This is a genomic window from Shewanella sp. P1-14-1 (genome assembly GCF_001401775.1).
GTDB classification, from domain to species: Bacteria; Pseudomonadota; Gammaproteobacteria; order Enterobacterales; family Shewanellaceae; genus Shewanella; species Shewanella japonica.
The window spans coordinates 57672-115342 of sequence record NZ_LKTL01000009.1 but is presented as its reverse complement, the minus strand read 5'-3'; the positions used below and the strand labels follow the sequence as shown (position 1 = coordinate 115342).

Annotated in this window: 53 protein-coding genes (2 of these 53 cut by a window edge); 16 read left to right on the top strand and 37 right to left on the bottom strand. The window is 42.6% G+C overall.

Annotation, left to right across the window (positions count from 1 at the left end; all coding sequences use genetic code 11):
- The 12 genes from AN944_RS08480 to AN944_RS08425 all read right to left on the bottom strand — a co-directional run.
- Positions 1 to 963 carry the 5' portion of a formate dehydrogenase subunit gamma gene (locus tag AN944_RS08480; protein WP_055024172.1) on the bottom strand. Its footprint begins 27 nt before the window's first position, so the window shows 963 of its 990 coding nt (coding positions 1-963); it begins with the start codon at positions 961 to 963; its stop codon lies off the left edge, out of view.
- A 74-nt stretch (positions 964 to 1037) separates the two neighbouring features.
- Positions 1038 to 1607, bottom strand: a complete 570-nt coding sequence (gene fdh3B, locus AN944_RS08475) for a formate dehydrogenase FDH3 subunit beta (RefSeq protein WP_055024171.1) — start codon at positions 1605 to 1607, stop codon at positions 1038 to 1040.
- A 28-nt stretch (positions 1608 to 1635) separates the two neighbouring features.
- Positions 1636 to 4491, bottom strand: coding sequence for a molybdopterin-dependent oxidoreductase (locus tag AN944_RS08470; RefSeq protein WP_055024170.1), 2856 nt, complete (start codon positions 4489 to 4491; stop codon positions 1636 to 1638).
- A 17-nt stretch (positions 4492 to 4508) separates the two neighbouring features.
- Complete coding sequence (locus tag AN944_RS08465; RefSeq protein WP_055024169.1) at positions 4509 to 4706, bottom strand: twin-arginine translocation signal domain-containing protein; 198 nt, start codon at positions 4704 to 4706, stop codon at positions 4509 to 4511.
- Between the two features lie 800 nt (positions 4707 to 5506).
- The gene (locus AN944_RS08460; RefSeq protein WP_055024168.1) at positions 5507 to 6517 is read right to left on the bottom strand and encodes a formate dehydrogenase subunit gamma; all 1011 of its coding nucleotides are present in this window, start codon (positions 6515 to 6517) and stop codon (positions 5507 to 5509) included.
- Positions 6518 to 6567: 50 nt separating this feature from the next.
- Positions 6568 to 7164 carry a formate dehydrogenase FDH3 subunit beta gene (gene fdh3B, locus AN944_RS08455; RefSeq protein WP_055024167.1) on the bottom strand — a complete coding sequence of 199 codons (597 nt, stop codon included), beginning with the start codon at positions 7162 to 7164 and terminating at the stop codon, positions 6568 to 6570.
- A 26-nt stretch (positions 7165 to 7190) separates the two neighbouring features.
- On the bottom strand, positions 7191 to 10040 hold the full coding sequence (locus AN944_RS08450; RefSeq protein WP_055024166.1) for a formate dehydrogenase subunit alpha: 2850 nt from the start codon (positions 10038 to 10040) through the stop codon (positions 7191 to 7193).
- A 17-nt stretch (positions 10041 to 10057) separates the two neighbouring features.
- Entirely contained in the window at positions 10058 to 10258 is a 201-nt protein-coding gene (locus AN944_RS08445; protein WP_055024165.1) for a twin-arginine translocation signal domain-containing protein, read from the bottom strand.
- A 131-nt stretch (positions 10259 to 10389) separates the two neighbouring features.
- The gene (locus tag AN944_RS08440; RefSeq protein WP_055024164.1) at positions 10390 to 11079 is read right to left on the bottom strand and encodes a molecular chaperone; all 690 of its coding nucleotides are present in this window, start codon (positions 11077 to 11079) and stop codon (positions 10390 to 10392) included.
- 10 nt (positions 11080 to 11089) lie between these two features.
- Positions 11090 to 12763, bottom strand: a complete 1674-nt coding sequence (locus AN944_RS08435; protein WP_055024163.1) for a 4Fe-4S binding protein — start codon at positions 12761 to 12763, stop codon at positions 11090 to 11092.
- Between the two features lie 165 nt (positions 12764 to 12928).
- Positions 12929 to 13546 (bottom strand): DUF3306 domain-containing protein, encoded by a 618-nt coding sequence (locus AN944_RS08430; protein ID WP_055024162.1) that lies wholly within the window; start codon positions 13544 to 13546, stop codon positions 12929 to 12931.
- The gene (locus AN944_RS08425; protein ID WP_055024161.1) at positions 13547 to 14011 is read right to left on the bottom strand and encodes a DUF3305 domain-containing protein; all 465 of its coding nucleotides are present in this window, start codon (positions 14009 to 14011) and stop codon (positions 13547 to 13549) included.
- A 420-nt stretch (positions 14012 to 14431) separates the two neighbouring features.
- Between AN944_RS08425 and AN944_RS08420 the strand changes: the two genes are divergently transcribed.
- Positions 14432 to 15280: a formate dehydrogenase accessory sulfurtransferase FdhD gene (locus tag AN944_RS08420; RefSeq protein ID WP_055024160.1), complete on the top strand. Its 849-nt coding sequence runs from the start codon at positions 14432 to 14434 to the stop codon at positions 15278 to 15280.
- 135 nt (positions 15281 to 15415) lie between these two features.
- On the opposite strand, the gene rlmF is transcribed toward AN944_RS08420, so the two are convergent.
- Complete coding sequence (gene rlmF / locus AN944_RS08415) at positions 15416 to 16555, bottom strand: 23S rRNA (adenine(1618)-N(6))-methyltransferase RlmF (protein ID WP_055024159.1); 1140 nt, start codon at positions 16553 to 16555, stop codon at positions 15416 to 15418.
- A gap of 16 nt (positions 16556 to 16571) precedes the next feature.
- Positions 16572 to 16973, bottom strand: coding sequence for a flagellar basal body-associated protein FliL (locus AN944_RS08410; RefSeq protein ID WP_055024158.1), 402 nt, complete (start codon positions 16971 to 16973; stop codon positions 16572 to 16574).
- A gap of 78 nt (positions 16974 to 17051) precedes the next feature.
- Here AN944_RS08410 and AN944_RS08405 point away from each other — a divergent pair, with 78 nt between their 5' ends.
- Entirely contained in the window at positions 17052 to 17642 is a 591-nt protein-coding gene (locus AN944_RS08405) for a chorismate lyase (RefSeq protein ID WP_055024157.1), read from the top strand.
- Between the two features lie 70 nt (positions 17643 to 17712).
- Here AN944_RS08405 and AN944_RS08400 read toward each other — a convergent pair whose 3' ends face one another.
- The 3 genes from AN944_RS08400 to AN944_RS08390 all read right to left on the bottom strand — a co-directional run bounded on the left by AN944_RS08400 (position 17713) and on the right by AN944_RS08390 (position 21697).
- The gene (locus AN944_RS08400; RefSeq protein ID WP_055024156.1) at positions 17713 to 20577 is read right to left on the bottom strand and encodes an immune inhibitor A domain-containing protein; all 2865 of its coding nucleotides are present in this window, start codon (positions 20575 to 20577) and stop codon (positions 17713 to 17715) included.
- Entirely contained in the window at positions 20577 to 20861 is a 285-nt protein-coding gene (locus AN944_RS08395; protein WP_055024155.1) for a hypothetical protein, read from the bottom strand. The genes AN944_RS08400 and AN944_RS08395 overlap by 1 nt, the downstream gene beginning before the upstream one ends.
- 242 nt (positions 20862 to 21103) lie before the next feature.
- Complete coding sequence (locus tag AN944_RS08390; RefSeq protein ID WP_055024154.1) at positions 21104 to 21697, bottom strand: YhgN family NAAT transporter; 594 nt, start codon at positions 21695 to 21697, stop codon at positions 21104 to 21106.
- Positions 21698 to 21922: 225 nt separating this feature from the next.
- Between AN944_RS08390 and AN944_RS08385 the strand changes: the two genes are divergently transcribed.
- On the top strand, positions 21923 to 23524 hold the full coding sequence (locus AN944_RS08385; protein ID WP_055024153.1) for a hypothetical protein: 1602 nt from the start codon (positions 21923 to 21925) through the stop codon (positions 23522 to 23524).
- A gap of 161 nt (positions 23525 to 23685) precedes the next feature.
- On the top strand, positions 23686 to 24447 hold the full coding sequence (locus tag AN944_RS08380; protein WP_055024152.1) for an NRDE family protein: 762 nt from the start codon (positions 23686 to 23688) through the stop codon (positions 24445 to 24447).
- 187 nt (positions 24448 to 24634) lie between these two features.
- On the opposite strand, the gene AN944_RS21855 is transcribed toward AN944_RS08380, so the two are convergent.
- The gene (locus AN944_RS21855; protein ID WP_055024221.1) at positions 24635 to 25057 is read right to left on the bottom strand and encodes an SgcJ/EcaC family oxidoreductase; all 423 of its coding nucleotides are present in this window, start codon (positions 25055 to 25057) and stop codon (positions 24635 to 24637) included.
- Between the two features lie 574 nt (positions 25058 to 25631).
- Here AN944_RS21855 and AN944_RS08370 point away from each other — a divergent pair.
- Entirely contained in the window at positions 25632 to 26204 is a 573-nt protein-coding gene (locus AN944_RS08370) for a lysophospholipid acyltransferase family protein (protein WP_055024151.1), read from the top strand.
- Between the two features lie 27 nt (positions 26205 to 26231).
- Here AN944_RS08370 and AN944_RS08365 read toward each other — a convergent pair whose 3' ends face one another.
- Positions 26232 to 27500, bottom strand: coding sequence for a mechanosensitive ion channel family protein (locus tag AN944_RS08365; RefSeq protein ID WP_055024150.1), 1269 nt, complete (start codon positions 27498 to 27500; stop codon positions 26232 to 26234).
- A gap of 227 nt (positions 27501 to 27727) precedes the next feature.
- Between AN944_RS08365 and AN944_RS08360 the strand changes: the two genes are divergently transcribed.
- Complete coding sequence (locus AN944_RS08360; protein WP_055024149.1) at positions 27728 to 28267, top strand: TonB-dependent receptor; 540 nt, start codon at positions 27728 to 27730, stop codon at positions 28265 to 28267.
- 116 nt (positions 28268 to 28383) lie between these two features.
- On the opposite strand, the gene hutH is transcribed toward AN944_RS08360, so the two are convergent.
- The 3 genes from hutH to hutC form a co-directional block, all read right to left on the bottom strand.
- Positions 28384 to 29925: a histidine ammonia-lyase gene (hutH, locus tag AN944_RS08355; protein ID WP_055024148.1), complete on the bottom strand. Its 1542-nt coding sequence runs from the start codon at positions 29923 to 29925 to the stop codon at positions 28384 to 28386.
- On the bottom strand, positions 29925 to 31598 hold the full coding sequence (hutU, locus tag AN944_RS08350) for a urocanate hydratase (RefSeq protein WP_055024147.1): 1674 nt from the start codon (positions 31596 to 31598) through the stop codon (positions 29925 to 29927). Before hutU ends, hutH begins: the two co-directional genes overlap by 1 nt.
- 79 nt (positions 31599 to 31677) lie before the next feature.
- Positions 31678 to 32385 (bottom strand): histidine utilization repressor, encoded by a 708-nt coding sequence (gene hutC, locus AN944_RS08345; RefSeq protein ID WP_055024220.1) that lies wholly within the window; start codon positions 32383 to 32385, stop codon positions 31678 to 31680.
- Positions 32386 to 32611: 226 nt separating this feature from the next.
- On the opposite strand from hutC, the gene hutI reads away from it, so the two are divergent.
- On the top strand, positions 32612 to 33838 hold the full coding sequence (gene hutI / locus AN944_RS08340; protein ID WP_055024146.1) for an imidazolonepropionase: 1227 nt from the start codon (positions 32612 to 32614) through the stop codon (positions 33836 to 33838).
- Between the two features lie 174 nt (positions 33839 to 34012).
- Complete coding sequence (locus AN944_RS08335) at positions 34013 to 34384, top strand: metalloregulator ArsR/SmtB family transcription factor (RefSeq protein ID WP_055024145.1); 372 nt, start codon at positions 34013 to 34015, stop codon at positions 34382 to 34384.
- Positions 34385 to 34445: 61 nt separating this feature from the next.
- Here AN944_RS08335 and arrB read toward each other — a convergent pair whose 3' ends face one another.
- Both arrB and arrA read right to left on the bottom strand, forming a co-directional pair.
- A complete protein-coding gene (arrB, locus tag AN944_RS08330; protein ID WP_082419962.1) occupies positions 34446 to 35150 on the bottom strand; it encodes an arsenate respiratory reductase iron-sulfur subunit ArrB in 705 nt (234 codons plus the stop codon).
- An 11-nt stretch (positions 35151 to 35161) separates the two neighbouring features.
- Positions 35162 to 37726, bottom strand: coding sequence for an arsenate respiratory reductase molybdopterin-containing subunit ArrA (gene arrA, locus AN944_RS08325; RefSeq protein ID WP_235530876.1), 2565 nt, complete (start codon positions 37724 to 37726; stop codon positions 35162 to 35164).
- 376 nt (positions 37727 to 38102) lie between these two features.
- Here arrA and AN944_RS08320 point away from each other — a divergent pair, with 376 nt between their 5' ends.
- Positions 38103 to 38876, top strand: coding sequence for a DNA/RNA non-specific endonuclease (locus AN944_RS08320; RefSeq protein ID WP_055024143.1), 774 nt, complete (start codon positions 38103 to 38105; stop codon positions 38874 to 38876).
- Between the two features lie 97 nt (positions 38877 to 38973).
- On the opposite strand, the gene AN944_RS08315 is transcribed toward AN944_RS08320, so the two are convergent.
- Positions 38974 to 39423, bottom strand: coding sequence for a dCMP deaminase family protein (locus tag AN944_RS08315; RefSeq protein WP_055024142.1), 450 nt, complete (start codon positions 39421 to 39423; stop codon positions 38974 to 38976).
- 207 nt (positions 39424 to 39630) lie between these two features.
- On the opposite strand from AN944_RS08315, the gene mtnC reads away from it, so the two are divergent.
- A complete protein-coding gene (mtnC, locus tag AN944_RS08310) occupies positions 39631 to 40314 on the top strand; it encodes an acireductone synthase (RefSeq protein WP_055024141.1) in 684 nt (227 codons plus the stop codon).
- A gap of 97 nt (positions 40315 to 40411) precedes the next feature.
- On the opposite strand, the gene AN944_RS08305 is transcribed toward mtnC, so the two are convergent.
- Positions 40412 to 41431, bottom strand: a complete 1020-nt coding sequence (locus AN944_RS08305) for a Solitary outer membrane autotransporter beta-barrel domain (RefSeq protein ID WP_055024140.1) — start codon at positions 41429 to 41431, stop codon at positions 40412 to 40414.
- 2 nt (positions 41432 to 41433) lie between these two features.
- Positions 41434 to 42669, bottom strand: coding sequence for a hypothetical protein (locus AN944_RS08300; RefSeq protein WP_055024139.1), 1236 nt, complete (start codon positions 42667 to 42669; stop codon positions 41434 to 41436).
- A gap of 153 nt (positions 42670 to 42822) precedes the next feature.
- On the opposite strand from AN944_RS08300, the gene AN944_RS08295 reads away from it, so the two are divergent.
- Positions 42823 to 43257 (top strand): thioesterase family protein, encoded by a 435-nt coding sequence (locus AN944_RS08295; protein WP_055024138.1) that lies wholly within the window; start codon positions 42823 to 42825, stop codon positions 43255 to 43257.
- 242 nt (positions 43258 to 43499) lie between these two features.
- Here AN944_RS08295 and AN944_RS08290 read toward each other — a convergent pair whose 3' ends face one another.
- The 7 genes from AN944_RS08290 to AN944_RS08260 all read right to left on the bottom strand — a co-directional run bounded on the left by AN944_RS08290 (position 43500) and on the right by AN944_RS08260 (position 50164).
- Positions 43500 to 43904 (bottom strand): thioesterase family protein, encoded by a 405-nt coding sequence (locus AN944_RS08290; protein WP_055024137.1) that lies wholly within the window; start codon positions 43902 to 43904, stop codon positions 43500 to 43502.
- A 103-nt stretch (positions 43905 to 44007) separates the two neighbouring features.
- Positions 44008 to 44796: a lipase family protein gene (locus tag AN944_RS08285; protein WP_055024136.1), complete on the bottom strand. Its 789-nt coding sequence runs from the start codon at positions 44794 to 44796 to the stop codon at positions 44008 to 44010.
- A 79-nt stretch (positions 44797 to 44875) separates the two neighbouring features.
- Positions 44876 to 45493 carry a GyrI-like domain-containing protein gene (locus tag AN944_RS08280; RefSeq protein ID WP_055024218.1) on the bottom strand — a complete coding sequence of 206 codons (618 nt, stop codon included), beginning with the start codon at positions 45491 to 45493 and terminating at the stop codon, positions 44876 to 44878.
- A 168-nt stretch (positions 45494 to 45661) separates the two neighbouring features.
- Positions 45662 to 47461: a long-chain fatty acid--CoA ligase gene (locus AN944_RS08275; protein WP_055024135.1), complete on the bottom strand. Its 1800-nt coding sequence runs from the start codon at positions 47459 to 47461 to the stop codon at positions 45662 to 45664.
- Positions 47462 to 47578: 117 nt separating this feature from the next.
- Positions 47579 to 48904, bottom strand: coding sequence for a hypothetical protein (locus tag AN944_RS08270; RefSeq protein ID WP_055024134.1), 1326 nt, complete (start codon positions 48902 to 48904; stop codon positions 47579 to 47581).
- Positions 48901 to 49746: an ABC transporter ATP-binding protein gene (locus AN944_RS08265; RefSeq protein ID WP_055024133.1), complete on the bottom strand. Its 846-nt coding sequence runs from the start codon at positions 49744 to 49746 to the stop codon at positions 48901 to 48903. Before AN944_RS08265 ends, AN944_RS08270 begins: the two co-directional genes overlap by 4 nt.
- A 43-nt stretch (positions 49747 to 49789) precedes the next feature.
- Positions 49790 to 50164, bottom strand: coding sequence for a GntR family transcriptional regulator (locus AN944_RS08260; protein WP_055024132.1), 375 nt, complete (start codon positions 50162 to 50164; stop codon positions 49790 to 49792).
- 92 nt (positions 50165 to 50256) lie between these two features.
- Here AN944_RS08260 and AN944_RS08255 point away from each other — a divergent pair, with 92 nt between their 5' ends.
- The 4 genes from AN944_RS08255 (at position 50257) to AN944_RS08240 (ending at position 54102) form a co-directional block, all read left to right on the top strand.
- Positions 50257 to 51807, top strand: a complete 1551-nt coding sequence (locus tag AN944_RS08255) for an alpha/beta hydrolase (protein WP_408005078.1) — start codon at positions 50257 to 50259, stop codon at positions 51805 to 51807.
- Positions 51808 to 51809: 2 nt separating this feature from the next.
- Positions 51810 to 52544, top strand: coding sequence for an ATP-binding cassette domain-containing protein (locus tag AN944_RS08250; RefSeq protein ID WP_055024131.1), 735 nt, complete (start codon positions 51810 to 51812; stop codon positions 52542 to 52544).
- A gap of 106 nt (positions 52545 to 52650) precedes the next feature.
- Positions 52651 to 53799 (top strand): ABC transporter permease, encoded by a 1149-nt coding sequence (locus AN944_RS08245; protein WP_055024130.1) that lies wholly within the window; start codon positions 52651 to 52653, stop codon positions 53797 to 53799.
- 66 nt (positions 53800 to 53865) lie between these two features.
- Positions 53866 to 54102 (top strand): hypothetical protein, encoded by a 237-nt coding sequence (locus tag AN944_RS08240; RefSeq protein ID WP_055024129.1) that lies wholly within the window; start codon positions 53866 to 53868, stop codon positions 54100 to 54102.
- Between the two features lie 27 nt (positions 54103 to 54129).
- On the opposite strand, the gene AN944_RS08235 is transcribed toward AN944_RS08240, so the two are convergent.
- The 3 genes from AN944_RS08235 to AN944_RS08225 form a co-directional block, all read right to left on the bottom strand.
- On the bottom strand, positions 54130 to 55137 hold the full coding sequence (locus tag AN944_RS08235) for a GlxA family transcriptional regulator (protein ID WP_055024128.1): 1008 nt from the start codon (positions 55135 to 55137) through the stop codon (positions 54130 to 54132).
- Between the two features lie 406 nt (positions 55138 to 55543).
- Positions 55544 to 56077 (bottom strand): molybdopterin adenylyltransferase, encoded by a 534-nt coding sequence (gene mog / locus AN944_RS08230; protein ID WP_055024127.1) that lies wholly within the window; start codon positions 56075 to 56077, stop codon positions 55544 to 55546.
- Between the two features lie 131 nt (positions 56078 to 56208).
- On the bottom strand, positions 56209 to 56697 hold the full coding sequence (locus AN944_RS08225; protein WP_055024126.1) for a C40 family peptidase: 489 nt from the start codon (positions 56695 to 56697) through the stop codon (positions 56209 to 56211).
- A 368-nt stretch (positions 56698 to 57065) separates the two neighbouring features.
- Between AN944_RS08225 and AN944_RS08220 the strand changes: the two genes are divergently transcribed.
- Positions 57066 to 57671 carry the 5' portion of a LysR family transcriptional regulator gene (locus tag AN944_RS08220; RefSeq protein WP_055024125.1) on the top strand. 414 nt of this gene lie beyond the right edge of the window, so 606 of the gene's 1020 nt are visible here — the first part of the coding sequence; it begins with the start codon at positions 57066 to 57068; its stop codon lies beyond the right edge, outside the window.

Sequence of the window (57671 nt, the reverse complement as noted above, 5' to 3'; positions counted from 1 at the left end):
TTCTTTGATTTCATCATACCAAAGGTTGTGATGCTGCTTAGCCCACTGCTCATCACAGTAACCAGACACCATACAATCCATACCACCTTCAGACATAGCTGTTGCCATGAAGATGTGAACGATAGAGAAAGCACAGATAATAATTGCACTCACTGAGTGAACAACAAGAGCAAGTAAGCTTAGGTTACGGCTTGGTTCAAATAAGTTCGGGAACAGTAATAACATTCCTGATACTGAGATGAATAGACCAAATAGAGCAAATGCCCAGAACCATAGTTTTTCACCTGCGTTAGCAAAGCCAGCGTCAGGGTGCTTACCTTTAAATGGACCGAAGTTAATGTAACCACCAACAACCATCATCCATTTAATGTCATACATTTTTGGCATTTGGTTTTTAGCCCAAAGAACAACCATTAACGCCCAACCCAACATGAATGGGATAGCCATGTAATCATGGATTTCTTTAGACAAATATACCATGCTAGACCACATTCCTTCACCGATATACGGTTGGAAGAAGAAACGGCCAGCCAATAGCACTAAACCTGTCAAAATCAATAACATACATGGAATAGCACCAAGCCAATGTATTGATACGTCAAATTTAGACCAGCGATACACCATCTTACCGGTGAAACCACCGTGTAATTTTGAAATACCGTTTATTTTGATAAACAGTAAGAAGATGATGATCATACCAAATAGCGCAGCCAATAACGCTGGCGCTAATAAGTCACTACGAAGTTCGAATACACGTAAATCATAAGTATTGATTGGTTGTGCATGGAACTCACTTGTCGATGTGGTACGTCCCTCTACACCGTCTTTAAGCTGTGCCCATAATTGCGCATTGCCATCTTGAACGGTAAGAGATTCTTCACCACTTCCACTAGCGTGTGCGAATGTCATAACACTGAACATCAATGCGATAACAACGCCAATTTGTTTGAACCACTTGTTCATATTACATCCTCTATGCTATGTGATGCCTAGGTTGCCCTAGGCATCATAGCTAAGCTGACTAACACGTCTGGAGATTAACCCCAAACACCTTTGTTAGCTCCGCGGTAAGCAACACGCTCACGGAAGATAGCAGAAACAATTTCTGCATCACCAGCAAGAAGAGACTTAGTTGCACAAAGCTCAGCACACATTGGAAGTTTACCTTCAGCAACACGGTTAGCACCGTACTTCTCACGTTCAGCATGAGAATGATCTTCTTCAGGGCCACCGGCACAGAAAGTACACTTGTCCATCTTGCCACGGCTGCCGAAAGCGCCTGACTGAGGGAACTGTGGAGCACCGAAAGGACATGCATATAAACAGTAACCACAACCGATACAAGTATCTTTGTCGTGAAGCACAATGCCGTCTTCTGTTTTGTAGAAACAGTCTGCAGGACATACTGCCATACAAGGTGCATCACTACAGTGCATACATGCTACTGAGATAGACGCTTCACCACGCTCACCATCATTGATAGTTACTACGCGACGACGTTGAATACCCCACTCTAAAGCAGAGTCGTTTTCGTTTTTACAAGCTGTGACACAACCATTACATTCAATGCAGCGCTTGGTATCACATAAAAATTTCATTGTAGCCATTTGGCAATTCTCCTAGCTTAAGCTGCAATTACGCTTTTTCAATTTGACAAAGCGACGCTTTGGTTTCCTGCATTTGTGTTACAGGGTCATAACCATAGGTCAGTGCAGTGTTAGCTGATTCACCTAGTACGTAAGGAACAGTGCCTTCTGGGTAGTTAGGTGCAAGGCTTTCACCGTGCATTTCACCCGCGAAGTGGTATGGCATCCAAGTAACACCAGGCTTAACGCGTGGAGTAACCATTGCTTTAATCTTGATGCGTCCGCCTTCAGCACCTTCTAACCACACTGTATCGCCATCACGTAGACCACGATCTGCAGCATCAGCAGGGTTGATTTCAACAAACATTTCTTGTTGAAGTTCTGCTAACCAAGGGTTAGAACGAGACTCTTCACCACCACCTTCGTACTCAACAAGACGACCAGATGTTAGCGCAAGTGGGTACTTAGCACTGTTGTCGTTGTCTTGAATTGTTTTGTACAGCGTAGGTAAACGGTGTACTTGCATATCTGCGTACGTTGGGTACTTAGATACTAAGTCACGACGAGGCGTGTATAACGGCTCACGGTGAACAGGTACTTGGTCAGGGAATGTCCAAACAATACAACGAGCTTTAGCGTTACCGTAAGGGATACAGCCGTGCTTCATTGCAACGCGTTGGATACCACCAGAGATATCAGTCTTCCAGTTTTTACCTTCAGCGTGAACTTTCTCTTCAGCAGTTAGTTCATCAAACCAGCCAAGCTGTTTAAGCATGTCTGCAGTGAACTCTGGGTAACCATCTGTGATTTCAGCGCCTTTAGAGAAGCTGCCTTCAGCAAGAAGGTTCTTACCTTTGTATTCGATACCGTAGCGTGCACGGAAGTTACCGCCGCCTTCTAACACGTGTTTGTGCGTGTTATATAGGATTTGAGTACCAGGGTGCTTCTGCTCTGGAGTACCCCAACAAGGCCAAGGTAAACCGTAAGTTTCGCCTTTAGCAGGTCCGCCAGCAGCTTCAAGTGTCTTGTTGCTGAACGTGCCCCAGTTTTGAGTGTGCTCTTTGATACGCTCAGGGCTTTGACCTGACATACCAATTGTCCACATACCGCGGTTAATTTCGCGAGTGATGTCTTCAATAACTAGAATGTCATTTGCATCTTTAGCGATACGCTTAGTGTACTGTTCAGCAAAACCAAGTTTTTGAGATAGACGGTACATGATCTCAAGGTCAGTTTTTGATTCAAATAATGGCTCAACAACTTTTTCACGCCATTGTTGTGAACGACCAGAGTTAGATACTGAACCTTCAGTTTCAAACTGAGTACAAGCTGGAAGCAAGTAAACGCCGTTTTGACGACGGTGCATAACACCAGCCATAGTTGGGAAAGGATCCACAACAACAACAGTGTCCATCTTGTCTAGTGCTTCACGAACATCATCTTGACGAGTTTCAGTGTTAACTGATTGACCCCAGAAGAAGCCCATGCGTACACGGTCTTTTTGCGCTAATTTTTCAGGTGTTTCTAAAACACCGTCATGCCAGCGTGAACAAGGAATACCAGGAGTATTCATTGGCACACGGCCAAGGTATTCATTTTGGTCGAAACGGCTAGAAACCCAATTTCTGTCTAGGTCCCAAACGTTTGTCCAGTGATCCCATGCGCCAGAAGTCAGGCCGTAGTAACCAGGTAAGTTATCAAATAATAAACCTAAGTCAGTTGCGCCTTGAACATTATCGTGACCACGGAAAATGTTTGTTCCGCCGCCTTTAACACCCATGTTACCTAGTGCTAATTGAAGGATACAGTAAGCACGAGTGTTCGCATTACCGACGTGATGCTGAGTACCACCCATACACCAAACAACAGTACCTGGACGGTTATCTGCCATCATTTTCGCAGCTTGGTAAACTTCTTCTTCACTACAACCAGTGATGTCTGCAACTTCTTTCGGTGGGAACTTCTTCACTTCTTCGCGAATAGTTTCCATTTCGAAAACACGTTCTTGGATGAACGCTTTGTCTTCCCAACCGTTTTCGAAGATGTGCCAAAGCATACCGTAGATGAATGGGATATCAGTACCTGGACGCAATGCACAGTGAAGATCTGAATGTGCAGCAGTACGTGAGAAACGAGGGTCAACAACGATAATCTTAGCGTTGTTTTTCTCTTTCGCGATTAAGATATGCTGCATTGCAACTGGATGCGCTTCAGCCGGGTTTGCACCGATGAAGAAGATTGCATTTGCATTCTGGATATCGTTGAAAGAGTTAGTTTGCGCACCGTAGCCCCAAGTGTTAGCAACACCAGCTACCGTGGTAGAGTGACAAATACGTGCAGAGTGGTCTACGTTGTTCGTGCCCCACATTGCCGCAAATTTACGATACATGTAGCAGCCTTCGTTCGAGAACTTAGCACTACCCATAAAGTAAACTGAATCTGGACCAGACTCTTCACGAATATCAAGCATTTTGTCGCCGACTTCGTTGTAAGCTTGTTCCCAAGATAATTTCTTCCACTTGCCATCAACAAGTTTCATTGGGTACTTAAGACGCTTTTCACCGTGACCATGTTCACGTAAAGCAGCACCTTTAGCACAGTGACCACCAGCGTTGAATGGGTGATCGAATGCAGGCTCTTGACCTGTCCAAACGCCATTTTGTACTTCAGCGTATAAACCACAACCAACAGCACATGCAGAACATACAGTACGTTTGATTTCAGTTGGCGCATCATGAGGTACATCATGAGCTTCTGCTCTACGCATCATGCCAGTGCCCATTAGTGAAGCAGCGGCGATACCACCAGTAGCAATACCTGCATTCTTCATAAATTGACGACGGTTGATACCGAGCGACTTGGTAGCAGCTTTAGGAGCTGCGGTAGACTTGCGAGTTAACTTCATCGCTTATTTCTCCTGAATTAGCCGCGTAAGCTATCGTAGTAGCTACGAATATGCGCAGTTTCTTTGTAACCGTTAGAATCTTTCTTGCTAACGTTACTCTCGGTTGCTTGAGCCACACTCACACCAGTTACGGCGATGGCTGCTGATGCAGCGCTGCCTACGGTGATGGCTTTCAGCAAAGATCTGCGATTCAGATCAGGCTGTTGCTTCTTCATCTTTACTCCCGGTTTAAATCACACCAACTCTGTGGTTGATGCCCTTGTAGGCCTTTACGGTCACTAAACACCATTTGTAAACAAATGGTTAACTAAGTAGGCCAGAAAGGTAAAAACACTTCTAAATGAATAATATCCACAAATTTACGTGGCTAATATATAGAGAGATAACGAAGAAAAAATTGATCTAGCACCTGTTCATATTCCAAAAAAAGACACGGAAAGTAGAAAGCGTTAACTAGGTCAAATTTTTATCATGAGCATTATGGAAGACATCTAGAACGGGGTAAAAATCAGACAACAACAAATGTTAAAAAAATTAACATAGTGACTGATTTATAAAGAAATAATCTCACTTTGGTATTGAGAATTCTTATTATTTACTTATAGCTATTTGAGCTTAAAAGCTTATTCAATAGTCTTTTTAGCTATGAAGGAATATGACCAGGTGGAATTGATAAATGTTGATGACATCATTAACAATCACATCACCTTCTCTCTTATTACAACCGATTTTACCGGTGTGAAAAACAAGAGGCTGACAACCAATTAATCCACTATCTTCATCGTCCAGCCAAAACGGTAAACAGGAGCTCCAACACGATGCAGCAACAAGGTAATCAGACTGATTTTTTACAAACAGAAATTGGCAAGATTATTGAGTGAATGACAGGAATAACGACTGACATTATTTACAATTTTGATACGTCAGCAGCTTATTTTATATCAATCCAATAAAAACGCCCCAAAGCAATGTGTCTTTGAGGCGTTTTACTCGCTTAGTTATTTACTAATGAGCTTTAGTCTTGATATTTCAACGTACCGTTGGCTTTAATCTCATCGTACCAAAGGTTGTGATGCTGGATTGCCCAGTTTTCATCACAGTAGCCTGAAATCATAGATTCCAAACCGCCTTCACTTAATGCCGTTGCCATCCAAATATGCACAATCGTAAATGCAATTAAGATCGCCGCGCTCACTCCGTGAACCAGTAACGCAACCATAGACGCTTCACGTGGTAAGTCTAAACCAGGTAGCACTAACATCATGCCAGAAACACTGATAAATAGACCAAAGAAGACTAATGTCCAAAACCACATTTTCTCACCAGCGTTAGCAAAACCACTGTCTGGATGCTTACCTTTAAATGGACCGAAGTTGATATAACCACCTACAACTAAGAACCATTTAATGTCATACATCTTGATGGTTTGTAATGGCATCCACTTAACGATACACATAAGCCAAGACACGATAAATACTGGACCAACCCAATCATGTACTAGCTTACAAAAGGCAATAATACCAGCCCAAATGCTATTACTAACGTACGGTTGAATCGCAAATTTACCCAGTAAAATCACTAAGCCTGTCAGCATTAAGATTAAACACGCAATGGCCATAATCCAATGCAGCCAAATGTCTGCCTTCGACCAGCGCTCGACCATTTTGCCAGAGAAACCTTTGCTTAATCTTGCTGGACCATTAACAAAGTAAAAGATTAAGAAAGCACCAAATACACCCACCAACGCAAGCGCTACTGCTGGTGTAATATACTTATCTCTTAGTAATCTTCCTTCGTTGCCGCCAACATTAATTAGCACCCCAGGTTCGATACCTTGAGCTGTGGTAAAGCCTGAGTCACCGGCCTTAACTGCTCGCCATAAATCTGCTGGGTTTTCTTTCCCTGCCTGCTGCTTACTTGATTGTTCATCTGCCGCTAACGTTGTGGTCGCAAAACCCAACCCCATCACCAGAACTAACAGAGCAAATAAGCTACGCAGTGATTTGTTTAACTGATTGTTTAACATTGTCACTCCTTGCTTGGTTACGGACCACTGTCCGTAACCATTTGCACTGCCTAAACCATATCACCCGTTTTAGGATCGTAGCCCCAAATAGTATTTGGGTTACCACGTTTTGCCATACGTTCACGGTAAATGGTAGATACAATTTCAGCATCACCAGCAAGCAAGGCTTTGGTTGAACAAAGCTCCGCACACATAGGTAATTTGCCTTCAGCAATACGGTTTGCACCGTACTTCTTGCGTTCAGCTTCTGAATGGTTCTCTTCTGGGCCACCGGCACAGAAAGTACACTTATCCATTTTGCCTCGGCTGCCGTATGCAGTCTTTTTAGGGAACTGCGGCGCACCGAAAGGACAAGCATAGAAGCAATAGCCACAACCAATACACGTATCTTTGTCGTGCAAAATTAGACCGTCTTCGGTTTGATAGAAACAATCCGCCGGACAAACGGCCATACAAGGTGCATCGGTACAGTGCATACATGCCACTGAGATTGATGCTTCGCCTGGTTCACCATCATTGATAGTGACTACACGGCGACGTTGAATTCCCCACTCTAGAGCGGAATCGTTTTCGTTCTTACAAGCTGTGACGCAACCGTTACACTCGATGCAGCGTTTGGTGTCACACAAAAATTTCATGACTGCCATAATGGCTTATCTCCTCATCAAGTTAATTAGGCTTTGCTGATCTGACACAAGCTAGACTTAGTCTCTTGCATCTGAGTCACAACATCATAACCATAGGTCATCACGGTATTGGCAGACTCGCCGATAACGTAAGGAACCGTTCCTTCTGGGTAGCTCTTCTCTAGGCTCTTGCCTTCGAATACACCCGCAAAGTGGTATGGCATGAAACACTCACCAGCAATGACTCGTGGAGTCACCATTGCTTTAACTGTGATCTTAGCGCCTTCTGGACTGTGAACGAATACGTCATCACCATCACGTAAGCCGCGATCTGCTGCATCTGCAGGGTTAATCTCAATAAACATTTCTTGCTGTAATTCTGCAAGCCATGGATTTGAGCGGGTTTCTTCACCACCACCTTCATACTCAACTAAACGACCCGTCGTCACTGCCAATGGGAAGTCTTTTGAGAAATCTTTGTCTTGAATTGTCTTATACAAGGTTGGAAGACGTGCAACCATACGGTCTTCGTAAGTTGGATACTTAGACACTAAGTCACGACGAGGGGTATATAATGGCTCACGGTGAACCGGGATATCATCTGGGAAGTTCCAAACAATACAACGGGCTTTCGCATTACCGTAAGGGATACAACCATGCTTAATCGCAACACGTTGAATACCACCAGAAATATCAGTTTTCCAGTTTTTACCTTCAGCATGAACTTTCTCTTCGGCGGTTAAATCATCCCACCAGCCAAGCTGTTTAAGCATGTCAGCGGTAAATTCAGGATAACCGTCTTGAATTTCACTGCCTTTAGAGTATGAGCCTTCAGCAAGAATGTTGTTACCTTCATGCTCAACACCGTAACGTGCACGGAAGTTACCACCACCGTCTTTCACTTCACGGCCCGTGCGGTACAAAATTTGTGTACCAGGGTGCTTCATATCTGCAGTACCCCAACATGGCCAAGGTAAACCGTAAGTTTCACCTTTTGCTGGGCCACCTGGTGCTTCTAAGCTTTCAATATCGAACGTGCCCCAGTTTTCTTGGTGCATTTTCAAGCGCTCAGGACTTTGACCTGTATAACCAACAGTCCACATACCTTTGTTGAATTCACGAGTCATATCTTCAATCAATGGCTCATCGCCATTCACTTTAATATGCTTACAGAATTCAGCATCGATGCCCCATTTTTTCGCCAGCTTGTACATGATGATGTGGTCAGCTTTTGATTCAAATAATGGCTCAATAACTTGAGTACGCCACTGCAGTGAACGGTTAGATGCAGAAACAGAACCATATGTTTCAAACTGAGTCGCAGCAGGCAGTAGATATACGCCATCTGTACGCTCATGCATAACACCCGCCATGGTTGGGAATGGATCGACAACCACTACCGTATCCATTTTGTTCAATGCTTCACGCACTTCACGACCACGGGTTTCGGTATTGACTGATTGCCCCCAGAAGAATGACATACGAATGTTATCTTTCTGCGCAATCTTAGATTTGTCTTCAAGTACACCATCATGCCAGCGTGAGCATGGGATACCCGTCGAAGTCATTGGGTCTTGACCTAAGTGTTGGGCTTGGTCGAAGCGGTTTTTAACCCATTCGTAATCAAGATCCCACACATTACACCAATGCTTCCAAGAACCGGTCTTCAAGCCGTAGTAACCAGGTAAAGTATCGAATAGTAAACCAAAGTCGGTTGCACCTTGTACGTTATCATGACCACGGAAGATGTTAGTACCACCACCTTCAACACCCATGTTGCCTAGCGCTAATTGCAAGATACAGTATGAACGCGTGTTCGCATTACCGACGTGATGCTGAGTACCACCCATACACCAAACCACAGTACCAGGCTTAGTCTCTGCAAGCATTTTAGCCACACGGCGCATTTGCTTTTCAGGTACACCGGCAACATTTTCAACTTCTTGTGGATTCCACTTTTTCACTTCCTCACGGATACGTTCCATACCGTATACACGTTGGTCAATGAATGTTTGGTCTTCCCAACCGTTTTCAAAAATATGCCACAACAAACCATAAATGTAAGGAATATCCGTACCTGGACGGATATGCACGAACTCGTCAGCTTTTGCTGCAGTTCGGGTGAAACGAGGGTCGACTACGATAATTTTCGCGCCGCGCTCTTTACCTTCAAGGATGTGTTGCATTGAAACTGGGTGAGCTTCACAAGGGTTCGAACCGATGAACATCATCGCTTTCGATTTACGAATGTCATTAAATGAGTTCGTTTGCGCACCATAACCCCAAGTGTTTGCAACACCGGCTACAGTGGTAGAGTGACAAATACGTGCAGAGTGGTCGACGTTGTTCGTGCCCCACATTGCCGCTAATTTGCGGTACATATAAGCTTGTTCGTTCGAGAACTTCGCACTACCCATGAAAAATACTGAATCAGGACCTGACTCTTGACGAATATCTAAGGCTTTTTGGCCTACTTCTTCAATCGCTTGTTCCCAAGAAAGTTTTTTCCACTTACCGCCTTCAAGTTTCATTGGATACTTAAGACGCTTTTCACCATGACCATGTTCACGCAGTGCAGCACCTTTAGCACAGTGGCCACCAGCGTTAAATGGATGATCAAATGCAGGCTCTTGACCTGTCCATACACCATTTTGAACTTCAGCATAAATACCACAGCCCACTGAACAGTGAGAACAAATAGTACGTTTTACTTCGGTAGGTGCATCATAAGGTACATCTTTCGCTTCAGCTTTACGCATCATGCCTGCGCCCAGCATTGAGGCTGCAGCAATACCACCTGTTGCCAATGTGGCTGATTTCAAAAACTGGCGACGATTGAGTCCAAGTGCAGGTTTATCTGCGACTTCAACTGTCTCTGTTTTGCGGGTTAATCGCATCACATATTCTCCTTTAATTACTTACTACGTAAGGTGGCGTAGTAACTACGTACATGGTCTGTTTCTCTATAACCATCACTTTTATCCACACTTGATGTGGCTTCTGGTGAGGCAGCTAGAGCTTGTCCGCTAACAGTAGCAACTGCGCCAGCGGCACTACCGACAGCCAATGCTTTAAGCATTTGACGACGATCCATGACGGAAGCTTGCTTCTTCATAGTCTCTCCTTAATGTAACGCTAAAATAAAAGGGTCTTGTTTACCCTAGATTAAGTGGGAGTCTCCTCCCGTTTCGGTCTACGCCACTGACAATGTCAGTGGCGTAAATCTTTGCCCCATCAATCACGAAATTAAGATGCTAATTCGTTTGTTGAAGGTTCAATTTTCTCTGCTGACTCAGCGGCTTTAGCTTCAGCCTCACTGCCTGGGCAGTTCACTGGAATATCTAAGCTAAGCTGTTCAAACTCATTAGCTTCAATTTCAAAAAAGGCTTTTGCCAGTTTTGCTACTGGTGCGTAAAAGGCTGCACTGGGAGTTTGTTCTAATGTGTCGCAAAAACGCGCAATCCAACTGCCAATATGGCGTTGGTAGAAAGCTAACTGACGGTAACCAGGAGCCTCTAAAATTAATGTACCCATGACTTCACATAATGCAGCCACATGATCTTCTGGCTCTTTTACTTCGTCTTCACGAGCAAAACCTAATTGCAGTAAATCTTGACGTAATAGGGCTAATGGCTTGTCCATTAGTGAGCCTGTCATAAACCAACTTGCGTATGGCAATACTTCACCACGACCCACGCCGTAGAAAATATTGAAGTATTCTTGCTCAAGCTCTTCAGCGGTATACTTGGTCGCAGCTTCTTTCAAGCCAAGCCAAGCCGCTGTCATGTCATTGTCTTCTTCAGCATCAACTTCAAGCTCAGCTAAAAATGCGAGCAACTCGGCGTTAGGCTCGCGACGTAACAAGGCTGCCAATATTTGGTAAATATCTGCCCGTAGCTGATCGTTTTCTGAAATTTCTCTAACTAATTCGGTCATATCTGATCTCTTATCGAAGTTGCTTCTCTGGGTCTTCAAGAATGTCTTCAAACATATCTTTTACGCGGCAATCACCACACATTTTTAAACGCTCAACATTGGCATTAAATGCAGAGTGTCCACCAATCATATCTATCATTCTGTGTACCATAGACTGTGTCGCAAATGCGGTACCACAGCGAATACACTCAAATGGTGGTTCTTCTTTTAATGTTTGGCGTTGCTGACGTGAGGCTTGGTCTAAGTTGATTTGCGAAGTAATGCTAATCACATTTTCAGGACAAGATGTTTCACATAAACCACATTGAACACAGTCTTGCTCAACGAAATGTAATGCAGGTTTATCACCACCATCCGTTAAAGCTTGAGTTGGACATGTCGCCACACAAGACATACACAAGGTACATTTGTCAGCATTCACTTCCACTTTGCCGTATGGCACATTACTCATTGAAATACAGGTATCGCTTGCTGCAGCTTGCTGATTCAAATGATCCACTGCGGCGTATAACGTTTCACGCTTAGTTGTTGGCGTAAATGCTGCTGGTACCGTTAGTGGCCAGTCTAAGCTAATCGCTAATTTATCATTCAGCGCAGAAAGCATACTCGGGTCAATTAAGCTGATGCGTTGAGGCTGGCCCATTTCATCTAAGATGGTATTAGCAAGCGACAATTCACCGTTTAACATTTGCGTTAATGTTGGTGCGGTTGCGTCAGTGTTAAGAATCAACACTTGGCGAGCGCCCCAAGCAAGTGATGACATCCAATGGTCGATACTAGCAACTGTAATTTCTTCTAACTCAACAGGGATAATATCCCCGACTAAATCAGCTGTAATCAGCTCAGCACCAACACCACTGTCATGGAATAAAATCACTGGAGCAGCTTGGGCTTGCTCAAGGTAGCGGCTGATCAGTTTTTGAATGTAACTATGGAGCGCTTGTGGCGTAGGTAAATCAAAAGCGATGGCCCCTGTAGGACATGCGTTGGTACAACTACCCGCACCATGACACAAGTAAGGGTCAATTTCGATTTTGTCTTCAATGCTACTAATAGCATCTGCTGGGCAGAAGTTTAAACAGCGATTACAACCATTAACGCCATTGCGATTGTGGGCACAAATATCACTGTTAACTTTGACATAGCGTGGCTTATCAAACTCACCAACTAAATCAGGAATTTGTGTTAATGCATCAGCAAGCTTCTCTGCATCCTGACCTACGTAAAAATAACCTGGTGGCAGCATTTCAAGGTTCAAACATGGCGTCATGCTTAAATCTAAAACGATATCAAAATGTGGTTTACGAATAGCAACAAGGCTAAGTTCAGCAGCTTTGCTGTCTTGGCCTTCGCTTTCTACCGTCACTTGGAATTGGCCTAAAAAGCCTTTTACTGAGATAAGTTTGTTGTAATAGCTTTCACTATTAACTGCTGCATTCATTACCGCTTCAAGATGTGCTTCATCTTGGCTAGTAATGGCTTCATTTGCCAAAATGACGACATTCGCCATATTGGACAATTTGTCTGCAGCTAATCGAGCCAGATCTTCTGGGCCGATAACCAGCACATTTCCTTCAGTAGTATAACTGACGGTAGGTGGAATCAAGTTTTGAATAACTTGAGTCTGTGCTAATACCTGCTGGCGAACTTGTTGCAGTTCAAGCGGGGTTTGACTATTGCTCACATTGCATTCCTGAACAGTTTTCAACGTTCGATGGACTTACTTAGCACTGTAATCCTTTCATCATTAACTCTTTCATCAAGCGAGTTAATCACTTCTGCTAAAAACAATAAGTACGACATCTACCACGTTAAAATAGTGGACATTAAATTATCGACGTTTTCTGACCTAAACTTGGCGCTGAGGCGATATCTCTGCCTCTGAAGCCATAACCAGATCATCACTCTGGTTAGTCGGGTCAGTCTTCGCGACTAATTCACTCTTTTCACTTAATATTTCTTGCGGGGCATCAGTTGCATCACCAACTGTGTCATCTCCCTCGCTTGCTAGTAACGCTTCATCTTCAGCTTTGTCTTCATCTTTCATGACGTTGCGGAAAACTTTTTTCGCCAACTCAGCTGAAACGTCAGGGCTCAACTTAGGTTGGTTACTGTAATCAAGGGCATACTCAAGTAGGCCATCAATTTCGTTATACTGTGGTTGTTTCCATAAAGCCTTTAAGGCTGCAGATTTTGCAGCAGGAGAAACATTCGCTCCCATAAACGATGCAAAACTACCACCAACCTCGATTTTTTCTGGATCAGGTAAATCTTCAGCTTCAAGAATTTTTTCTGGTTCAGCCGTCTCAACAGTGTGCGCATCAACTGTTTCAGTGTCACCTTCAGGGCTTACCTGCTCAGTTTCAGTTGCCTGTGTTTTTGCTGCTAAATCAGCAGCAGCTTCAGCTTCAACCTGCTCACGACGCTCAGTCCAGCGAGAAAAAAATCCTCTTGGTTTATCGCTCATTTAGTGGCTCCGTAGGTGATTTGTGCTTGGGCCTTGATCCTTGCGGCGATTCACATGTTTACGGCGCTTAGCTGAAATCTCAACTTCTCCATGACGCGTTATAAAAGCTTCAACCCAACAAGCCAGCGCTTCTGGCATTGGGATATTTAATACCGGTGTTTCAGACTCTAAACAGCCTGCTGCGACGTTTTGGTCACAAGATATTGAAGTCGGAATTAACGTCCCGTCATCCAGCTCATCACAAACGATGTATAACATGGTGTTATCCATATCGAGATTGATGCGGTAACTACCACGCTCATCTTTGTGCAGCTCAAATAACACCAGCGTTGCTCCTTCTGGTGCCTGATGAGAAGCAGGGACGATTTGATCGACCTCCCACGTCACCGACGGCCAGCGACCAACCATTTTTTCCACTTTTTTCAGTGAAACGTAAATAGGCCAAACATTTTCAGTATGTTGCATAAAAGCTTTGCCTTATGAAATCAGAAAACAACAAGAAACAAACAAATAACCAATAAATACATAATGTTATTTAACAACCTTATGACTTTGAATACTGGGGTTATTAGGTTTTGTTTCCTTAATTCGTATAGTGCTGCAAAAATAGTGCCAGAAGGATTGATTACTAAAGTTTGACCTAGATCGCTAATTCCACTTTAAGAGTAGGACAATTTGTCCATATTGCTAATTTTAATAGGACATAAGGCTACGTTAATTAGCTATCACTGATAAACATTGGTGTTAGATCACGCATTTACAATCTACTTACTATTGGAGGTATAAAAGTTGCTATGCTGATAGGCAGTTAGTTTTAATCACGATTTTCGTCTTAAATACCGACATTATTGGTATCAGATGACACAGTCAGAGGCCGCTACGTAAATGACCCAAACCAATGCCACAGCAAAAGCCCCACTTAAACTTGTTAAAACCCAAGCCGAAGTCCCACTGACTTTGCCAGTAAAAGCAATCAATGAACTGGGCGAAAGTATTGATAAGTTTGTCGCCTGTGAAAGACCCTTAACTGTGTACCTCAACTGGCAACCCATTGTGACCTTAATGACACTGGGAGCTAAGCCTGAATCATTAGCATTGGGATACTTAAAAAACCAAGGTTTTGTGAGCGATGCCAGCTTGTTAGAGTCAATTATTGTTGATTGGGACGTCAATTCCGCGGCTATTTTAACCGCTGAAAAAACAGCAGATTTAGAAGAAAAACTATCAGAAAAAACCGTCACATCGGGGTGTGGTCAAGGCACGGTTTATGGTGGCTTTATGCAAGGGCTTGATGATATTAACTTGCCGACACCTCAGCTTAAACAGTCAGTATTGTATAGCTTACTTAAAAACATTAACGCCTATAACGAGACTTACAAAAATGCCGGTGCTGTTCATGGCTGCGGTATTTGCCAAGATGATCAAATTCAAGCATTTATCGAAGATGTAGGCCGTCATAATGCGGTTGATACACTCGCTGGCGATATGTGGTTAGCAGGTGAAAATGGCAACGATAAGATTTTTTATACCACTGGCCGTCTAACTTCAGAAATGGTGATCAAAGTGGCTAAGATGGGGATTCCGGTTCTGCTTTCTCGCAGTGGGGTTACACAGATGGGACTCGAATTAGCACAAAAAATGGGTATTACCATTATCGCACGTGCTAAAGGTCGTCATTTCTTGGTCTACCATGGCGCGGAAAACATCGAATTTGATGCCAATAAAGCCAAGTAATTCGCTGTGATGAGATAGGCCTGTATTTGACTATTATTGGCCTAGCTCTTTTAAGCATTTCTATTAACCAGCTCTGTTAAAGAGTGGCCCTTATTGATAACAAGCTCGCAATGGGCTTGTTATCGATTGAATAACTCACTTCATATCGCGAAATTTAGCCCACTGCTCACGCTGCTTTTCGGTTAAAAAACTCCATGCAAGTACGCGAGTAATCTTGTTTCCCTGCTGCATCTCAATGGTTTTAACCGTATCTACAGACAATTTATCGAGTAAGGCATAACACGGTTTTAAGTTTTCAGATTTAGAAATTAACGAACTAAACCATAAACATTGAGTTCCAAATTGTTGGCTTTCTTTAATCATATTAGCCAAAAACTGTTGCTCGCCGCCTTCGCACCATAACTCAGCTTTTTGTCCGCCAAAGTTCAGCTTAGGGTCTGTTTTAGATGACTCTGCACCAGTTTTACCTTGATGAAGGTTCGATTTCATTCTCTTGGCGCGATTTGCTGCGAGGTTAGCATTTTTCTTGATGCTGCCCTTAGTCGCGTCTTCAAGTGAGCGATGAAACGGCGGGTTACACATAGTCAGATCAAACCGTTCATCAGCATTGATAATGCCTGAAAAAATGGCACTCGGGTTAGCTTGTAAACGTAATGATAACTTTGAGGTTAGTGACTTATTTTGTTCAGCAATTTTAGCCACATTACTAATGGAGATAGGATCTATATCACTGGCAACAAACTGCCAGCCATATGACTGGATACCTAATAACGGATAAATACCATTGGCACCCGTTCCAATATCTAACGCTGTCACCTTGGCACCTTTTGGCACCTTGCCGTTGACACTTAATAAATCCGCAATGTAATGCAAATAATCAACACGACCTGGCACAGGTGGACACAAAAAACCTTCAGGAATATCCCAGTGTTCAATGTCATAATCCAGCTTTAATATCGCAGCATTGAGACTCTTTACTGCTTCAGGATCAGCAAAGTCTATTGATAAATTTCCATACGGATTAGTTTTAACAAAGTGGGACAATTTGGGACACTTTTTAATAAGTACTTCAAAATCATAGCCTTGCAAATGCTTATTTCGAGGGTGTAATGCTTTAGGTGGCAATTGCCCAGTGGTGATCTTCTGCTGCGACTTTTTGCTGTGCTTATTGATCGATTTGGTTTGTCGGCGTTGACTCTTGACTGGCTTGTTATCAAGTTTAGCGTTTTTCGAATGCTTTGCTGCGCCTTTAGAAGGCGCCTTAGGTGCTGTCACAGATTCAGTGCTCTATTTAATCGTACAAATACTTGGTAAACAGTAAATTCACTACTAATTCACTACCCGTTTCTTCTGCGAGGAGCCTATTAACCGTTTCATAGCACTCACGGCGAATGTCTTCACGACCAGTGAGTGACTTCACTTTATCTTCGGCTTGATTACCTAACACTTCAACAATGGCTGAGCGTAATAAAGGGTCATGATGTTCAATTAGCAATAAATGGTCAGGATCTTTCACCATCAATTCGACACCGATTTTAACAAAACCTAACTTCTTACGATTAGAAATATAGTTAGTGACAATATCAGGTTCAAAACCATAATAAGCAAAATTTTCTAAGGCCTTTTCATCTGCGCTTTGCACATTCATTGAAAATATCAATGAAAGAAAAATTGCGTATACGTACTTTGCCATCGTTAATCAAACTCCATTATTGATATAAGCGTTGTCGTGATAAACTGCACCCGTTTTGTAAATTTTAACGAGTAATGAATGACAGTAACCAGCTTAAGCTTTCCATACGGTGAATCTATTCAATGGTTTTCACCTGAGAACTTCCATTCTATGCCAAAAACAGCTTTAAAAGAATGGTTACTTGCCACTGGCAGTTTAACTCAAAAATTAAAAAGCTGTTGCCAAGATTTTGAAGTAAAGGTGTTAGGCGAACACCTGACGACCCCTTTAGCAGGTGAATGCCCTAATCAAAGCCGAGTATGGGTCAGAGAAGTGCTACTTTGCCTTGATGGTAAACCTTGGGTATTTGCACGCACGTTAATTCCAGAGAGCCTTACAGAACATCAGCAACATAACTTTAAACGTTTAGGCTCTAGGCCGCTTGGTGAGTTACTTTTTTCGAGTAATGATATTGTGCCAGGCAAAATCGAAGTGGCTGAATTCGAGAGCTGTAGTAAATTAGCACAACTCGCGACGAGTTTATCTCAAGCTGTATCGGAGCCATTATGGGGACGCCGTCGCTACTTTACTTTGGCGGATCAGCAAATCATTGTAAGCGAAATATTTCTCCCTGCCGCAGTAAAAATTATCAATAGTGAATTAGCACCTTCAATGGCTGGCACGGACTGATAAATCGTTTTATTTACAAATAAAAAAGGCATGGTAAACACCATGCCTTTTATTATTTTGCATCAGTTTATTATCTACGACTCTGCCTTTTTCGCATCAATAAACTCAACATGAACAGTGATAACCAGCCTAGGCTACCTCCACTACTTTCACCACTATTATCGGGTGCATCTTCAACAACTGCAGGTAAGAAAAATGTCCAGGCACTTTTTTCTACATTGCCCTTTTCATCAGTAACAGTGAGTATAATCTGATATTCACCTTCAGTTGTATAAGTGTAATTAGCAGGGTTTTCACCCGTTAATGTCGTGCCATCACCCATGTCCCATGAATAATCTAATGCACCAAAGCCACCAGTTGTATTATTGGTCATTTTGACGGTCATATTATTACTGCCCACAATGGCAATAGAAAAATCAGCTGTAAGCTCAATCACCACTTCAACAATACGTCTATAACTGGCACTGATACCTGTTGAGTCTGTCACGGTTAGCGTCACAACAAACCCGTTAGAACTACTATAGATATGTGTAGGATTAGCTAAATCACTGCTAGCACCAGCTTCACCAAAGTCCCAAACATAACTGTAGTCACCATCACCTCCTTGCACTGATGCAGAAAAAGCAGCCTCAAAATCAGTCACAACAACATCAAAATCCACTGTGATTTCTGGATCGTCTGGATCTGAGACAACAATATTTCTGCTGAACTCGACAGTCGCAGTTTGGCTACTGGTCGACTGAGCGGTGACATCCATACTCAAGCCTAATTGTTGTAATACCATGCCAGATTGCGGCTGAAGCGGTGCACTAAAGTCGTTACTATCGTCAAACTGACTTTGATTACTTAAATGATTATCTGAACCATAAGCCAATTGCGGATACAGGCTAAAACTTGCATCGCGCACTTGCACATCACTACTGCCATTCATGATCAAGTTTTGGTCAGCATCGACAACACCGATTAAACTATAACCTGCATGCTCACTGACATTATTGTCTTCGTAATTGCTGTTTTCTAGCCATAACAATACGCCTGGCTCATAGCCAATATTTTCTAACCCTTCATCAAGGCCTTGATAATTGCGAAGCTGTGCAATATAGCGCTGCGGTAAGCCTGGGACGGTATCATCAATGCGAGCATAACCATCTACATTAACCGATGACACGGTTTCGGCGTCATCACTGAAGATCTCACTACCTTCAGCCGTGAGTGAAATATTGTCGACTAACATCCCAAAGCCACCTACGGCTTGATCTGTGATGTAATTAATTTGCAGTTCCACGCTTTGACCTGCATATGCTGATAAATCATATGTCAGCTCAACCCACGCATCACTGCCGCTTCCACTACTGATGTCGGATGATTTCCCTGATATATAGTGATTAACGTTGTTATATAGCGGATTATTAGCAGTTGTATGATTACCTGCGATTGCAACATTGTTAATCAGCACCTGACTATAATCATAATCAACTTCAATATCCCACAATGCATAAAAACTCAGCACTAAGGGAGATTGCGCAGGCAAATCAAGATCAATCGTCATGGTATTGGTCATCATGTGCCCTTTACCTGAGTAGTATTGATATTCACCAGCATAAGGCGCTTTAAAAGCAATGTTACTTACTGGTAGCGGAATCGATAATTGATTCACTTCTTCGGCATTCACCGCACTGACAAGATCAGCACTTAAGCCTGTTTCACCAATTTCTGCCCAATTAATAGTGCGCTCATTGACCCACTTCCCCTTATAACGTTCTTGCAGGTATGAACGTGCATATGGGCTAAAACCTGACGGTTTGGTGCCAGGAATATATGTCCCACCAGCAGCTTGCCCTACCCAAGTACCTCCAGCCATTAGCGACCAGCTCCCTACTGGTGAGCCATCACCGCCGTAGCTTGTATCATATTCGTCTGGCAGACCTAGATCATGGCCAAACTCGTGGGTAATCACCCCTGAGGCTGAGTCGATAGGCTGCACGGTATAACCATAGACCTTCATTGATGTGCCAGGAATCGTGGAGCCAAATGTACTTGCGCCAACAAAAAATCGATGCGACCAAATAGCATCAGTGCCTAGCACGCCACCACCGACTTCCTCACCTAAGCTAGAATGAAAAATAACGATGTGATCGATCATGCCGTCGGCTTCATCGAGATTGCCGTTATTATTTAAATCATAAGGATCTTCAATATCAAATTGCGCAAGCTCCGCCGACGTCATACCTGCAACCGCTTTCGTAACAGCTTCCATCACCAGTTCAGGCACTGCAACATCATTGTCATTATTATTAGCATCATTACCGCCATAGTAAGCAGCATTGTTATCAGCGGTTACCCAGCCTTTAACTTCTCCGTTGAATGAGAAGGTTCCGCCAGATGCTTGATCAAAGTATTGATAAGCCGTTTGTAGGTTTTCACCGTTTGGTCCTGCAAAGCCGCTAGATGAAAATAAAATGTCTTCATAATGCGCTACAGCATAATCGCTGTAATACATTGCAGTGTCAGATGGGGTTAATTGATTATCGTTGTAAGGTAAGTCCGGAAAATCAACTAAAACAGCCAAGACATTCACAGCTTTTTCAACATCACTATCGGCCAATGTTGATACTGCTGCGACATTTTGTTGCTGTTTTTTATTCGCTAAAACCTGATTAATTCGTTTTGTTTGATTTAAAGGAACCGCTAAGTTATTTGCCCGTGCTTTACGGGTAAACTCTGCAACAGCTTGCTGTTTTTGCAGCTCGGTAGCATCAGGGCTTAACTCACCACGTTTGGTTAGCCAGTAAATAATTTGCGGTTCATTGATAACACCGGCATCGGCAGGTGACGTGTATTTAACAGGCGCAGCGATTGAAGAAGCACTCAATGCTAATGACAAAGTCAGTGCTAACGGAGTAAAACCTAATTGAGAATACTTAAAACTAACCATTATAACGACTTCCCTTTGTGACATTTTTTATAGGCATCATTGCGTTTAGCAATATATTCATTAATAACAGCTTGCTGTTGTGCCTCAGTCATTTCAGGCGTGATATCACCTCGGTTTAGCAAGTTGTTTCTAATCCCTTGAGTATTTAATGGAGGTGGCGTTGCACCGCATTGTATTGTTGGTATAGGGGCAGTTTGTTGTTGCGAGGCCGATTCAGGCATTGCTGCTTGATGACTACAAGCCAACAAATTTGCGCTCAAAAGTACCAATAAAGTCCGTTTCATAATTCAACTTATAACAGTGTAGATTAACTGAACATTAACAGTTATTACCTAGCGATTACAAACAGGCAGATAAGGTTTTTTGTCTCCGCTCCAACGCCAATGTTCACACAGGTAGACAGCTGAGGTAACAGACTAATTATTAAGTTAATTTACAGCCCATTATCGTCAAACAGTAAAAACAAAAAAGGCCGCTATTGCGGCCTAATAATGCGTGGTTATCCTAAAACAAGATCATTTGCTGTTTATGCAGTGCTCTTCATGTAGCTCGACACACCATCTAAGAACATTTGTACAGATATCATCACTAGCACCATTCCCATTAAACGCTCTACCGCCGTCAGGCCTTTCTCGCCTAAAATACGGGTAAAGACTTTATAGAAGAGTAATATCACCGCACTCACCCCCCAAGCAGCGACTAATGCAATAGTCCAATCTGTCATTCGTGAGCTGTCACTATGAGCAAGCAATATCAAAGCTGCTAGCACTGACGGCCCCGCCATCAAAGGAATCGCCATTGGCACAATAAAAGGTTCTTCACCCGCTGCTAAACCGACAACCCCACCAGGCTGCGGAAAAATCATTTTTATCGCAATTAAAAATAAGATAATACCACCAGCAATACTGACGGATTCTTGGCGTAAATTAAGGAAGTTGAGAATCGCCTCACCAGCAAATAAAAACAACAACATAATTGCTAGAGCAATGAGTAACTCACGTATCAATACACGGCGACGCTTTTTAGGCTCAATGTGACGCAAAATTGATGCAAAAATTGGTAAATTCCCTAACGGGTCCATGATTAAAAACAGCATCACAGCGGCTGAAAATATGTCCATTACATTTATTCTATTAATAATTAACAAAGAATCGCCATTGTATACTTAATACTGCGATTTTGGAGGTATGAGCAGTAAATTTGTTTATATACTCACGATTTTGGCTATGCTTTACCGTGTAAATTCTGATGATGATGAATAATCAAGCACCACAAGTATTAAGTTAATCCAAATACTAGGATATACTTGATTGTTTTTTCCGTTTCTTAGATTCTTTTGGATTCCATGCTCTATCTAGTTGCCAGCTGTATCGCACTTTTATTCGGACCGCTTTTTTATCGTTATTTCTCTTCAGGAAGTGGCTTACAAAAAGGCCTGGATGGATTTATTTTCGTCTCGTTAGGCGGATTAGTGCTAATCCACATTTTGCCTGAACTCCTCGAACATGGCGGTATCATTACCCTGTTGTTTGTCGTGTTCGGTTTATGGGGACCAACTGCCAGTGAGCGCTTATTTCATCGTTATTCTGAAATCACCCACAATGTCACGCTTACATTAGGTATTGCCGGCCTTTTGCTGCATACCATTACCGATGGCGGCGCGATGGTTTTAGCCCAGCAGGAAGGTAATTCCATATTGCTAGCCTTGGGCGTCATCATGCATCGTTTGCCTGTGGGGCTCGCTATTTGGTGGTTATTGAAACCGCAAGTTGGCACGCAATGGGCCAGTGTCGTTCTTGCTGCAATGATGGTATTAACGGGTGTTGGCTATTTTGCCGGAGAACAACTGCTACAACATTTGAGTATCGAAAATACCGTGTACCTGCAAGCATTTGTTACAGGTTCTATTTTGCATGTTGTATTACATCAACCACATGGCAATCAAAATGATGATCGTCAAGGACGTTACCAATATCAAGCAGGCATTGGCAGCCTATTAGGCGTAGCCTTACTAGCAGTATTATTGCTAGTGGATACGGGTGGCGACGCTCATAGCCACCATAGTCACGGCTCAGGGCAATTTTTAAATTGGATATTGACCATTTCGCCTATTTTGATATTAAGCTACCTTATTGCTAGCCTGCGCTTTAAGGCCGGATTAACACCGCAAAATGAGCGCCTTTCTAGCCGTTGGCTGCAACGTCTTGCTGGCCCAGAGGCCTTAATTATTACTTTGCTGTTATTGGGCCCTTGGTTTGCGATATATCAAGCAATTGGGTTACTAATCATTGGCGCATTACTCAGTCTAGGCAAGATTGAGTTAACCGATCCACACGAAAATCTTCCGCAATCCAGCTGGCGCTTTGGTTTTGCTCATTTAGTGGATAGAAGCGCACCTTGGATTGCATTAAGCCTGATATTGGCTAATTTAATTGGTCACCCATCAGTACACCTTGAGCACCCAGCATTGCAAGTTTTCTTACTACTTGTTGTATTCCTACCTATGCGCTTTTGTAACCTAGGCGCTGCAGTATTGGCTTTATCGCTTGCGTATAGTGGTTGGCATAATGTGGCTGTGGCTTTTGCCTTAATCGCAGCGCCAGTGCTGAGTATCAGTCAACTTAAACTGATGAGTTGGACAATGCGTATCGCTCTAGCCTCTGTTATCGCTTTAGCATTATTATTCGCCAATAATTACTTGGTTGATTGGCATCAAATGCTCACCTTACCCGATACCGTAAATGTGGCTGCAGTGATCATTGTCGGGCTGATTTTTAGCGCTTGCTTGTTACGTTTAGGCCCAAGGAAGTTTCTCAGCCGTTTAATGATTCAGTTCAATGCTCATAATCATGACCACGCACACGGCCATTCACATAGCCATACACACAGTCATCAACATGATGATAGTCAACACACTGGCCATCAGCACAAAGAGCATAAGCACTAACAACCAGCTGCGCTCTCGAGATCATCGAGAGCGTTTGTCTGTTGCAAATCAATTGCCTCTCGCTATTAACTTAATAGTGAACTTGCTCCTCAAATAAGCAAAACTTGTCCACTACGGCTTTTAGGTTATGATGAATTATCATCCTTAAAAAAGTCGAATCTATGTGCATCTTATTCATTGCTGTCGACATGCATCCTAAATGGCCACTTATCGTATGTGCCAATCGAGATGAGTTCCACCACCGACCTACCGAGCCTGCTCACTTTTGGCCACAAGATGCCACAACAGAAATTTTGGCAGGTAAAGATCTTCAAGCAGGTGGAACATGGCTTGGGGTAAATCAATTAGGCAATTTTGCAGCGCTAACTAATATTCGCCTTCAAACCGGTGAAGATGGAATGCGCAGTCGAGGCGAATTAGTACTAAAAGCGCTCGCTGATGACAATACCTTCAACCCGCAATGGCTTGCCCAACATGCTGATAACTACAGCCCTTTTAATTTGGTCTATCAATACGACAAACACTTATGGTGCTTCAATAGCGTCACGGCAGAAAATACACAACTCAAAAAAGGGTTTCATGCCATCAGTAACGGCGCATTAGATGATGTGTGGCCAAAAATGGCTAAAGGACAAATGGCACTTGAACAACATGTACTAAAACATGCCGCTCCCGACATTCCCCACATGCTTGAGCTAATGCGAGATCAAACACAAGCGCAAGACAGCAATTTACCCGATACTGGCATTGGACTTGAGTGGGAGCGGTTACTGTCGGCTATTTTCATCAAACATCCTGAATACGGTACTCGTTCCACCAGCGTAGTACTTCAAGATTGTCGAGGAAATATAGAATTGACAGAAGTGCGTTATGACGGCAAGGGAAGAAATTTAGGCCAACAGCAATTCACTATTAGCCTCTAAGCTGAAGATAACCCTTCTGACTAAAGCCGTGACAAAAGTTAGCTCATGTACATTAAAAACGGGAACTATTTAGTGGTGCAAATAACATGTGATCAGTCTGAAGACTTCGCTTCTGACTAAAGTCGTGAAAAGAATAGCTCCTGTGCACTAGAGACGAGAGCTATTTAATGGTGTAATTAACAGGCGATCAGTCTGAAGAATGATCATGGGTAATGACCCATTTATCATCAATACGTTCGATTAATAAGGTGAATACACCACTGGGTTTATCTTTCGCTCGCTCAAGTGTCCAGCGTCCAACTACGAGTGCGGCATAATTACTGAGCATTTTGATTTCACGTACATTAAAGCTCAATTTCCCCATACGTTCTTGTGTCGGATAACTGCGTTTGTAGCTACTTAATATTGAGTCCCAGCCATAATTGTATTTGCCATTAGACACAAATCGCAACTTATCGCTTTTCCAATAACCTTGCATATAGGCATCAATATCACCACTGTTCCATGCTTTTTCTTGATTCGAAATAACCGCACGGATCCTATCGGTCGGAATAGCACTATTCGCATTCACCTCATCAAGGGAAATCGAGGCAGTATCTTCAGGGTTAATATCCACTGCTGCGACGGGGGTTGTCGGCGTATAGATGTCAGGTTGCTTTTCTGCCTCGCTTTTGAGTTCATTGACAGCATCATCTTGCGCTGCAGTTGCTACTTTATCAGGCGCAGTTTCGCTTTCGACAGGCGAAATTGCCCCCGTTTCTACAACCTGATCGGTCACCGGCTTTAGCGGAACCGTTTTCAGCACTTGTTCGGTTTGCTCCGCCAAAACAACATCATTGTCAGATTTAGCTGCAGTCACTTGAGTATCATCGTTAACCTTAGCGTCATTCGCGACAGCCTGTACTAGCGGCGACATACAGTATGCCATTACACTAAGGCAAAAAATTGTAAGGTGCTTCACACACTCTCCTTGTCATGACTAAGTGTTGATATTCCATTTAAGGCATGCCAACTTAGTACTTTTGTATGATTATTCTCGGCCAAATAAGCACGTTCATTATCTGACTTTCTATGAGTGACAAACTAATATCATTCACTAGCACTGCAGAATTAATCATAAAATATTTCATTTTCTTATCGTTAGATTCTAACGTAAATAGTAACAATAAACTGGAAAATACCCCATGTTTCGCAAATTTTGTTTATGGCTTCTCAAAATAAATCACTGGCAATTTAAAGGGAGCGCACCACATCAAGGGCAGTTCATTATGGTCGTTGGCCCACATACCAGTAATTGGGATTTCATCATTGGTATTATTGCCCGTTTCGCCTTAGGTATTAAAATTCACTTTCTAGGCAAACATCAATTGTTTTTACCCCCTTGGGGCTGGTTCTTTAAATTATTAGGTGGCAGTCCAGTAGACCGAAGGAAAAATAACAATATGGTTGATGCCGCTGTGGCATTGTTTGCAGCAGATCCACAATATAAATTGGCATTAGCTCCTGAAGGGACTCGAAGCCCTGTCACACGTTGGAAAACTGGCTTTTATCATATTGCCGCAAAAGCCAAAGTTCCGATAATAACTGTCGGTCTCGACTTTGCTCGTAAAACCATTGTGATTAATCAACCGATGAATACCAGTGGCGATATGACCGCAGATATGAATCAAATTTTAGATTTTTTTCGAGGAATTTCAGGTCAGCACCCTAAAGTTATTCCAGAATACATACCTGCAAAAACAAAAAAGTCGAGCTAGTTAAGCTCGACTTTATGCGTAATGAGATTAATGTGCAGCGGTTTCAGGCTTGATGCTGCGAATATCTTCACCTGTCGGGTTTTGGAATGCTTTCAAGCCAAATTCTGGCAGAATAGCAAAAATATGATCAAATATATCCGCTTGTATTCCCTCATAAAATGCCCAACGAGTATCATTGGTAAACACATACAGCTCAATCGGTAAACCTTGAGTCGTTGGCGCTAATTGGCGCACCATCAAGGTCATATCCTTATGAAGTTTATTATTATTTTTAAGGTAAGCATCTAAATAAGCACGGAAAGTCCCGACATTGGTTAATCGTCTGCCATTCACTGGCATTTCAATATCGCTCACTTGTTCATTCGCATGGTTAATTTCAGACACCATTTTCGGGAAATAGTCTTTTAAGTAGTTCACCTTAGATAACCGCGTCATATCTTCTTCGGTTAAAAAGTGAATACTATTAACGTCGATATTGAGTGAGCGCTTGATTCGGCGTCCGCCCTTTTCTGACATTCCACGCCAATTTTTAAACGCATCAGACACCAATGCATAAGCTGGGATCATCGTGATCGTGTTATCCCAATTACGTACCTTCACGGTATTTAAAGAGACCTCGTCAACAGCACCGTCGGCGCCGTATTTATCCATTTGAATCCAGTCACCTTTACTCACCATGCGATTAGCTGCAAGCTGAATACCTGCAACAAACCCTAAAATGGTATCTCTAAATACCAACATCACTAAACCTGTCGCGACACCTAAACCACTCAAGAAATAGATTGGCGACTGATCCGCAATAACAGAGATTGAAATGATAAAACCAATAAAGAAGAGAAACAGTTTAAAAAGCTGCACGAAACTTTTAACCGGTAGTCGGCGACTAATCTGTCTGACATCGGCAATTTCATTCACAGCATCAAGGCATGAATAAATAGCTCGGATAACAAAAATAACCACGAGAACACTCATGGCTCGGTCAATAATAGTGCCAAGCAAGTCTTGGTGAGTCAGAATAATGGGTATCAACAAATCTAATACCATTATGGGGATCAATAGCGCTAACTTCTCCAATACGCCGTAGCGCATAAAGATATCATCCCAAGTCACTGCTGACTTACGGATCATGGCATTGACCGCTTTCACAAACACCTTGCGAGTAATGTAATAAGCAATCGCTGCAATCAGTAGACTAGCAAACAATAAAATTGAGGTTGCGAGGCCATCTGACGGCTGGCTATTTACCCCAACTTCTAATAACCATGCGGCGATATCTGAACGTAACTCGTTATCCACTATTGATTCCTTTAGCACTTGAAAACACTGACTAACATAGCATATTTCTCGCAAGAGCAATGATAATCAATTATATGACACTGATACATAAAACCGCTCACTGACATGAAACAAGTCGCTAACAATTAACCCAAAATCAACGACAATGTCGTGAAAGATACGCGCAATTATTGACCTCCAGCCTCTAGCAACTAACAATAGCGCCATCTAATCAGGTAGAGGTTTACATGAAACAAATTTGGCTCACTTTACTATTCACTTTTAGCTTAGTCGCATATAGCCAACACGCCCAAGCAAACACAGAGGAACCTCAACAGTTCAAGCCTTCTGTTGCCCTATTAGTCGACTATATTGATACTCGTGGTGACATGTTTGGTGTCACTATTGCAGCCAAACACTTTGACCCTGATTATGCGGATTGGGGATACTATATCGGCTATGCATGGGGCAGTGAGTACGATATTGATGTTCCAGAACCTGGCGAAGGCTATGCTAAAGAGTACATGTGGCGTTTTGGTTTGAGCTATAGCTTAACTCAAGATTTGAGTGTGTATGCTGGCGCCACGGCGTTTATCTACGAAGAAAACACCACAGATAATATCGTCCCACTGATTGTTGGTGCTGAACCTGTTTGGGAGCGTGAACGTCAAAAGGACTGGGGAGCGGAAGTCGGCCTCAGATACACCATTATGAATGGCTTTGTGATTGGTGCAGGTTACGATACCAACTCAGAAGCAGCGGTCATATCCATTGGTGTCACCATGTAATATTTCCCCAATAAAAATCCCTAATAAAAATCTCTAATAAAAATCTCTAATAAAAAGGACCTTGCGGTCCTTTTTGTTATCACTCTCACTTAGTCAACGCACTACATCATCGACATTTAAAAGCTCGCCAATAAACCCGCAGGCAAATAACGGTTAAAACTCGCGCTGTATAGCAAGTCTGTTGCATTATCGATATCAGGCGCAAAGAAACGGTCTTTATCATAATACTCAACAACTTCTCGTAACTGCGCTTTCGCACTCGCTACAGCTTTACTTGGCTGTAATGGCTTGCGGAAATCAAGCCCTTGCGCCGCAGCAAGTAATTCAACCGCCAATACACCTCGTGTATTTTCAGACATATCACGCAAACGTCGAGCAGCAAATGTAGCCATCGAAACATGATCTTCTTGGTTGGCAGACGTCGGCAGACTGTCTACTGATGCTGGGTGAGCATAAGTTTTGTTCTCTGATGCCAGCGCCGCAGCTGTCACTTGAGCAATCATAAAGCCTGAGTTAACCCCACCATTTTCCACCAAAAATGGCGGTAGTTTTGACAAGCTAGAGTCAATCAGTAGCGCAATACGACGCTCAGCTATAGATCCCAGTTCGGCGATGGCAATAGCAAGGTTATCGGCCGCCATAGCAACAGGCTCCGCATGGAAGTTACCACCAGAGATAATATCGCCTGTATCTTGGAATACTAATGGGTTGTCAGTCACACCATTAGATTCAACCGCTAACACCTCAGCCGCATGACGTATTTGGGTTAAGCATGCCCCTAATACCTGTGGCTGGCAGCGCAGTGAATAGGGATCTTGTACTTTTTCGCAATCAACATGGCTTTTGCTAATCTCAGACTCATCGCCGAGCAAATGACGGAAAATAGCTGCTGAGTCAATTTGACCTTTTTGGCCTCGTGCAGCATGAATACGTGCATCAAATGGACTGCGACTGCCCATGGCAGCCTCGACACTCATTGCACCAATCACGGAACTGGCAGCAAAGAGGTCTTCAGCGTGGAATAACCCTTCAAGCGCCAATGCTGTTGATGCTTGGGTGCCATTTAATAAAGCTAAACCTTCTTTAGCAGCGAGCTCAATTGGCTCAAGCCCAGCAATTTCAAGCCCTTCTGTCGCTGTGATGATTTGACCTTGGTAGCTCATTTCACCTTCACCAAGTAACGGCAGACACATATGTGACAAGGGGGCTAAGTCACCTGATGCACCAACTGAGCCTTTTTCAGGAATACATGGATAAACACCCGCATTGACCAACTGAATAAGAAAGTTAATCACTTCTAATCGGATACCTGAAAAACCACGGCTCAGAGAGTTAATCTTCAATACCATCATCAATCGCACAGTGGCATCTTGCATATATTGCCCAGTACCAGCAGCATGAGAAAGCACGATAGAGCGCTGCAGTAATTGCAAATCTTCTGGCGCGATTTTAGTGTTGGCTAATAAGCCAAAGCCCGTATTAATACCATAAACCGTGCGGCCTTCATCTAAGACTTGTTGCACTAACCCAGCACTGGTATTGATGTCTGCAATCGCTTCATCTGCTAAGGTGATGTTCACTGAAGCACGGCTAATTTTACGTAACTGAGCCAGTGATAGCGTACCTGGGTTCAGTAATAATCTATGTTGTACCGTCATTACTTCACTCCTTGCATTGGTAAATCTAGACCTTGCTCTTTCGCGCAATCAATGGCGATATCGTAACCAGCATCAGCATGTCGCATAACACCTGTTGCTGGGTCATTCCACAACACGCGTCCTAAACGCGCAGCAGCGTCATCACTGCCATCTGCCACAATCACCACACCAGAATGTTGACTAAAGCCCATACCAACGCCACCTCCATGGTGCAGCGACACCCAAGTTGCGCCGCTAGCAGTATTTAATAAAGCATTCATTAGTGGCCAGTCTGATACAGCATCAGAGCCATCAAGCATCGATTCCGTTTCACGGTTTGGACTAGCAACAGAGCCAGAGTCAAGATGATCACGTCCAATCACAATCGGCGCAGATAATTCACCATTTTTCACCATTTCGTTAAATGCTAAGGCTAAACGTGCACGGTCTTTTAGCCCTACCCAGCAAATTCGCGCCGGTAACCCTTGAAACTCAATACGCTCACGGGCCATATCTAACCAATTATGCAAATGCGGGTTATCAGGAATTAACTCTTTTACCTTGGCATCGGTTTTATAAATATCTTCAGGATCACCAGATAAAGCGACCCAACGGAAAGGGCCAATCCCTTCACAAAATAATGGACGCACATATGCAGGAACAAAACCTGGGAAATCAAAGGCATTTTCAACACCTTCTTCAAATGCCATCTGACGAATGTTATTACCGTAATCGGTGGTAGCCGCGCCTGCTGCTTGCAGCGCTAGCATCGCGTTAACTTGAACAGCCATCGATTGTTTAGCCGCTTTAACTACAGCAGATTCGTCAGTTTTACGCATTTCAGCAGCGTGCTCTAACGTCCAGCCTTGAGGCAAATAACCATTTAATGGATCGTGCGCAGATGTTTGGTCAGTGACCACATCTGGCGTCACACCGCGCTCAACTAATTCCGCAAAAATGTCAGCAGCATTAGCGAGTAGTCCGACAGAAACAGGTTTGCCAATGGCATTAGCTTCATCAATCATGGCCAAAGCCTCATCTAATGAGGTCGCTTTCTTATCCACATAACGAGTGCGCAGACGGAAATCAATACGCGTTTCATCGACTTCACATGCCAATACTGAATAACCCGCCATGGTGCCAGCAAGGGGTTGTGCGCCGCCCATACCACCCAGGCCGCCCGTTAAAATCCACTTACCTGCTGCATTGCCTTCAAAGTGCTGTTTTGCCATCGCGACAAAGGTCTCGTAAGTGCCTTGAACAATCCCTTGAGTACCAATATAAATCCACGAGCCTGCGGTCATTTGGCCGTACATTGCCAAGCCTTTTTTATCCAGCTCGTTGAAGTGCTCCCAATTAGCCCAGTGCGGAACCAAGTTTGAGTTAGCAATAATCACTCTCGGAGCATTGTCATGGGTTTTAAATACGCCAACAGGTTTACCAGACTGAACAAGTAAGGTTTCATCGTCTTCAAGACGTTGAAGCACTTCAATAATTTTGTCATAGCATTGCCAATCACGAGCTGCGCGGCCAATACCGCCATAAACCACTAAGTCTTCAGGTCGCTCAGCAACATCTGGATGTAAGTTATTCATTAACATCCGCATTGCAGCTTCAGTTAACCAGCTTTTACAGGCGAGTGTCGTGCCGTGAGGTGCGATAATATTACGGCTAGGGTCGTGTCTATTACTCATTATATTTCCTTCAATTATCTTCAACTGTTAACACTCAAAGGTGCTAAAGCCTGACTTTTTTGTTTTTATAAATGACAATCTATCGGTTAAACGTTAAATGACCACCTAGTCTGAATTGACTGCCGGGGTGAGTTAATCGAGCAAAACTCACCACCCCTTTTCGAGACCAAGTGCGACGTAAAATTTGTAAGCATGGTTCTGAAGGCTCAATGGCTAAACGCTGTTGGGTTTGCTCATTGGCAATAACGGCTTCAATGGTATGGCGAGCTTCGGTTAAGGGAGCGACTTTAGATAAATACTCATGAGGCGTAAGCAGATTGAAATCTTGTTTTAAATAATCGGGGATCATTTGCGGATTCACATAACGCTCTTCCACTTGCAAAGGTTTATCTTGCTCGCAATGCACCAAAACTGAATAAAAAACTGGGCTGCCTTCTTCAAGCCCTAACGAGATAGCCACTGCACTGGGTGCACTTACTTGTGTCAATTCAAGTTGCTTAACACTGTAGCCATGCCCCCTGTCTTTAATCTCATCAGCAATATTGCGAATGGCTAATAGCGAAGACTGCGATTTAAGCCCCGCAACAAAAGTGCCTAATCCTTGACTGCGCTCTAACACTCCAGATTCCACCAGTTCTGTTAATGCACGACGAGCGGTCATTCGACTACAATCAAACAACTCAGTTAACTGGTTTTCAGAAGGCACGCGATCATTCTCTTGCCATTCACCCGCTTCAATGCGCGCTAAAATGTACTGCTTAATTTGTGCAAATTTTGCTAGTGCCATCGTCTTATCCATTTGAGTAAAATGTGTTGTAGTTGCACGCGCTAGAGGGTTATTAGTGGCAAGCGATAGGGTTTTCATGAATAGAACTGCCTAAAACTTGCTTATTTTGGTGAATTAACCCACGTTACGATTAAAAACTCGGCGTTAACCTTACCTTGTATATACAAGTTAAAACAAGTATTGTTTTGCCTTAATCGAATAATTAATTTTACGCTCAGGAGTTGCCATGTCGTGGGACCACGTTTGGATTGACGTTAATATTGCTACTATGGATCCAGATAATTCAGCAGCTTATGGCGCTATCACTGATGCCGCTATTGCAGTTAAAGACGGCAAAATTGCTTGGCTTGGACCGCGCAAAGAATTACCTGACTTTGATGTATTTGATATGCCCGTATATCGTGGTCGTGGCGGATGGATAACCCCTGGCCTTATTGATGCCCATACTCATTTAGTGTTCGCAGGCAACCGTGCCAACGAGTTTGAAATGCGACTTGAAGGCGCAAGCTATGAAGATATTGCTCGTGCTGGAGGAGGTATCATTTCGACAGTTAATGCTTGCCGTGAAGCGGAAGAAGCTGAATTATTCGATCTCGGCCGTCAACGCCTCAATGCTCTAGCCAAAGAAGGGGTGACGACAGTTGAGATTAAATCAGGCTACGGATTAAATACCGAGACTGAAGTGAAATTACTCAAGGTTGCACGTGAACTAGGGCGCAATCATCATGTCGATGTAAAAACAACTTTTCTTGGCGCTCATGCTATTCCACCAGAATATAAACATGATACAGAGGCCTATGTGGATCTCGTCATTAACGAGATGTTGCCTGCCGTTATTGAACAAAACCTTGCTGATGCAGCTGATGTTTTTTGTGAAAATATTGCCTTCAACCTTGACCAAACAGAGCGAGTATTAACTGCCGCAAAAACGGCAGGCCTCGAAATAAAACTTCATGCCGAGCAACTGTCTAATATGGGCGGTTCGATGATGGCCGCTAAGTTGGGCGCAAAATCAGTCGATCATATTGAATACCTTGATGAAGCTGGCGTTAAAGCACTTGCAGAAAGTGGCACCTGCGCCACCTTGCTACCTGGAGCGTTTTATTTTCTGCGTGAAACGAAAATGCCACCGATTGAACTATTACGTCAATATAACGTGCCGATTGTGGTTGCTAGCGACTTTAACCCTGGCTCATCGCCTATTTGTTCCACCTTATTGATGTTGAACATGGCTTGCACTTTATTCAAACTCACCCCAGAAGAAGCATTAAAAGGAATAACGGTAAACGCAGCCAAAGCGTTAGGAATAGAACAAAATGTTGGTATGCTTGCACAAGGTATGCAGGCCGATTTCTGTCTTTGGGATATTGCCACACCAGCTCAATTGGCCTACGCCTATGGAGTGAATCCATGTAAAGATGTCGTCAAAAATGGTGTGCTAGTTCATCAATAATCCTGCATTAATATCAAGATCTGAAGAGGGAATTAGTACTCCCTCTTATTGGACTATAGTTGGTCTTTAGCCGCTCTATAGGCTCACTACAACTCGCATCAGCTCAATATTTTTGAATTGACTAAATGGCCTAAAACTCATAAGGTGACCAAAATTTTTCAACCTGTTTAGACCATGACTTCTCAGCTAACACCCATTGGCCTTTTTAAATCTTTATCAGACCCAATACGTCTATCAATTGTGATGCTCTTAATTGCAGAAAAAGAGCTATGTGTGTGTGAATTTACCGAAGCACTTGATGAAATACAGCCTAAAATATCCCGTAATCTTGCTCTACTAAAAACAGCGGGTCTTGTGGTAAACCGTCGACAGGGGCAATGGATTTATTATTCTATCAATACGCAACTGCCATCTTGGGCAAAAACAGTATTATCAGAAACCTATAATGGCAATAAAGCACTGGTTGCAGGCCCACTAGCAAAACTCAATTTAGTCGGTAAAAATGAAGATAGGCCTCAAATATTATGTTGTGGTTCGACAAAATAAATAACAGAAAATACGAAAAAGAGATGCTGGCGAACCTAGCATCTCTTTTTCTACAGTAACGTTAATACAGGGTTTTGACATTAAAGCTGCGAATGTAATACACATTCGGTTTAGTACCAGCATCAACATTCAATTGTTGTGAAGGGTTCATTTTTATCAAACGTGCCGCCTCACTGGCTGGATCGTCAAAGTCTCCAAATACTCTTGCACCTGATGGACATGCCGTCACACAAGCTGGGCTCAATCCCTTATCTAATCGATGATCACACAAGGTACACTTTTCAGTGGTTCTTCTTGGACGAACTTCAGGATAGGTATCACCACGCTCAGGATTCATATACGGGAAGGTGTTAATATCCATCTTCTTCAATAACCCATGTGGTGATGCCGTAGCTCCAGCGATCAAGGCTTCATCATCTTGCCAATCACGATGCGGTACTTGTTTGTTATAGCTAATCACGCCATATGGACAAGCACGTTCACACTTCCTGCAACCAATACATTTATCATTATCTTGCAGCGTTAATCCACGCTTGTCTTTATACATTGCACCTGTTGGACACACTTCAACACAGGCAGCATTAGTACAGTGATTACACATAGTTGGAATATAGCTGTACTTCACATCAGGGAAGCGCCCTTCTGTTTTAGTAATATGATCCGACCATTTGACGCCATCAGCAGTGTTATTTTCGGTTTTACAGGCTAAATTACAGCCACCGCAACCTACGCATTTTTGTAGGTCAATTACCATTCCGAGTCTCATAATCTCTTACCTCAGGCTTTTTTTACGTTAATGCGAATATGGCCATAGAAAGCAGATGCCCCACTTAATCTGTCATATCTATCTGCGATGATGTCGTTGTTTGAACCACCTCTCGCTTCTTTACCAAATGTTTTGCTCGCACGGCGGCCATAAGCCCAATGCCCTTGACCAAAACATTTAGCCACAGTGCCAGGTCTCACTCCTTCCCAAAGCGCGACGGTACATGTCAATTCACCTACAGGGCTGGTAACCACAATCGCATCACCGGTTTTAAGGCCGAGCTTTTCACCATCTATCGGGTTAATCTTTGCCGTGTCTTCGTTGGCAATATCCCCAGGATCGACATCTTTAAATTCATGGAACCATGGTGTATTAGCTGAGCGGCCTTCTTTGCTTAAACGAGATTTTTGATCCACTAGCAGTAATGGATATTGTTTCTCGTCACCAAAGCGATAAGGATCTTCGTAATGCGGTACAAATACCTCTTTTCCTCTTACATGGTAGTCACACGCTTTCATTACTTCATCAACACTCACTTGATGATTTTTTGCATGCTTGTTCAGAGCTTTTTCGAGGGTTTTACTGTAAAACTCAAACTTGTGGGTTTCGGTTTTAAACTTACCCCAGCGGCTTTTGAGTTCATAAGGATGACTGTTCCACACGCCTTTATCGGTAAATTCTTTCCAAGACGTCATGTTGTCACCATATTTGGCAGCACCGTCAGTCCACAATGGTGACGTCACGTATTTCACCAATAGCTCACCAAAGTCTTTTTCAGTTTTTGCAGGCTGCTTCGTTTCTGGATCCAGTAACTGCTCGTTGATATAACGCCAAGGCATATCAAACCCTTTATCAGCCAGTTTTTTTGCTAGTAAATAAGGGATTTCTGATTCATCGTCTTTGGTATTCCATAAACGATCTATCGACGGTTGCTGTACCGATACTTGATGGACACCATTACCAATAGAATCCAATACGCCCCACTTTTCAAACATATGATGGTTAGCAGGTAATATGATGTCTGCAAACCAACTGAATTCTGAAATATTGGTGGTCACATGAGCCATAAAGTCGAGTTGGCTTAACGCTTCATTCCAACGCTGGCCTTCAGGTGATGAGAAATTAAAGTTGTTGAAGTATGCCAACATGACTTTAATGTCATACGGATCAGCACTTAGCATGCCGTTAGGCGTATTGCTGGTGACAACACCACCGCCTGGCTTACCTTTTTTAAGCGCAGGAAACGCTAAGGTGCCACGCTGGTCAATTTTAGGGTGCTTAACCCCTTTTTTTGCCACCGCATCAAGGTAAGGTTTCGAATCAGGGAAGCTCTTATTCAGCTTGATTTTATTAGCAGGGAATAAACCGCCTTTATTATCAATACCACCAAATAAACCATTTAATGCATGACAAGCAAGTGAAGTGTAAGTACCACGGGTGTGCATAACAGCACCACGAGATGTCCACACTTGCACTGCGGGGGCCGCTTTACCCATATCGCGCGCAATATTGATAATGGTATCAGCAGGAATATTAGTGACAGACTCTGCCCACTCAGGAGTGTAATCTTTTAAGCTGATGTTCCACCAATCAACCACGCCATGAGTATGTAGCTCATTAAATGCTGCAGCATCAACGTCTTGACCCGCAATGAACTGGTTTTGCTTATTAGCAAAATCCCCCACAAACGGCTTATGCCACAGACCTTCAACCAAGGCAACATGGGCAATGGCTAAGGCTAAAACGCTGTCTTGGGCAGGTTCAATTGGGATCCACTTATGTGCCTTACTGGCTGATACTGATAAACGAGGATCGACAACCACAACTTTAGCGCTATCTAATGCCGCGCCCCATGTCTTTGAGTAGTATGAAACTTGACGATTACTGGCAATTGGATCTGCACCAAATGAAAGAATAAATTTGGTATTTTCAACATCGTACTGATTGTAGCCCCAGTTACCATCTTGATAGTAAGGCCCCATTTTATGGGCTTCTGCACAAATTGAACTGTGAGAGATATTATTCGGTGAACCAATCATCTGAGTAAGATGCTTATACATCAGTTCATTGATATGAGAATAGCGTCCACGAAGTAAGGCGTATTTATGAGATTCATCTGCGGCTCTTAGAGCAAGGATTTTATCTGCAAGTAAATCTAATGCCTTATCCCACGAAATAGGCTTAAACATTGGATCATGCTCTTTACCCTTTTTAGGGTTGGTTCGCATAAGTGGTGTTTTTACCCGATCTGGGTCATACACTTGTTGAAGACTTAAATGCTGTCTAGGGCAACTCGCTTCACCATGTACTTTTGAATTAACATTGCCTCGTATTTTTACTGCTCTGCCATCCATTACGTACACTTGTTTAGCACACCAAGAAGTACAGCCTTGGCAGGTTGTGCCGACCCACTGACCTGTACCTGTCACTGTATCAGCAGCTGGTAACTCATGCTCAATTCCCTTCATCACAGGTTCAATTGAACTCGAACTACTACATCCGATCCCAGACAGCGCAGCACCTGCCACCGAGGTTTTTAATAACGCTCTTCTACCTGTATCTACTTTATTGCTCATCTCAATCCCCTTTGAACACAACACATATGATGAACCATATATATAACTATTCATATATATACATTTGTAAATACTTTTTGAAAAGATATATCTAAGGAGGTAGTTCACAGTTTTAAAAATAATCAAAATTAATGCGACCTAAGTAATAAAATCGTCATAATTTTCTGATTTTTTTCTAATGAAAAAGTCGATGCTAATACATTTTTTGCTTAACCATTAACCATAAATAGACACGTAAAATAACAAGTTACTTTACGATTCATAAATTCACAGCTTAACCCCTAGCACTCACCTTCTTAAAAACGTCACACCTTTGTCATACCTATCTGCACAAAATATTAGCGTCAACTTATCTACTATTTTAAAAGGACTAAAAATGAGGATATTTTTCTTACTTGGTGCATTACTGATTAGTCATACAGCATTCGCGGCTGATAATTGCAGTCGCTACGGTTGTCCCAGTGGTGCTGCATCAAATAACGATCTGATTAATCGTGCTATATATACAATGAGTAATAACCGCACGACTAAATTTGCCGACTGGGTAGCTTATAAAGTCACCCCAAACAGTATTGATGGACCAAGTCGCTCACGCAGTTGGAAATCAGACCCCAATATAGCTAGCGCTTATACGCTAGAAGCCAGTGATTACAAAGATGCGCATGCAATATTACAGACTGACAGAGGCCATCAAGTGCCTCTAGCAAGCTTTAGTAATACCAGTTCGTGGAGCCAAACAAATTATTTATCAAATATCACTCCGCAAAGTTCTAATTTAAACCAAGGCCCATGGGTCAGACTGGAAACAGCGGTTCGCAACTTAGCCCGAAGTGGAAAGCAAGTTTATGTCGTCACTGGTCCATTATATGAATATTACTTTGGTACGCTGCCTCAAGCCGACGAAAACCATCGAATCCCTTCGGGGTACTTTAAAGTTGTCGCAACGATTAGTCATTCAGGATACGTCAAAGCAAGCGGATTTATCATGGAGCAAAATAGTGGGCGTAATGATTATTACTGCAATAAAGAAGTCACGATAGACCAAGTTGAATCGCGAACTGGACTCAATATATTGCCTGGGATGTCGAACAGTAAAGCTTACGCTGTTGAATCAAAATTGGGAGGGATTAGCGCCGATATCGGCTGTTAATCAGTATAGATATTAACACTTGAGCTTACTTTAAAGCCTAATAAAATGCCGACATTTGTCGGCATTAATCATCTAAAAACACTACAAGCCAAATTGATTACTCGTCTTTTAATGCATCAACAGGTAACCAATTCACTTTAACACCGGCTTGCAAAAACATATCTTGGCTAATTTTAATTTTATCGCCCCAGCGAGATAAGAAATCTTGGCTTTGCTCTGGGCAATATACCCCAGTAATCCCTGTTTGAATGATCTTTGCAGCACAATTAGGACACGGGAAATGGGTCACCCAAATATCGCAGCCATCAAGATCACGCTTAGCAAATAAAATCGCATTTTCTTCTGCGTGCAAGGTCTTGAGTAACTTCATATCACGATCATCAGTTTCAGCGCTGTCAGAAATCCCATGGGGATAACCATTAAAGCCGACAGAAACAATACGATTATGCTTAGTGATCACCGCCCCCACTTGGGTTGACGGATCTTTACTCCATGACCCTACAAGCTCAGCCATCTGAAAAAATCGTTTTGCCCATTTTGAAATCATAGCGGCTCCCCTTTTGCTTGCTGAGTGTGAACTTGGCTTTTATCTATTCATAATACCTAAAGTTAGCAACATTGGCAGCAAATTACAGTGGAATATCATTGATTTGAGTATTCCTCTACTTTGTTATTACAAATTGACTAGCCATCAGACCTAATAAAGCTTAGGATCTTGAGCAAGCACATTTAAGGATTGGAGTACGTAGACACTATGGGTATTAGAGCGATTATCGTAGATACAGCTGGCACCACGACTGATCTAGATTTTATTCACGATGTACTATTCCCTTATTCAAAAAAAGCCATGGGCGATTTTCTGAGTAAGAATCAACATAACCCATTGGTTGAATACTGTATTAGTGACGTACGTGATCTTGCTTTAGAACAAGACGCTTCTATCGAACGTGTTACAGAAATCCTGTCACAGTGGATTGATGAAGACCGTAAAGCGACACCACTTAAGACCCTTCAAGGGCTAATTTGGAAACAGGGTTACGCGAGTGGTGAATTTACCGGTCATATTTACCCGGATTTTATCGATGCAATTCCACGAATTGAAGCGGCAAACATCCGTATTTACAGTTTCTCTTCTGGCTCAGCTGAAGCGCAAAAAATGCTATTCAGTCACAGCGATGCAGGTGATTTAACACCTAAATTCAGCGGTCATTTTGATACCCGTACGGGTAACAAGTTAGATAAACAAGCTTACTGTAATATTCTCAATACCGTGAGCTTAAGTCCTAAACAAGTCTTGTTTATCTCTGATGTGATTGAAGAGTTAAAAGCCGCTGACGCAGCAGGGTTACATACTTGCCAAATGGTGCGTTTTGACAATCAAAAAACCGCTAAGTTTGCACAAATTAGCGATTTCTCGGCTTTACCTATTGATTGCTAAGCCTGCAAATTCAGCGTTGTAACCCATACGCGCTTAACGCCTAATAAAAAACGACCCAAAGGTCGTTTTTTATTATCTGGCACATAACGCTAGTGAGTTAAATCTCTTCATTAAAAAGCAACACCACACTGCCGCCACTTAACACGCTATCAATATTCACCGTCACACCAATACCAATGTTGGTTAGCCATGATGATAAAGACGGCGTTTCAACGAGCCAACCTAAACCCGTTTCATAATAATGATTGGTTCCCATGCTATCGACTGCATCACCGGTCAAGTCTATTCGCTTAAATAAAAAGCGCATTTCATTGCGATAACTCATCAGCTCAGGCAGTGGGTAATGATAAATAAATGTATTACTAAAACGGCCAACATGGGGAGTACCTGTTTGTTCAGGTGAGTCTGCATTGACGATATTGCCAAAAGCGTAATTAACACGACTTATAAACTGCCACTTATTTTCCCAAAGCGTGCCTTGATAATGTAATTCAAACGTAGGATCTACCATCCAGGCATCGTAAGAAGTATTAAATACCTCACCATCAAAGTCTTGACGCAGTCCCTCAAGTGCTGGGCTATAGTCAAAATGATTTCGATACCAAATATAATGACCACCTAAGCCAAGCTGCAACCACCAATTCGAAGATAACTCATACCGCCAGCGCTGCTCAGCAGATAATAGATAACTCTTTTCATCGAGCTTTTCAGTCATGTTCGCTTGATCAGAGAGTTGTAAAGATTGTTTCGAATTAATAAATGAAAACTTCACAAAGCTGGCCGTTTGCCAATCAGGTGATAGCTCAAGCCAATTGCTTTCCCAAGGGATCGAGTAAACGCTTAATTCCTTGCGGCGTTGAATGGATTCTTTAGACCCAGTATCGATATTATCCAGATCCACAATGTTACTGGGATCAAAATTGACAACCCCTAAGGTCACTAAGCCCGCATCCGACAACACAATTGCAGTTGCAATGTTGCCTTTAGTGATATCACTTAAACTTTGATCCACTGTGATATCCGTATTGGCAAAAACTAAATGACTTATGAGTGCAAGAAAGCAACTAAAGCCCCAGCGAATAACCATAGGCGAATTACTGGTGCTGAACATTTTCATGGCTAACTCTTTGCTGGAAATGCAGGTGAAACACAAGCTTTAACCAAAAACTCGTAACCATAACGACTCGCTTTTGCGTCAGTGGGGGTAATTTCTAAAATCTCATAGTCATTTAACTCAATCACTTTACTATTCAATTGAGACTCACAGCGAGAAAATTGATTGCCCTCAAAATAATAAATAAAATTGGCAATCGTCATTCTTACCATCAAGCGATAACTCTCTCGAATAATATCGTAACGTCGCTCAGCCGCTTCATCTGCCCCAACACTCAAACGCTTCACTTCGTTTTGCTGCACTTGTTTAATTGATTGTTGAACCGCATCCTCAATCACCTTTTGAGTGCTCGAGGCCATATCTGGAGGAGTATCTTCGTTAGAAGTTGCAGTCACAGAATCAGGCACAGGTGCTGGCTCAGTAGAGCTAAGGTTTTCTATGTCATTATTCTCAGCAGCTAAAGTTGTTTCAGCCTCTCCCTTAGCCTCTCCCTCAGCATTAGCTTCGACAATTTTCGCACCAACGGCTGAGAGCTTTTGCAAACCCGCATCAATATCTTCAGGTTTTTCACCTGTTTCCTCTTCTAACAATTTGATCATTTTTGCTCTGGGATCACTACTTTCAAAGGTGTTTTCAATATCACTTAATAAATACAGGTTAGCTAACACCACATACGCCAATATCATTCGTAGCAATATCGTGCGTTTTCGATAATGCTCACTATTAGTAAAACGTATAGATTTAACGCCAAGCAAGCTAAGTACTGGCATCAATACAAAATAAATTGGGATGACAGCTTGCAGCAGCATTAAGGCGACGCCGCTCACCAATACGAACCATACAGGCATATACAACAAAATCACTAAATTGTGGGTATAAGTTAAATGATCCGCATCAACACCTGAAACTTCATTAACGACAGAGGCTGCCCACACCAACGAAAAGTTAGCAATAATGGCGTAAAACAGCAGCAGAAAGGCTTTCCCTGCCAAGCTATGCCAAGTCTTAGAGAACAAGGGCCAAAACTCAATCATCATTGCAATCATGGCAATGATCCCCACCATAGTCACACCTTCAGTGGTAAACATCAGGGTAAATGCAATGAAGTACAGCTTTTGCGCCACTGTTAGCTTATTGATGATGGATTTAAGATAGCCCAATATTGCGCTTGGCAAACTTGCTAATGTGATTCCCGGTTTATACAAAAGCTGCATAAGGCGAGGATAATTTATTGATTTCAATCGATGCATTCCATAGCAAAACATTGTTTAACATCATCAAAACATATTGCTCTTTTGATAGCAAAATATTCCCAGCTTGTTGAAGCCTTCATTGCCTGTTACTCTGAATAAAAATCAAACAAGCGTTTAACTTTAAAAGGGACAGCCAATACAATGGAACAGTTTATTCAGCAGCATTCAATTATCACTGAAATTCCAGTGGCATGGGGCGAAATGGACGCATTAAACCATGTCAATAACGTGGTGTATTTTCGTTACTTTGAAACCGCAAGAATCGATTTTTTCAGCCAAATTAATATGATGGACGATCTTGCTAAGACATCCATAGGCCCAGTACTCAGCGAGACTCATGCTCGCTATAAACGCCCAGTCACCTTTCCAGACACCTTGCTAGTCAGTGTCAGCATCAGTGATATTCAACAAGATCGTTTTGTCATGCATTACCGTATTTTCAGTAAAGCGCAACAAGCAGTGACAACAACAGGAACGGCTAACGTAGTGATGTTTAACTTTAAAACAGGTCAAAAAGCCACTTTAACGCCTGAGCTATTAGATGCCCTCAAGCAGCACGCTGAACCGAGTGAGTAACTATTGGGTAGTTATTGGATAGTTATTGGGTATTTATCGAGTAATCATCGAGTAAAGCTTCAATCGTCACCGAATAAATTGCGAAGAAAAGCCGCATAACATCACTGTTAATGCGGCTCTTTAAATTTGATTCAACTTGCTTTAGCTATAACAACCCAACACTGTAACTGCCCAAGCTTTGTGTTGCCACGATATTGACCAGTGACACCTGATAACGAGAAATCAAATCTGCAATTGCATTATCACTCACCCGTTAAGGCAGCAAGCTGCGCCTTAACCTCACCCGATATTGGCTGACTCTTTTCCGTCTGATAGTTGTAATGCACCATAGTGGTTTTCGCTTCTGCAGTTTGGCGGCCATTTTGCCAACAGCTTTGTGCAATTTCAAAACTACTGTTACCCACTCGGCTAATGTGAGTCTTGACTGTCACGTCAGTGCCATAAAAAGTCGGCGCATTAAAGACAATATTAAATCCCGCAATAATCATGTTCCATTTAGTTAGATCTTGCCCTGGATTAACAATATCAAACACAGGATCTCGTGCGGCCTCAAACCACACTGGAATGACGGTATTATTGATATGCCCTAAGGCATCGGTTTCACAAAACCTTGGGGTAAGGTTTAGGCTAAACTGGGTGTCTGACACAGAGGAAGTCCTTTTATTATTGTTATTATCTCGCCAGCAATATCGCTAAAGTTGGCGTCTACGATCAGCAATAGCTTAAGCTACCACACCAGCAGAGTCACCCTTAAATATCATCAAAAAAATCTTTATTACGAATGTACTTATGCATGTAATGAAAAGCAAACGGCGACACAATCCAGCTTACAAAGCTCATCAAAAAGCGTTTTATCGGCGGCGTATTTTCATAGATACGTTCGTTATGCAGCCAGAGCATTTTACCCACATGAAAGAAAATACCCGGAAGAGGCGGCAAAAAAGTCACTACGTCGATATCACAGCAAATACGATAAGTACGCCGTTGTAATAAATACGCTTTTTGGAAACTCTTAAAACCAGGAGAAGGCTGGCCAAAGGTCACCACACGTTTAATTGAGTTCGGGTATAAGCGCTCTAATCTGTCAGCGGCTAAAATTGCCATTGAGCCGCCTGAAGAGTGCCCTGTCAGGGATATTCTTTTACCCGCTACAATCAATGGGTATAACACCATCTGCAGTTGAGAAAACAAACTGATATTGGGATCGTAATGAGGCGGGATCGGATTGGTTTTCTGCTCTAATAAATAATCATATCCAGCATGGACATTATACTTAGTATCAGCAAACTGTTTGGCTTTAGGCCAGCACTGGCAGTTTATCAGCCACTCATTCATGGTTTGAGAACCGCGAAATACCACCAGCACTTCTTTTTTATCTTCACGCCACAAAATACGTGCGCAAACGTTACCCCAGCGATTGGCAATTTCACGATAATGCTCATGAGAAAAACCTAGCTTTTCAGGCGAAAAGTCATCTCGATAAGTGACTTTGCAAAGCACAGCATAACGTTCATATTGATAGCGTTTAAGTTTTTTCAAAGTAGCAGGTTCAGTTAGGCAAATTGAATTGAGGATAAAGCCCTTTTATGACACTACTGTGATGCGATTTACTCGAGCGTTAACCGACAGTTTGATAAGGCTGTCTAATCACTGTTTTCCAATTCTCGGGCGCTGCACGACGAATATCGGATAAATAGATCTCGTGATGTTTCCCTGACAAAGTAAAGCCAGCGGATTCAATATAATCATGTACTTTAGCCACGGTTGGGCCTTCTTCTGAAAAGGGGCCAACATGTAGAATTTGCGCGCATTGCCCTTCACTAAAGGATTCATATCGCACTAAATCAATCGCCGCTAATGACTTTTTCTGCTTCACTTGGCTTATTGCTTCAATCACTAGTTTTTTATCCACAAGCTCTGGCTGCATGATCATCATAGTCCATTGCCAGTTATGTTTATTATCATTGATAAAGTCATCCATGTCGTCAGCCCACCACAAGCCTTCAAGTGGAAGCACGCCATAATCAATCGCAGTAGCTCCTTTTTTGATCATAAACTTAATCGTATAAGCAACCGAGTACAGTGCTTCAATGGCTTGCTGATATTGCTCACTCCCAGGTTCACCTTTGCCATCGACCATCAAATAATACATAGACGGCACATCCACTGTCGCCACTTGCTTTTTAGAAGGAAGATAAAGGTGTTTTAACTGTTTTTTATAATCTACTTTTTCCATTATCCACTCAAAATTAGCACGATTCATACGTCCATTATGACGCTCAAGGTTATCCAATACCAAGAATGATTTTTAAAATAGCGCCATAAAAAAGGACACCCTGAGGTGCCCTTAAATTCAATCAATCATCAACATTTAATAATAAAGTTTAATGAATTCATATATCGCTTAGTATGAAGTGCCATACATGGCGTTAATTTCAGTTTCATACTTTGAGTAAATCTTCTTACGACGCAGTTTCATGGTTGGGGTAATTAAGCCCGACTCCATCGAAAAGGCTTCTGGCAGTAAGGTAAATTTCTTAATTTTCTCAAATCCCGCTAACTCATGCTGTAGCTCTTTCAAACGTTGCTCAAAATGCTCTACCACTTGGCTATGGCGTAACAGTTCTATTGGGTTTTCAAACTTAATCTCATGTTCTTTGGCCCAAGATTCAAGTGACTCAAACGCAGGTACAATTAACGCCGATACATAGTTACGGGCATCTGCCACAATCGCCACTTGTTCGATGAACGGGCAACAGCTCACTTTACCTTCAACACGTTGCGGTGCGATGTATTTACCATTCGAGGTTTTCATTAGCTCTTTAATGCGGTCGGTGATGTATAGGTTACCTTCAGCATCTAACATGCCTGCATCACCGGTTTTTAACCAGCCATCTTCAAACGCTTCTTCAGTATCTTGCGGACGGTTAAAGTAACCACGCATCACGGTGTCACCACGTACTAAAATTTCGTTATTAGCACCGATTTTGACTTCCATAGCGCTCAGTGGTTTACCGTTTGAACCTGATACACGGTTATCAAGGGTATTACAGGTAACAGTTGCACAGGTTTCTGTCATGCCGTATCCGCAAAGGATTGGTACACCAATACTGTGGAAAAAGCCGCCAACATTGACATCTAATGCTGCGCCGCCAACTGGCATAAACTTAAGACGTCCGCCTAATACATTCTGTAATTTGCTGAATACTAATTTGTTGGCCAGCTTCCATTGCACAGATAATGCGGCGCTGGCTTTCTTGCGACCTTGGCCGACTTCAAACTGGCGTGAACCCACACCAATAGCCCAGTTAAATAGTTTTTGACGTATTGCTGGTGCACTGTTCACTTTGTCATGCACAGCGCTATACACTTTTTCTAAGAAGCGCGGCACGACACATAAAGTGTGTGGGCGAACTTCTGCAATCGCTTCTTTAACGCGGTTTGTGTCAGCAAGATAGACATTATGACCACCACGACACAATACATAGAAACTCCAACCACGTTCAAACACATGGCTAAGTGGTAAGAATGCCAATGAGACATCACCTGCTTTAAAAGCGATTTCTGTATCATGTTGTTCGATCATCGAGGCAATATTACGATAATCCAGCATCACACCTTTTGGATCGCCAGTCGTACCAGAGGTATAAATAAGGGTGAGTAAGTCATCAAGATTGGTTTGCGATAAACGCAGCTCAAGTTCAGCTTCGCTTGCAGGCGTTGTCTCTGCAATCAGGATATCGTCAAAATGGAAATGCTCATCTGAGGCCAACTTAACATTGCTGTCAAATACCACGACATGCTCAACAGTTGGACACTGTGCTTGGATTTTACATGCTGTTGCGTATTGACTCTCATCACCTGCAAAAATGACTTTAGCGCGGGCATCATTAACGATGAAAACAGCTTGTTCCATTGGGCTTGTTGGGTAAACAGGTACGACTACGTTTCGTGCTTTAAGTGCGCCAATATCTGCACATGTCCATTGTGGGCTGTTTTGCGCAACGATAACCACTTTGTCTTGGGCTTGCAGACCGAAATCAATTAACAGCTGTGCCACTTTATTAGTAATAGTATCAAATTGGCTCCATGAAACTTTGTTCCAAGGGGCTGCCATCTCAAATCCTTCGAGTGCGATGTTATCTTCTAATGCTGTGCTTTGCTGCTGTAGAAGTCTGACTAAATGAAATTGTTCGAGAGACATTAATAATTACCTTTTAGCTTACAAGTGTTCCGCTTTTTGGCATTCTACTTTAAGCCATACAGAAAAATAAGAGTTTTTAGTCTAAATTAGCGTCAATTCACAGATTATCGCTACATTTTACAAACTGGCAACACCATTTTTCCATAGTTTGTGTTTGCTGATAACGAGTAAAAGCCCCATTAACAGCAGTAACCCGAGATCTCCCCAGTAATAGCTGGCAGTTATCATGCCTTGTTCTCGCAAGTCCACTAACGAGGTCGAAAGCCAAACTGAATGAACAATCACAATCAGCATGGTTAAACTAATTTGTAATACTGAGCGGCTCATTGCACCCAATGCTAATGCCATACCTGAAGCCCAAATCGTACTGGCGACGATATGTAAGCCTGCCAATAACGTCATCTGTGCATTAAATAATGCCGACACCAATGTGATGACAGTAATGATACTCAGCACAATAACCAATAAATGAAGCTGTGATTTAAAAAATTGATCAACTAATCCACGTTTCCCGCTAAAGGTCGGTAGCATAAATAAGGTTTCAGCTGCGCGCCAACGTTGCACACGTGTCCAGTGAATTAAACTGCACACCATAATCAACATTTGCGATAACACCATAATCACAGGGACTTCTGCATCAAAATAAGCTGACAGTAAAATAGCGATAATGCTTAATATCGGTAATACCAGCAGTAACATCCCTAGCATAGGACCAATAAAATAACTGGCGGGGTGCAAAAACTGGGTTAATTTTATAAACCAGCGATTCTGCCCTGCAATAGGGCCGATCATCCAACCGGTTTCTAACCCATTTAAGTAAATACTGCGGGCATGAGGGTTCCAACTAAAGCGTTGCAGTTTTCTATAAATTAATGCCCCTAATACCACTGGCAATAACGCTAAGAAGTGGCCAACCTCAACAGGTAAAGAGGCTATTACCTCAGGTAAGATAGGCAGAATAACAAAAACAAAAACGGAAAAGTTAAAGCGTTGAGGTCGATTCAAACACGCAAGAATAAAACCCATTCCAACGCTAAGATAAGCTAACAAAAAACCAATATTGATTGGCTGCGGGCTAAGCAATAAAACAGTGATGCAAGTTAACATCATCACGATAAACACGAGTGCGGCTTGCTGCTTTACTCGTTGGTAATATCCAGGAATTAACACGCCTTGCTCATTGGCCGACAGTTTGATGAACTGCCAGGCAATTGCCACTGAAATAGACAAAATACACATGCCTAGAGCAATACTAATTACGTCAACTTGTTCAGGTTTACTAATGATCGCCAGTACAGCAAGACCGATCCCCAATAGCGCTACCAGCAAAAAACTTACACTACCAAAATCACGACACCACAATGAATAAAATCCATTAAGGCACTGTTTTACGCCGATGGATTCAGGTGATCGTTTTGTCGGGTTCACATGGGAATGATTCATCGATGTAATTCCATGAATAATTGATCCAAATTTAAGGAGCTAACTTGACTTGAACCGGGTATTTCAAGTTGATTTTCATTATCCACCAGCACCTGTTGTTGATAACGGTTTAATACTTTAACCCCTTGCGGCAGCGTTTGGTTTTCGCCTAGATGAACTAAACTCACCTCTTCACGCAATGCATCAATTTCTTTAAATAGCACCAACTCACCGCGTTTAATCAATGCAACATGACTTGCCACTCGCTCTATATCTGAGGTGATGTGAGATGAAAATAACACAGCAGAACCTGACTCTAAGGCCAATTCGAATAAATCCCCCATAAATTGACGACGAACAATGGGATCTAAACTCGCTACTGGTTCATCGAGCATAAGCAATTGCGGACGGTAAGCCATTGCCATAATCAAGGCTAATGATTGGCGCTGCCCAACCGAGAGCTTTTGCACTTGTTGTTTAGGGTCAAGGCCAAATCGCTCAAGCCATTCTGTTTGTAAACGTTTATCCCATTGCGGATAAAAGCTACTGTGTAACTCTAACGCGCTCGCAATCGTAAAACCTTCGTAACCAAATGGTTGCTGAGGTACATAGCCAATTTTAGCTTTCGCTTGAATAGATAGGAATGCAGCAGGCTCGCCTAAAGTTGAAATACTACCAGACTCAATATCAACAATGCCTAATGCAGCACGCATTAACGTCGATTTACCCGCACCATTTTGACCTAATAAGCCTACGACCATGCCAGCTGACAAGCTAAAACTTAACTGTTTAAGCACCACATTATCGTCAAAACACTTGTCGACTTGGTTGAATTCTAAAATTGCCTCAGTACTGATATCCATTTAACGTATTCCTTGTTAACTTACTGCTGTTATGGCTTTTTTATTATTGTTTCCACTGAGTTGCTACTAACGCTTGCAACTCCTCAAGGCTGATACCTAATTGCTTTGCTTGATTGATTAGATCAAGTGCTTGGGGGACAAGTAATTGCGGACCCGACGTGTCATCGTTAGATTGCCTGTTCGCGACTCGAGTAGGTTGGCCACGACGACGTTCAAGCCAACCTTGCTCTACTAATTGTTGAATCGCTCGTGACACTGTCATTGGATTAACCGCTAGGTGCTCAGCAAGCTGTCTCACCGAAGGCAACACTTGGTCCACTTGTAATTGGCCACCCACAATTAACCGTACAATTTGCTCATGCAATTGTCGGTAAATGGGTTCGCCACTACTGGGGTTGACTTTTATTAGTTCTAGCATTAGCCTTTACTTACTGTATTAATACATTGATACACCGATACACTAATGTTAAGTTACCACAATCATCCTGAAATGCAAAAAGGAAAGATGTAATGAACATCGGAAAAGTTATGTTGCAAGGAACCTATAACAAGGTAAGCAATGCCCGTTGGCTGACAACAAAATCAAAGCTGATAAGCGCCGTTCAAGTTGGTTTACTGTCTATGATGAGCTTATCTGCTGCGGCAGATGAAAGCACTGTTGCTATTGAACAAGCACCACTTTCAGCGTGTTATGTTGATGGTTTATCTGAGCAAGTGCAGTGCGGCTCATTATTAGTGGCTGAAAATCCAGCCAAGCCTGATGGCAAGAAAATCACCGTTCATTACGCTGTATTACCTGCGATTAAACCCAGCTTTAAAAAACAAGCCATGCTTGCCATTGCTGGCGGACCAGGACAATCAGCCATTGAAAATGCCGCAGGGTTTGACCGCGTACTGGCTAAAGTCCGTCAAGATCGCGACATTTTATTGATTGACCAACGTGGGACTGGGCAATCTAATATCTTAGCCTGTGATGATGACGATATGTCAGTGCTATCGTTTAATGATGACGATATGGACTATGTGAAAGACACTCAAGCCTGCTTAGATGAAATAGATGCTGATGTCACGCAATATGGCAGCTTAACGGCGTTAACTGACTTTGAAGCTATTCGCCAACACTTAGGTTATGAAAAACTGCATTTATATGGTGTATCGTACGGTACCCGTATGGCACAGCTATATATGCGTGAACATCCAAATGCGATTGCCACCGTGACTTTAGATGGTGTTGTACCAATGCAGCAAAGTGTTATCGCTATTGGTGAAGCCATCGATAGAGGCTACGGCCTTCTCTTTAAAGACTGTCAGCAAAACAGTTTATGCGGTCAGCAATTCCCGGATCTTGAACAAGACTTTATCTCTGTCGATAATCAGTTAGCTGAATCCCCAGTCAAGACACAAGTACGCGATCCACAAACTGATGAGCTAACCAGCTTTTTGCTGACTCGAGGTAAATTTAACGGTGCGATTAGAATGGCGCTATACATGCCCAACATTCGCTCGTTAACGCCCCATGCAATTCATCAAGCCGCTTTGGGGAACTACCAACCCATATTAGGCATTTACACCTTAACCTCAGATAGCACAGGTATCGCCATGGGAATGCACGCCTCTGTGGTTTGTGGCGAAGATATTCATCGCATCACAACAAGCATGCGCGAACAAGCACAAGACTCTTACATGGGACGCACCATGATAGAAGGACTAGAGGCAACGTGCAGCGTGTGGAATATGCCGCAAGTCGATAACAGCTTTAGCGATGCTATCGCAAGTGACATTCCTACCCTCTTGCTTTCAGGCGAGCTAGATCCTGCAACGCCACCAAGCTGGGGCGATATGGCCACAGAAAAACTCACTAATGCTAAACATTTTGTCTCTGAATTTGCTACCCATGGCGTGGCTTATCAAAGCTGCGGTAACGATCTCATCGCAGATTTAGTTAGCAGTGGCTCGATAGATAACATTGACGGTAAATGCTTAGAAAAGGATGTTCGTAGAAGTTTTTACTTAAATGCCAACTCAGTTGAAACCCTTTCAGCTGCCGCTGAGGAAGAATAATCATGATTACTGTATCAAATTTATCGAAAAAAATTGGCGACGTACAAGCACTGGATAACCTCAGCTTTAGTGCTCATGACGGTCATATTACTGGACTACTTGGCCCAAATGGCGCGGGTAAAACCACCTGTCTACGAACTGTGTTTGGCTTATTAGCGGCAGATGAAGGCCACGCCGAAATCGATGGTATTGATGTTGCCAAAGAGCCAACAAAAGCAAAAGCACAATTAGGCTTATTCCCAGACCCATTCGGTTTATATGAGCGATTATCGCCAAGAGAATACATTAGTTACTTTGCCGAACTCAGCGGCATGTCAAAGGCTGATGCTAAACAAGCAACAGCCAATGTCATCGCGCAATTAAAGCTCGAAGATATTGCCGACCGTCGATGTAAAGGTTTCTCACAAGGGCAACGCATGAAAACTGCATTAGCCCAAGCGATAGTGCACCAGCCAACCAACATCATTTTAGACGAGCCAACACGTGGCTTAGATGTCATGAGTACCAGATTACTGCGAGATATTTTGATTGAGCTTAAAAAAGCAGGCCATTGCGTGTTGTTTTCAAGCCATGTGATGCAAGAAGTGGCCGCTTTATGTGACCAAGTCATCGTGATGGCTAACGGTAAAGTGGTTGCCACAGGTAGCCCAGAAGAACTTTGCCAACAAACGGGTGAAACCTCACTGGAAGAAGCCTTTATTAAACTCATCGGTACTGACGAAGGAATCGCAGCCTAATGAATAAGCCTGTCATTATAACTGCAATGGTGTCGATACCATTGCCATACCAATTGACGAGTAAAATGAGTCAAGTGTTATCGACTAACGAAGGGATCTCAATCTCATGAAAACAATTATAGCAATGGTTCGCAAAGAACTCATCGACGCAATGCGTGATAAGCGCTCTGTCATGGCGGGTCTTTACTACGCAATCGGTACACCTTTATTAATGTGCGGTATGTTCATGGTATTAATCGGACAGTTATCGACCCCTGAAGATCTTAATATCAAGATCACCAATGCCGACAACGCGCCTGATCTAGTCCGATTCTTAAATAATCGCGGCATTAACGCTTCAACTGACGAAGGGGTTGCAGCTAAAGATGTCAAAGATATCGAGCTCATCATCAGTGACAATTACGCAGCGCACATGGCGAAAGCAAAGCCTGCTGAGATCACCTTAATCGCCGATAACTCAAATGAAAAGCTACAGCAATCCATTCGCAGAGTTGAAAACCAACTGCAAGCCTACAGCGGTGAAATGGGCAGTTTACGCCTTATCGCACGTGGAATTAACCCTGCTGTTGTGCAGCCAATTAAAGTGGTAGTAGAAGATCAAGCAACGCCAGATTCTAAAGGCGGCTTTATTTTAGGAATTGCCATTTTCACCATGATTTATTCGGTGTTTATCTCAGGCATGAACTTGGCTATTGATACCAGTGCGGGCGAACGTGAACGTAATTCATTAGCACTGCTATTAAGCCACCCTATTAGTACGCGCCAATTAGTACTAGGTAAAATCATTGCAGTCACCTGCTTTGCATTGCTGGGCTTATTGCTGATTTTAATCGTGTCTAAATTTGCCTACACCTTTGTGCCTTGGCAAGAGCTTGGCTTTAGCGTAAATATTTCGCCAGACTTTATGGGGTTAATGCTATTTATTGGCATTCCACTCGCCATTATGGCGGCAACATTACAATTGTTTGTGTCATTTATGGCCAAAACATTTAAAGAGGCTCAGTCCTATCTCACCATGGTGCTGTTTGTACCGCTCGCCTTATCAATGGCAGCAAGCTACAACATCGCCCCTGATGTACTGGAATGGCTGCCAGTTTCTGGTCAGCAGCAAGCCCTAATGGCCTTTATTAAAGGTCGTGAAATCCCGATGCTGCAATTACTGGTGTCATCTGCAGCCACACTGGTACTGTCAATTGCACTTGCATTTGGTTTAGAAAAACTGCTGAAAAGTGAAAAAGTGGTATTTGGTTTGTAGCCTATGACCTCGGACTGGTTCAACTCACCTTGAACCAGTCCACTCAATCTAGACAAGGAGTCCATCATGGAACAAGAATACGCAATCTTAGCATTAGTCATCATCATCACGGTGGGCACCACTGCCACAGAAATGTTTAAGCATTATGTAAAATCAAAAACGAGCAACTTAGCGGATAACCATAGCCATGAGTTAGACGCGCTACGCCAGCAAAATAACGAGCTCAAGCAACGTATTGCCACGCTAGAGAAAATTGTCACTGAGCCAGAATATGATTTAAAGCAGCAAATTAACTCACTTTAATTGGCACTCAAAGCCCAAAAAGTATCGCTAGCAGCAGGTATGAGTATTAAATTTTTGTCGATAAGCACGCGGGCTTAACGTGGTGAGTTGGATGAATAGTTTTCTAAATGAGCTAACATCCTCATACCCGACCCGCTCGACAATTTGCTCAATGGCCAATTCTGTTGTTTCTAGCAATCTTTTTGCTTCATCTACTCGAAGGCGCTGCATATAGCTCGCTGGCGTTTCATTCACGGCTTTTTTAAAGCGCCTAATCAACGTGCGTTTGCCTACAGCAAATTTATCTGCAATATCATCTAGTAGCCAATGTCGGCTCAAATCAGCCTGCATCCATCGCTGTACGTTATGTATTAATTCATCTTTATGCTGTTCAGGATTAATCGCCATTGTCATAAAGGGTTGTTGAGAGCTGCGATTAGGATCGATCAGCAATATTTTCGCCATCTGCTGCGCCATTTGTTCACCTGCTAAAATCGAAATAAGATGCAGCGCTAAGCTTAAATTGGAAGTTGTCGCACCTGCGGTATGTATATGCCCATCAGACACCACCAATGAATCCATACATAACTGCACATCTTTAAAGTTGCGCTCAAACATCTCGCTAAGCCACCAAACCGTTGTTGCGCGCCTTTGGTTTAATAAGCCAGATGCAGCAAGTAATAATGTTGCTGAACAATAAGCTGCAACGGGCTTTTCAGCAGCCGAAAAGCGCGACAGTGGTGCTATTAAAGGTTCAAAATCGGTTAAAAATGCTTGAAATTCAGTTCGGTTAGTCACAAATGCAGAGGCGAGTATGACGGCATCAGCCTGCAAAATATCATCAGGATGCGCTAGCCCTTTGGCTGGCACTTCAAAACCTTGATTGGTTTTTACATTATGACCGTCAGCTGAAATCACATGACAGTGAAACAAGTCTTCTTTGACATCCTGATTAATACGGCGCCAATAGGCATTACAAAAACTAAATACATCTAAAAAGCTCACTAGGCCACTCGCCACCACGTTACCCGCCGCTAAAATATAAATTGTTTTCATCACGACCCCAAAATGTCACTTTTGACTTTATATTTGTCAATAATGACACTTAAAATCGATTTGTCTAGTTTTTATACTGTTAATCACAGTGAGTCATTAGCAGTAAGGACACAAGTCATGAAAAAAGTCAGCCAGCATATAATTATCAGTCTGAGTTATCTCGCCGTCAGTTGGGGATTATTACTATCAGTAAACTTCAATACGCCGCCCAATGTATTTACTCACCTGATAGCGATTCCCTTTCTCGCCATATTTACTGGCTATAGCGCCCACTTAATCTTTAGAAAAGGGTTGTAACAGTTATTGAAAGCCCATAAAAAAGCGCATTGCAGGCTAACATCCCGCAATACGCTTAATAATGACTACTAGGTGAGTAATCTAGATAACCTGAAATCGGCTTAAAAAGTTATTTCGCTTTCGGTCTGAATGGCTTAATCACAGACTCATCACACTCTAAAAATGGACCATCCATTAAATCAATGCAGTATGGAATTGCTGGAAATACCGCATCTAAACATTCACGAATTGATTTTGGCTTGCCAGGTAAGTTAACAATCAGTGAGTCACCTCGTAAACCAGCTGTTTGGCGAGATAAAATAGCTGTAGGCACAAACTTTAATGATTCAGCGCGCATTAGCTCGCCAAAGCCTGGCATCATGCGATCACATACTGCTTCTGTCGCTTCAGGAGTCACATCACGCTTCGCAGGACCTGTTCCACCGGTGGTCACAATCAGACTACAATTTTGTTCGTCAGCCATTTCAATCAATGTGGCTTCAATCACTGCAGTTTCGTCAGGAATAACCTTATAAACTGGTTCCCACTCTGATGTTAAATATTCATTTAGCACATCAATAATGGCTTTTCCCGATAAATCTTCATACACACCTGCACTTGCACGGTCACTTACCGTAACAATACCGATTTTAGCTTTGGTCATGACGAGGTCCTTAAACTTGATCATTAAAATTACTGTAAGACTAAATGGATTTTTAGACTTTAGATGCGGCTAAAATACCACAATTTTATCGCTGAAGCGGAGAGATTGATCAAGAGTTACAGCGATGAAAGCTATAAACGGCTGGCAAACCAATATCTGGGTTTCCAATACACATTATCCATACTCGAAATCATCACGCCTTTTTTAGTCGAAACATGCAAAAAACGATGGCCAGATAAATACACCCCAACATGACGACCACGTCCTGTGGTTTTGAAAAAGACTAAATCACCACTTTGTAAGTCACTTTTAGCTATGCGAGTTCCTAAGCTTGTTTGACCTTCAACTGTCCTTGGAATACTCGGCCCCACGAGATCTTGATAAGCCACATACACTAACCCTGAACAATCTAACCCTTTTTTAGTCAGCCCACCTAAACGATAAGGTGTCCCTTGCCATTGCTGATGAAACTGCAGCAGTCGTGCTTCATTCCATAAGCGTTCATCAGCTTTGGGAATGTCAGTTGATGCTTGAGTGCCTGTCGGCAAAGGCAAATCGACTTGAGCAGCACATGCGGACAGGAAAAAGCATACAAATGTGATAACGGCTCTTAATACCATACATTCATTTCCATCTAGTTTATCGCCTTATATCAGCATAACTATTTGTACAAACCATTTAGGTTAGTCTAATTGTAATTGATTCAAATGAAATCTTATAAAACTCGCTACGAATATCTCGCACCTAAACACTACAGCTGAACAAAAATTCAGCAAAATCAACATACAAACTGTCAACAACACGGTTACAACAATACATACAACAATCTCAATTGTATTCTCTATCTTACTGAATAATATAGTATTTAAGTATTATATTTAGCTAATAATACCCCTAAAGAGGTAAACTGTGAGTTGCATTCGATTTAGCACCATAATGATGTGATAACTTCGCAAAAGATGAATAACTCAAACGCTTGGTAAAACTCATGGAAAAACAATTATCAAGGCTAGATTACTTTACGCTTAAAGTTCTGATTGGCCTATTTGAATATAAAAATGGTAGCGTTGTAGCTGAAAAACTCAACAGCACCCAGCCAAAGGTGAGCCGTGCACTCAGCACAATGCGAGAAGTTATTCATAATGAATTATTTATTCGCCAGCAATACGGTCTTCAACCAAACGCCATGGCTGAACGTTTATACCCTTTAGCCAAAAATATCATCAGTGCATACGATGATATGGCTACGGCCGCAAAGACCCAGCCTGAAAATGATCTCGTACTCCATATCAGTGCTCCCGAGCAAATGTCGATGTTTCTTTTAGAATCGATTGATAAAACCAGCGAGATGTTAGGCGTTAGTCATATCGTTGATATCCACCCATGGACAGAAAGTGCTGAACAAAAAATTGCACAAGGAAAAATAGACTATGCTATTTCTTCTTTTCCTTTTAGCCATGACAATATAATCAATAATAAGTTGGGTGATATTGAGTTCTGGTTTTTAGCGGTACGTAAAGGGCATCCAATCCTACAGCAGCCAATAACCCTTGAAAGTATTCTTAAGAATCGCCTAGTATTCATCCACAATGGT

What these genes read in the sequence shown, in the direction of transcription:
- arrA (WP_235530876.1), bottom strand. Translation starts at nt 37,726, where the DNA reads ATGAGCAATAAAGTAGATACAGGTAGAAGAGCGTTATTAAAAACCTCG.
- hutI (WP_055024146.1), top strand. Translation starts at nt 32,612, where the DNA reads ATGTCGTGGGACCACGTTTGGATTGACGTTAATATTGCTACTATGGAT.
- AN944_RS08255 (WP_408005078.1), top strand. Translation starts at nt 50,257, where the DNA reads ATGAACATCGGAAAAGTTATGTTGCAAGGAACCTATAACAAGGTAAGC.
- AN944_RS08270 (WP_055024134.1), bottom strand. Translation starts at nt 48,904, where the DNA reads ATGAATCATTCCCATGTGAACCCGACAAAACGATCACCTGAATCCATC.
- AN944_RS08400 (WP_055024156.1), bottom strand. Translation starts at nt 20,577, where the DNA reads ATGGTTAGTTTTAAGTATTCTCAATTAGGTTTTACTCCGTTAGCACTG.
- AN944_RS08260 (WP_055024132.1), bottom strand. Translation starts at nt 50,164, where the DNA reads ATGCTAGAACTAATAAAAGTCAACCCCAGTAGTGGCGAACCCATTTAC.
- AN944_RS08410 (WP_055024158.1), bottom strand. Translation starts at nt 16,973, where the DNA reads ATGGCAAAGTACGTATACGCAATTTTTCTTTCATTGATATTTTCAATG.
- AN944_RS08370 (WP_055024151.1), top strand. Translation starts at nt 25,632, where the DNA reads ATGTTTCGCAAATTTTGTTTATGGCTTCTCAAAATAAATCACTGGCAA.
- mtnC (WP_055024141.1), top strand. Translation starts at nt 39,631, where the DNA reads ATGGGTATTAGAGCGATTATCGTAGATACAGCTGGCACCACGACTGAT.
- hutC (WP_055024220.1), bottom strand. Translation starts at nt 32,385, where the DNA reads ATGGCACTAGCAAAATTTGCACAAATTAAGCAGTACATTTTAGCGCGC.
- hutH (WP_055024148.1), bottom strand. Translation starts at nt 29,925, where the DNA reads ATGACGGTACAACATAGATTATTACTGAACCCAGGTACGCTATCACTG.
- AN944_RS08430 (WP_055024162.1), bottom strand. Translation starts at nt 13,546, where the DNA reads ATGAGCGATAAACCAAGAGGATTTTTTTCTCGCTGGACTGAGCGTCGT.
- AN944_RS08240 (WP_055024129.1), top strand. Translation starts at nt 53,866, where the DNA reads ATGGAACAAGAATACGCAATCTTAGCATTAGTCATCATCATCACGGTG.
- AN944_RS08390 (WP_055024154.1), bottom strand. Translation starts at nt 21,697, where the DNA reads ATGGACATATTTTCAGCCGCTGTGATGCTGTTTTTAATCATGGACCCG.
- AN944_RS08245 (WP_055024130.1), top strand. Translation starts at nt 52,651, where the DNA reads ATGAAAACAATTATAGCAATGGTTCGCAAAGAACTCATCGACGCAATG.
- AN944_RS08235 (WP_055024128.1), bottom strand. Translation starts at nt 55,137, where the DNA reads ATGAAAACAATTTATATTTTAGCGGCGGGTAACGTGGTGGCGAGTGGC.
- AN944_RS08395 (WP_055024155.1), bottom strand. Translation starts at nt 20,861, where the DNA reads ATGAAACGGACTTTATTGGTACTTTTGAGCGCAAATTTGTTGGCTTGT.
- AN944_RS08445 (WP_055024165.1), bottom strand. Translation starts at nt 10,258, where the DNA reads ATGAAGAAGCAAGCTTCCGTCATGGATCGTCGTCAAATGCTTAAAGCA.
- AN944_RS08360 (WP_055024149.1), top strand. Translation starts at nt 27,728, where the DNA reads ATGAAACAAATTTGGCTCACTTTACTATTCACTTTTAGCTTAGTCGCA.
- AN944_RS08320 (WP_055024143.1), top strand. Translation starts at nt 38,103, where the DNA reads ATGAGGATATTTTTCTTACTTGGTGCATTACTGATTAGTCATACAGCA.
- AN944_RS08305 (WP_055024140.1), bottom strand. Translation starts at nt 41,431, where the DNA reads ATGAAAATGTTCAGCACCAGTAATTCGCCTATGGTTATTCGCTGGGGC.
- AN944_RS08385 (WP_055024153.1), top strand. Translation starts at nt 21,923, where the DNA reads ATGCTCTATCTAGTTGCCAGCTGTATCGCACTTTTATTCGGACCGCTT.
- AN944_RS08295 (WP_055024138.1), top strand. Translation starts at nt 42,823, where the DNA reads ATGGAACAGTTTATTCAGCAGCATTCAATTATCACTGAAATTCCAGTG.
- AN944_RS08315 (WP_055024142.1), bottom strand. Translation starts at nt 39,423, where the DNA reads ATGATTTCAAAATGGGCAAAACGATTTTTTCAGATGGCTGAGCTTGTA.
- AN944_RS08425 (WP_055024161.1), bottom strand. Translation starts at nt 14,011, where the DNA reads ATGCAACATACTGAAAATGTTTGGCCTATTTACGTTTCACTGAAAAAA.
- AN944_RS08440 (WP_055024164.1), bottom strand. Translation starts at nt 11,079, where the DNA reads ATGACCGAATTAGTTAGAGAAATTTCAGAAAACGATCAGCTACGGGCA.
- AN944_RS08380 (WP_055024152.1), top strand. Translation starts at nt 23,686, where the DNA reads ATGTGCATCTTATTCATTGCTGTCGACATGCATCCTAAATGGCCACTT.
- AN944_RS08450 (WP_055024166.1), bottom strand. Translation starts at nt 10,040, where the DNA reads ATGCGATTAACCCGCAAAACAGAGACAGTTGAAGTCGCAGATAAACCT.
- AN944_RS08405 (WP_055024157.1), top strand. Translation starts at nt 17,052, where the DNA reads ATGACAGTAACCAGCTTAAGCTTTCCATACGGTGAATCTATTCAATGG.
- mog (WP_055024127.1), bottom strand. Translation starts at nt 56,077, where the DNA reads ATGACCAAAGCTAAAATCGGTATTGTTACGGTAAGTGACCGTGCAAGT.
- AN944_RS08465 (WP_055024169.1), bottom strand. Translation starts at nt 4,706, where the DNA reads ATGAAGAAGCAACAGCCTGATCTGAATCGCAGATCTTTGCTGAAAGCC.
- fdh3B (WP_055024167.1), bottom strand. Translation starts at nt 7,164, where the DNA reads ATGGCAGTCATGAAATTTTTGTGTGACACCAAACGCTGCATCGAGTGT.
- AN944_RS08265 (WP_055024133.1), bottom strand. Translation starts at nt 49,746, where the DNA reads ATGGATATCAGTACTGAGGCAATTTTAGAATTCAACCAAGTCGACAAG.
- AN944_RS08250 (WP_055024131.1), top strand. Translation starts at nt 51,810, where the DNA reads ATGATTACTGTATCAAATTTATCGAAAAAAATTGGCGACGTACAAGCA.
- AN944_RS08275 (WP_055024135.1), bottom strand. Translation starts at nt 47,461, where the DNA reads ATGTCTCTCGAACAATTTCATTTAGTCAGACTTCTACAGCAGCAAAGC.
- fdh3B (WP_055024171.1), bottom strand. Translation starts at nt 1,607, where the DNA reads ATGGCTACAATGAAATTTTTATGTGATACCAAGCGCTGCATTGAATGT.
- AN944_RS08225 (WP_055024126.1), bottom strand. Translation starts at nt 56,697, where the DNA reads ATGGTATTAAGAGCCGTTATCACATTTGTATGCTTTTTCCTGTCCGCA.
- arrB (WP_082419962.1), bottom strand. Translation starts at nt 35,150, where the DNA reads ATGAGACTCGGAATGGTAATTGACCTACAAAAATGCGTAGGTTGCGGT.
- AN944_RS08335 (WP_055024145.1), top strand. Translation starts at nt 34,013, where the DNA reads ATGACTTCTCAGCTAACACCCATTGGCCTTTTTAAATCTTTATCAGAC.
- AN944_RS08420 (WP_055024160.1), top strand. Translation starts at nt 14,432, where the DNA reads ATGACCCAAACCAATGCCACAGCAAAAGCCCCACTTAAACTTGTTAAA.
- AN944_RS08460 (WP_055024168.1), bottom strand. Translation starts at nt 6,517, where the DNA reads ATGTTAAACAATCAGTTAAACAAATCACTGCGTAGCTTATTTGCTCTG.
- AN944_RS08470 (WP_055024170.1), bottom strand. Translation starts at nt 4,491, where the DNA reads ATGAAGTTAACTCGCAAGTCTACCGCAGCTCCTAAAGCTGCTACCAAG.
- hutU (WP_055024147.1), bottom strand. Translation starts at nt 31,598, where the DNA reads ATGAGTAATAGACACGACCCTAGCCGTAATATTATCGCACCTCACGGC.
- AN944_RS08280 (WP_055024218.1), bottom strand. Translation starts at nt 45,493, where the DNA reads ATGGAAAAAGTAGATTATAAAAAACAGTTAAAACACCTTTATCTTCCT.